Annotated in this window: 62 protein-coding genes (2 of these 62 cut by a window edge); 45 read left to right on the forward strand and 17 right to left on the reverse strand. The window is 38.1% G+C overall.

Features of this window, described 5'->3' with window-relative positions:
* A protein-coding gene (locus tag KO513_RS01480; RefSeq protein ID WP_215911974.1) for a M14 family metallopeptidase crosses the window boundary here: on the forward strand, nt 1-408 show its 3' end. 1,059 nt of this gene lie to the left of the window's left edge; only the last 408 of its 1,467 coding nucleotides appear in the window; the start codon falls outside the window, past its left edge; it ends in the stop codon at nt 406-408.
* Nucleotides 409-426: 18 nt separating this feature from the next.
* On the opposite strand, the gene KO513_RS01485 is transcribed toward KO513_RS01480, so the two are convergent.
* From KO513_RS01485 to KO513_RS01495, 3 genes are all read right to left on the reverse strand, one after another.
* The gene (locus KO513_RS01485) at nt 427-603 is read right to left on the reverse strand and encodes a hypothetical protein (protein WP_215440301.1); all 177 of its coding nucleotides are present in this window, start codon (nt 601-603) and stop codon (nt 427-429) included.
* Between the two features lie 210 nt (nt 604-813).
* Nucleotides 814-1,641, reverse strand: coding sequence for an OmpA/MotB family protein (locus tag KO513_RS01490; RefSeq protein WP_215911975.1), 828 nt, complete (start codon nt 1,639-1,641; stop codon nt 814-816).
* A gap of 217 nt (nt 1,642-1,858) precedes the next feature.
* Entirely contained in the window at nt 1,859-2,944 is a 1,086-nt protein-coding gene (locus KO513_RS01495) for a vWA domain-containing protein (protein WP_215440305.1), read from the reverse strand.
* 407 nt (nt 2,945-3,351) lie between these two features.
* On the opposite strand from KO513_RS01495, the gene KO513_RS01500 reads away from it, so the two are divergent.
* The 8 genes from KO513_RS01500 to KO513_RS01535 all read left to right on the forward strand — a co-directional run bounded on the left by KO513_RS01500 (nt 3,352) and on the right by KO513_RS01535 (nt 10,913).
* On the forward strand, nt 3,352-3,813 hold the full coding sequence (locus KO513_RS01500) for a (2Fe-2S)-binding protein (RefSeq protein ID WP_215911976.1): 462 nt from the start codon (nt 3,352-3,354) through the stop codon (nt 3,811-3,813).
* 56 nt (nt 3,814-3,869) lie between these two features.
* Entirely contained in the window at nt 3,870-6,098 is a 2,229-nt protein-coding gene (locus KO513_RS01505; protein WP_215911977.1) for a xanthine dehydrogenase family protein molybdopterin-binding subunit, read from the forward strand.
* 50 nt (nt 6,099-6,148) lie between these two features.
* Entirely contained in the window at nt 6,149-7,159 is a 1,011-nt protein-coding gene (locus KO513_RS01510) for an XdhC family protein (RefSeq protein ID WP_215911978.1), read from the forward strand.
* Nucleotides 7,159-7,767 (forward strand): nucleotidyltransferase family protein, encoded by a 609-nt coding sequence (locus tag KO513_RS01515; protein ID WP_215911979.1) that lies wholly within the window; start codon nt 7,159-7,161, stop codon nt 7,765-7,767. Before KO513_RS01510 ends, KO513_RS01515 begins: the two co-directional genes overlap by 1 nt.
* Nucleotides 7,751-8,836 (forward strand): amidohydrolase family protein, encoded by a 1,086-nt coding sequence (locus KO513_RS01520; RefSeq protein WP_215911980.1) that lies wholly within the window; start codon nt 7,751-7,753, stop codon nt 8,834-8,836. Before KO513_RS01515 ends, KO513_RS01520 begins: the two co-directional genes overlap by 17 nt.
* Nucleotides 8,837-8,934: 98 nt before the next feature.
* Nucleotides 8,935-9,951 carry a M4 family metallopeptidase gene (locus KO513_RS01525; protein WP_215911981.1) on the forward strand — a complete coding sequence of 339 codons (1,017 nt, stop codon included), beginning with the start codon at nt 8,935-8,937 and terminating at the stop codon, nt 9,949-9,951.
* Complete coding sequence (locus tag KO513_RS01530) at nt 9,951-10,217, forward strand: protealysin inhibitor emfourin (protein WP_215911982.1); 267 nt, start codon at nt 9,951-9,953, stop codon at nt 10,215-10,217. Before KO513_RS01525 ends, KO513_RS01530 begins: the two co-directional genes overlap by 1 nt.
* A gap of 24 nt (nt 10,218-10,241) precedes the next feature.
* Entirely contained in the window at nt 10,242-10,913 is a 672-nt protein-coding gene (locus tag KO513_RS01535; RefSeq protein ID WP_215911983.1) for a haloacid dehalogenase type II, read from the forward strand.
* Here KO513_RS01535 and KO513_RS01540 read toward each other — a convergent pair.
* Nucleotides 10,910-11,053 (reverse strand): hypothetical protein, encoded by a 144-nt coding sequence (locus KO513_RS01540; protein ID WP_215440314.1) that lies wholly within the window; start codon nt 11,051-11,053, stop codon nt 10,910-10,912. The genes KO513_RS01535 and KO513_RS01540 overlap by 4 nt on opposite strands.
* 270 nt (nt 11,054-11,323) lie before the next feature.
* Nucleotides 11,324-11,950, reverse strand: coding sequence for a GntR family transcriptional regulator (locus KO513_RS01545; RefSeq protein WP_246560609.1), 627 nt, complete (start codon nt 11,948-11,950; stop codon nt 11,324-11,326).
* A gap of 174 nt (nt 11,951-12,124) precedes the next feature.
* On the opposite strand from KO513_RS01545, the gene KO513_RS01550 reads away from it, so the two are divergent.
* On the forward strand, nt 12,125-12,919 hold the full coding sequence (locus KO513_RS01550; protein ID WP_215911984.1) for a hypothetical protein: 795 nt from the start codon (nt 12,125-12,127) through the stop codon (nt 12,917-12,919).
* Between the two features lie 76 nt (nt 12,920-12,995).
* Here the strand turns inward: KO513_RS01550 and KO513_RS01555 are convergent, their stop codons facing one another.
* Nucleotides 12,996-14,468, reverse strand: coding sequence for a c-type cytochrome (locus KO513_RS01555; RefSeq protein WP_215911985.1), 1,473 nt, complete (start codon nt 14,466-14,468; stop codon nt 12,996-12,998).
* 411 nt (nt 14,469-14,879) lie between these two features.
* Here KO513_RS01555 and KO513_RS01560 point away from each other — a divergent pair, with 411 nt between their 5' ends.
* Both KO513_RS01560 and KO513_RS01565 read left to right on the forward strand, forming a co-directional pair.
* Nucleotides 14,880-15,335, forward strand: a complete 456-nt coding sequence (locus tag KO513_RS01560; RefSeq protein ID WP_215440318.1) for a cold-shock protein — start codon at nt 14,880-14,882, stop codon at nt 15,333-15,335.
* Between the two features lie 73 nt (nt 15,336-15,408).
* Complete coding sequence (locus KO513_RS01565) at nt 15,409-16,092, forward strand: 3-keto-disaccharide hydrolase (RefSeq protein ID WP_215911986.1); 684 nt, start codon at nt 15,409-15,411, stop codon at nt 16,090-16,092.
* 12 nt (nt 16,093-16,104) lie between these two features.
* Here the strand turns inward: KO513_RS01565 and KO513_RS01570 are convergent, their stop codons facing one another.
* Complete coding sequence (locus tag KO513_RS01570) at nt 16,105-16,680, reverse strand: pseudouridine synthase (RefSeq protein ID WP_371735226.1); 576 nt, start codon at nt 16,678-16,680, stop codon at nt 16,105-16,107.
* 165 nt (nt 16,681-16,845) lie between these two features.
* Between KO513_RS01570 and KO513_RS01575 the strand changes: the two genes are divergently transcribed.
* From KO513_RS01575 to KO513_RS01605, 7 genes are all read left to right on the forward strand, one after another.
* Entirely contained in the window at nt 16,846-17,475 is a 630-nt protein-coding gene (locus tag KO513_RS01575) for an SDR family oxidoreductase (RefSeq protein WP_215911988.1), read from the forward strand.
* A 103-nt stretch (nt 17,476-17,578) separates the two neighbouring features.
* Nucleotides 17,579-18,472 carry a sugar phosphate isomerase/epimerase family protein gene (locus KO513_RS01580; RefSeq protein WP_215911989.1) on the forward strand — a complete coding sequence of 298 codons (894 nt, stop codon included), beginning with the start codon at nt 17,579-17,581 and terminating at the stop codon, nt 18,470-18,472.
* Between the two features lie 18 nt (nt 18,473-18,490).
* Nucleotides 18,491-19,693, forward strand: a complete 1,203-nt coding sequence (locus tag KO513_RS01585; protein WP_215911990.1) for a PQQ-dependent sugar dehydrogenase — start codon at nt 18,491-18,493, stop codon at nt 19,691-19,693.
* 122 nt (nt 19,694-19,815) lie between these two features.
* The gene (locus KO513_RS01590) at nt 19,816-20,844 is read left to right on the forward strand and encodes a TIR domain-containing protein (protein ID WP_215911991.1); all 1,029 of its coding nucleotides are present in this window, start codon (nt 19,816-19,818) and stop codon (nt 20,842-20,844) included.
* 138 nt (nt 20,845-20,982) lie between these two features.
* Nucleotides 20,983-21,783, forward strand: coding sequence for an alpha/beta hydrolase (locus KO513_RS01595; protein WP_215911992.1), 801 nt, complete (start codon nt 20,983-20,985; stop codon nt 21,781-21,783).
* A gap of 167 nt (nt 21,784-21,950) precedes the next feature.
* Nucleotides 21,951-22,676 (forward strand): siderophore-interacting protein, encoded by a 726-nt coding sequence (locus KO513_RS01600; RefSeq protein ID WP_215911993.1) that lies wholly within the window; start codon nt 21,951-21,953, stop codon nt 22,674-22,676.
* Between the two features lie 129 nt (nt 22,677-22,805).
* On the forward strand, nt 22,806-23,561 hold the full coding sequence (locus KO513_RS01605) for a DUF4405 domain-containing protein (protein ID WP_215911994.1): 756 nt from the start codon (nt 22,806-22,808) through the stop codon (nt 23,559-23,561).
* 20 nt (nt 23,562-23,581) lie between these two features.
* Here KO513_RS01605 and KO513_RS01610 read toward each other — a convergent pair whose 3' ends face one another.
* Nucleotides 23,582-23,956, reverse strand: a complete 375-nt coding sequence (locus KO513_RS01610) for a Fur family transcriptional regulator (RefSeq protein ID WP_215911995.1) — start codon at nt 23,954-23,956, stop codon at nt 23,582-23,584.
* A gap of 106 nt (nt 23,957-24,062) precedes the next feature.
* Here KO513_RS01610 and KO513_RS01615 point away from each other — a divergent pair, with 106 nt between their 5' ends.
* Together KO513_RS01615 and KO513_RS01620 are read left to right on the forward strand one after the other, a co-directional pair.
* Entirely contained in the window at nt 24,063-24,971 is a 909-nt protein-coding gene (locus tag KO513_RS01615) for an NAD(P)/FAD-dependent oxidoreductase (RefSeq protein WP_215911996.1), read from the forward strand.
* 20 nt (nt 24,972-24,991) lie between these two features.
* Nucleotides 24,992-25,600: a class I SAM-dependent methyltransferase gene (locus tag KO513_RS01620; RefSeq protein ID WP_215911997.1), complete on the forward strand. Its 609-nt coding sequence runs from the start codon at nt 24,992-24,994 to the stop codon at nt 25,598-25,600.
* A 152-nt stretch (nt 25,601-25,752) separates the two neighbouring features.
* Here the strand turns inward: KO513_RS01620 and KO513_RS01625 are convergent, their stop codons facing one another.
* Nucleotides 25,753-26,355 (reverse strand): NAD(P)H-dependent oxidoreductase, encoded by a 603-nt coding sequence (locus KO513_RS01625; protein ID WP_215911998.1) that lies wholly within the window; start codon nt 26,353-26,355, stop codon nt 25,753-25,755.
* 93 nt (nt 26,356-26,448) lie between these two features.
* On the opposite strand from KO513_RS01625, the gene KO513_RS01630 reads away from it, so the two are divergent.
* Nucleotides 26,449-27,363 (forward strand): LysR family transcriptional regulator, encoded by a 915-nt coding sequence (locus tag KO513_RS01630; RefSeq protein ID WP_215911999.1) that lies wholly within the window; start codon nt 26,449-26,451, stop codon nt 27,361-27,363.
* A 91-nt stretch (nt 27,364-27,454) separates the two neighbouring features.
* On the opposite strand, the gene KO513_RS01635 is transcribed toward KO513_RS01630, so the two are convergent.
* From KO513_RS01635 to KO513_RS01655, 5 genes are read right to left on the reverse strand one after another with little or no spacing between them, the layout of a single operon-like run.
* Nucleotides 27,455-28,132, reverse strand: coding sequence for a type 1 glutamine amidotransferase domain-containing protein (locus KO513_RS01635; protein ID WP_215912000.1), 678 nt, complete (start codon nt 28,130-28,132; stop codon nt 27,455-27,457).
* A gap of 26 nt (nt 28,133-28,158) precedes the next feature.
* Entirely contained in the window at nt 28,159-29,319 is a 1,161-nt protein-coding gene (locus KO513_RS01640; protein WP_215912132.1) for an iron-containing alcohol dehydrogenase, read from the reverse strand.
* A 29-nt stretch (nt 29,320-29,348) separates the two neighbouring features.
* A complete protein-coding gene (locus KO513_RS01645; RefSeq protein ID WP_215912001.1) occupies nt 29,349-30,344 on the reverse strand; it encodes an NADP-dependent oxidoreductase in 996 nt (331 codons plus the stop codon).
* 18 nt (nt 30,345-30,362) lie between these two features.
* Nucleotides 30,363-30,995, reverse strand: coding sequence for a nitroreductase family protein (locus tag KO513_RS01650; RefSeq protein ID WP_215912002.1), 633 nt, complete (start codon nt 30,993-30,995; stop codon nt 30,363-30,365).
* 28 nt (nt 30,996-31,023) lie between these two features.
* Complete coding sequence (locus KO513_RS01655) at nt 31,024-31,602, reverse strand: TetR/AcrR family transcriptional regulator (RefSeq protein WP_215912003.1); 579 nt, start codon at nt 31,600-31,602, stop codon at nt 31,024-31,026.
* A gap of 186 nt (nt 31,603-31,788) precedes the next feature.
* On the opposite strand from KO513_RS01655, the gene KO513_RS01660 reads away from it, so the two are divergent.
* Nucleotides 31,789-32,265 (forward strand): GAF domain-containing protein, encoded by a 477-nt coding sequence (locus KO513_RS01660; RefSeq protein WP_215912004.1) that lies wholly within the window; start codon nt 31,789-31,791, stop codon nt 32,263-32,265.
* Between the two features lie 10 nt (nt 32,266-32,275).
* Here KO513_RS01660 and KO513_RS01665 read toward each other — a convergent pair whose 3' ends face one another.
* A complete protein-coding gene (locus KO513_RS01665) occupies nt 32,276-33,037 on the reverse strand; it encodes a DUF481 domain-containing protein (protein ID WP_215912005.1) in 762 nt (253 codons plus the stop codon).
* Between the two features lie 236 nt (nt 33,038-33,273).
* Between KO513_RS01665 and KO513_RS01670 the strand changes: the two genes are divergently transcribed.
* The gene (locus KO513_RS01670; RefSeq protein ID WP_215912006.1) at nt 33,274-34,488 is read left to right on the forward strand and encodes a sensor histidine kinase; all 1,215 of its coding nucleotides are present in this window, start codon (nt 33,274-33,276) and stop codon (nt 34,486-34,488) included.
* Nucleotides 34,489-34,499: 11 nt separating this feature from the next.
* On the opposite strand, the gene KO513_RS01675 is transcribed toward KO513_RS01670, so the two are convergent.
* Nucleotides 34,500-35,960, reverse strand: a complete 1,461-nt coding sequence (locus KO513_RS01675; protein ID WP_215912007.1) for a pyridoxal phosphate-dependent decarboxylase family protein — start codon at nt 35,958-35,960, stop codon at nt 34,500-34,502.
* Nucleotides 35,961-36,075: 115 nt separating this feature from the next.
* Between KO513_RS01675 and KO513_RS01680 the strand changes: the two genes are divergently transcribed.
* The gene (locus KO513_RS01680) at nt 36,076-36,960 is read left to right on the forward strand and encodes a LysR substrate-binding domain-containing protein (RefSeq protein WP_215912008.1); all 885 of its coding nucleotides are present in this window, start codon (nt 36,076-36,078) and stop codon (nt 36,958-36,960) included.
* Between the two features lie 563 nt (nt 36,961-37,523).
* The gene (locus KO513_RS01685; protein ID WP_215912009.1) at nt 37,524-38,111 is read left to right on the forward strand and encodes a thioredoxin family protein; all 588 of its coding nucleotides are present in this window, start codon (nt 37,524-37,526) and stop codon (nt 38,109-38,111) included.
* Between the two features lie 7 nt (nt 38,112-38,118).
* Here KO513_RS01685 and KO513_RS01690 read toward each other — a convergent pair whose 3' ends face one another.
* The gene (locus tag KO513_RS01690) at nt 38,119-39,015 is read right to left on the reverse strand and encodes an AraC family transcriptional regulator (protein ID WP_215912010.1); all 897 of its coding nucleotides are present in this window, start codon (nt 39,013-39,015) and stop codon (nt 38,119-38,121) included.
* Nucleotides 39,016-39,187: 172 nt separating this feature from the next.
* Between KO513_RS01690 and KO513_RS01695 the strand changes: the two genes are divergently transcribed.
* From KO513_RS01695 to KO513_RS01785, 19 genes are all read left to right on the forward strand, one after another.
* Complete coding sequence (locus KO513_RS01695) at nt 39,188-40,246, forward strand: L-dopachrome tautomerase-related protein (RefSeq protein WP_215912011.1); 1,059 nt, start codon at nt 39,188-39,190, stop codon at nt 40,244-40,246.
* 28 nt (nt 40,247-40,274) lie between these two features.
* Nucleotides 40,275-40,574, forward strand: a complete 300-nt coding sequence (locus tag KO513_RS01700) for a putative quinol monooxygenase (protein ID WP_215912012.1) — start codon at nt 40,275-40,277, stop codon at nt 40,572-40,574.
* Nucleotides 40,575-40,629: 55 nt separating this feature from the next.
* Complete coding sequence (locus KO513_RS01705) at nt 40,630-41,424, forward strand: SDR family NAD(P)-dependent oxidoreductase (RefSeq protein WP_215912013.1); 795 nt, start codon at nt 40,630-40,632, stop codon at nt 41,422-41,424.
* Between the two features lie 8 nt (nt 41,425-41,432).
* Nucleotides 41,433-42,209 (forward strand): glycine betaine ABC transporter substrate-binding protein, encoded by a 777-nt coding sequence (locus KO513_RS01710; RefSeq protein WP_215912014.1) that lies wholly within the window; start codon nt 41,433-41,435, stop codon nt 42,207-42,209.
* A gap of 75 nt (nt 42,210-42,284) precedes the next feature.
* Nucleotides 42,285-42,941 carry an alpha-ketoglutarate-dependent dioxygenase AlkB family protein gene (locus KO513_RS01715; RefSeq protein ID WP_215912015.1) on the forward strand — a complete coding sequence of 219 codons (657 nt, stop codon included), beginning with the start codon at nt 42,285-42,287 and terminating at the stop codon, nt 42,939-42,941.
* Nucleotides 42,942-43,128: 187 nt separating this feature from the next.
* Nucleotides 43,129-43,803, forward strand: coding sequence for an NAD(P)H-dependent oxidoreductase (locus tag KO513_RS01720; RefSeq protein ID WP_215912016.1), 675 nt, complete (start codon nt 43,129-43,131; stop codon nt 43,801-43,803).
* A 27-nt stretch (nt 43,804-43,830) separates the two neighbouring features.
* A complete protein-coding gene (locus tag KO513_RS01725) occupies nt 43,831-44,838 on the forward strand; it encodes a zinc-binding alcohol dehydrogenase family protein (protein WP_215912017.1) in 1,008 nt (335 codons plus the stop codon).
* 30 nt (nt 44,839-44,868) lie between these two features.
* Nucleotides 44,869-45,336 (forward strand): cupin domain-containing protein, encoded by a 468-nt coding sequence (locus KO513_RS01730; protein ID WP_155596475.1) that lies wholly within the window; start codon nt 44,869-44,871, stop codon nt 45,334-45,336.
* Between the two features lies 1 nt (nt 45,337).
* A complete protein-coding gene (locus tag KO513_RS01735) occupies nt 45,338-46,444 on the forward strand; it encodes an L-dopachrome tautomerase-related protein (RefSeq protein ID WP_215912018.1) in 1,107 nt (368 codons plus the stop codon).
* Nucleotides 46,445-46,690: 246 nt separating this feature from the next.
* Nucleotides 46,691-48,244, forward strand: a complete 1,554-nt coding sequence (locus KO513_RS01740; protein ID WP_215912019.1) for a DEAD/DEAH box helicase — start codon at nt 46,691-46,693, stop codon at nt 48,242-48,244.
* Nucleotides 48,245-48,323: 79 nt separating this feature from the next.
* Entirely contained in the window at nt 48,324-48,593 is a 270-nt protein-coding gene (locus tag KO513_RS01745) for a UBP-type zinc finger domain-containing protein (protein WP_215912020.1), read from the forward strand.
* Between the two features lie 12 nt (nt 48,594-48,605).
* On the forward strand, nt 48,606-50,249 hold the full coding sequence (locus tag KO513_RS19750) for an FAD-dependent oxidoreductase (RefSeq protein ID WP_215912021.1): 1,644 nt from the start codon (nt 48,606-48,608) through the stop codon (nt 50,247-50,249).
* 14 nt (nt 50,250-50,263) lie between these two features.
* On the forward strand, nt 50,264-51,130 hold the full coding sequence (locus tag KO513_RS01755) for an AraC family transcriptional regulator (RefSeq protein ID WP_215912022.1): 867 nt from the start codon (nt 50,264-50,266) through the stop codon (nt 51,128-51,130).
* A 122-nt stretch (nt 51,131-51,252) separates the two neighbouring features.
* Nucleotides 51,253-52,098: an enoyl-CoA hydratase/isomerase family protein gene (locus KO513_RS01760; protein ID WP_215912023.1), complete on the forward strand. Its 846-nt coding sequence runs from the start codon at nt 51,253-51,255 to the stop codon at nt 52,096-52,098.
* Between the two features lie 161 nt (nt 52,099-52,259).
* On the forward strand, nt 52,260-53,243 hold the full coding sequence (locus tag KO513_RS01765; protein WP_215912024.1) for a zinc-dependent alcohol dehydrogenase family protein: 984 nt from the start codon (nt 52,260-52,262) through the stop codon (nt 53,241-53,243).
* Nucleotides 53,244-53,450: 207 nt separating this feature from the next.
* Complete coding sequence (locus KO513_RS01770) at nt 53,451-54,413, forward strand: 2OG-Fe(II) oxygenase (protein ID WP_215912025.1); 963 nt, start codon at nt 53,451-53,453, stop codon at nt 54,411-54,413.
* 93 nt (nt 54,414-54,506) lie between these two features.
* A complete protein-coding gene (locus KO513_RS01775; RefSeq protein WP_215912026.1) occupies nt 54,507-55,292 on the forward strand; it encodes an SDR family NAD(P)-dependent oxidoreductase in 786 nt (261 codons plus the stop codon).
* 80 nt (nt 55,293-55,372) lie between these two features.
* On the forward strand, nt 55,373-55,972 hold the full coding sequence (locus tag KO513_RS01780) for an NAD(P)H-dependent oxidoreductase (RefSeq protein ID WP_215440354.1): 600 nt from the start codon (nt 55,373-55,375) through the stop codon (nt 55,970-55,972).
* Nucleotides 55,969-57,072, forward strand: the 5' portion of a protein-coding gene (locus tag KO513_RS01785) for a monovalent cation:proton antiporter-2 (CPA2) family protein (protein ID WP_215912027.1). It continues 789 nt past the right edge of the window; the window shows 1,104 of its 1,893 coding nt (coding positions 1-1,104); it begins with the start codon at nt 55,969-55,971; its stop codon lies off the right edge, out of view. The genes KO513_RS01780 and KO513_RS01785 overlap by 4 nt, the downstream gene beginning before the upstream one ends.

Below are 57,072 nucleotides of genomic sequence, written 5' to 3' on the forward strand. Positions count from 1 at the left end.
GATTTCTGGTACAGCAGTAGGATACTGGACCAAGGAGACCTTTCTACCTATTACGGATATGAAACTTTAGACGCTACAGGGCACACCATAGTTCAAGGTAAAGTATACCCTAAATTATTGAGTTCTATAGAAGCTTTGGGAAGCTTGGATATACGCGCTCTTTTAAAATCCGGTTATGCCTATGTACGGGTCGAAAATATACCTACAACAAAATTGGCATCTCCTTTTCCTATCCATATGATTGGTAAGAGGTATGAGGTGCCTGATTTTTCAATAGAAGTAGGGCTAAACCCAACCTTTCTTCTTAAAAAGGATGGGGTCTTTACGCATGCCGTAATAAATGGTTTTCTTATCGACTTAAATAGCGATAAAAAAACGAATTTTAAAAATGCAATGATTTACCGCTAAGGGTGTTTTGGCTAGCTGTTAATAGCCAAACCGCGTAGCCATTTCGGACATTTCCGAAGCGTGTATAGCAATTCTAAAGTACATTGTAATTGCCATTGTTGCAATTAATGCAAATAACGAAAGGGTCAAGGCCTGGTACCATTTAGGCATTCCGTTTAAAGCGGTGTTTTGAATAATAACTGTTAATACATCCATGTGTTCTAATTTTGCCATTTAGCATAGCACGTGTTCTTAGGATGTAGGTATTCATTTTCGAATATGGGGTACTCGTTGTTCTTTAGACAACGAAGTAGCCAAAAACCCTACTTAATATTATTTTAATTCGTCAAACGGCACAAAAAAAGGGAGAACGGTATGTTCTCCCTTTTTTAACCATCAAGTTTATTAACTTAGGTTTATTTGCTATTAAAGCGATTCTGCATCTAAAAGAGCAAAGAACTTGTTTAAGTTAGGAATGATAACAATTTTAGTACGTCTGTTGATCGCTCTGTTTTCTCTTGTATCATTATCTACTAAAGGCAAGTAGCTACTTCTGCCGGCAGCTATCATTTTAGTTGGATCTACCTTGTATTTGTTCTGAAGGATATCTACAACGCTAGTAGCACGCTTTACACTCAAATCCCAGTTGTTACGGAACATTTCAGTGCTAATGGTTTTAGAATCTGTGTGACCTTCTACCATAACTTCCATGCTTGGCTCAGAGTTGATTACTTGAGCTAATTTTTCAAGAATCTTGTTAGCTTTACTGCTTACACGGTAGCTACCACTGTTAAAAAGAAGTTTGTCAGAAATGTTGATCATAACAACAGTCTTGTCAATATTTACATCCACATCATCATCATCATCAGAGATAGATTTTTTAAGGTTGTAAGATATAGCCAAGTTCATAGAATCTTGTAAAGTTTCCGCTCCTGCCAATTTTGTAGGGTCAACTTTTGCAAGCGTAGCTCTCATCTTCGCTTTGGTGTTGTTGCTCATTACGGCAACATCATCAACAGAAGTCATTTGGCTATCGTTAATTTCCTTTAAGGAATTGATTTTAGAATTATACTCTACAACGCGAGCTTCTATCTTGGCCATTTTACCTTCAAGTTCTTCTTTCTCAACTTGAGTCTTCGTTAATGCGCTCTGCGTTTCCGATAAATTATTCTCAAGAGCTACATATTTCTTCTTAGAAACACAAGATGCCATTAACGTAACGGCAAGCGTACTTAGGATAATCGATTTTTTCATTTTAAATGTTTTGTTATAATATTGATTACTAGTAATACGAAGCAGGGCTATAATTAGATGTTAAAGCCTATTAACATTTTTCGATTATCTGTTCTAGAAACAGGTTGAATAGCAGCGTAATTATTTGATATTGAGATGCCACAGTTTTAATATGGCCCAAAAAAAAAGACACCTAATTTAGGTGTCTTTTTTTTATATTTTGATAAGAACCAAAGTCTTATTCACAGCCTCCAGTAAAGCCGTCAGCATTAAATTTCGTCTGAACGGCGCCTTGTAAGCTTCCTTTTTTAACTTGAATGGCTAAGTTATTGTCACCACCTCTTTTTGGGCTACAGTACTCAAAAAGGTAAAAACTACTTGCTCTTTCGGAAACCAAATCGGATATCTTGTTAAAAGTATCTTCCAGTTCTTCTTTATTTGCAGCGAACTCACTAGAAGTTTTTCCAATAGCGGTCAACGCTTCCGTATCTATTTCAGCCCCTAAACCAATAGTGAAAAAAGAAATATTGGGGTCTGCCGTATCAACTTTTTTCTGAGCGGCTTCTTTAGAGTAGCGTGAAGCTTGGTCTCTACCATCTGTAAATATAACTACGGATGCAGCTCCAATTTTATCGCCTTTTGTACTCTCGCTCAGTAAATCTGAGGCTATATCGGTAGATTTAATAACAGCTCCGTAAAGGTCTGTAGAAACATCACCGCTTATATCTTTATTGAGTCCGGCAATAGCTTCGGTCAATTCAGATTTTTCAGAAGTTAGAGGGTTAAGTTCGTGCAGGACATCTTCACCATCAAACCAATAGATGGCCATTTTGTACGATTCCTGAGTAGTGGCCGGCATTACCGTGTTAACAAAGCTGGTACTAGCACTTTTCAATTCTTCCAAACTACCGCTTAAAACACTATTACTTAAATCTAGTATTAACAAGGTGTTGCTAGAAAATATTTGCTCGTTAGGTGAAATTCTGGCATTGGACTCCGAAGTTGAAATAGTATTAAAACACTCATCATTTCGGCCTTGCTCATAAATGGTAAACTGGTCTGCGGTCAATCCTGATACCGGTGTACCGTCACTATTGGAAACTTTAAAGAAAACAGAAACTTTTCCGGGGTCTTTAGTAAATTGATCTTGTATGGAAAGTATTAAGTCATTTTCCCCAAGGTCAAGACATTTGTCAACTGGCTGTCCTTTTCCGAGTCCATCGCCTGTATTCAAGGCATAATTTACATCATCATCGGCATTTCCACAGGAAACGAACAATACAATTGAGAATAAAAATAAAATACGATTTAAGGAGGAATTCATTTTCAAGGTTTTTACGTTCAACCATCACAACGCAAATTTTCAATTAAAAGTATGATGACGGAAAAAAAAGATGTTAAAGAATGTTAATGACAAGGTTTGGTATGGATTTTCGGAACCGGTCAAAATTATTTTTGGATATCTTTTGTTTAATGGAATAGAAAATGAAATTCTGGCAAGAACATGAAAAATCAACATAAAATTCTCTACATGATAGAGGTGAGATTGGTGATATTTCTATCTTAATTGTGCGAGTGAGAACTTTATACACTGTCAGTAGGAGAATTTTGAAAAATTTGTGTTGAAATAGTGCTAGTTAAAGCTAAAGAAATTGTTAAAATACGATTGAAAGATTAAAATTTTAATACCTTGTAAAGGTTAAAGTCAGAAACTTAATTAAAAGAAAATATATGCCAACCTATCAACTCACGGTAAACGGAAAGTCTCATACGGTAGAAGCAAGTGAAGATACCCCATTATTGTGGGTGTTACGCGACCATTTAAATATGGTAGGCACAAAATTTGGTTGTGGAATTGCTCAATGTGGTGCATGCACGGTTCATGTAGAGGGTAACGCTACTAGAAGCTGTTCTTTACCTGTAGCCTCAGCAGAAGGAATGTCAATCACCACAATAGAAGGTTTGTCCGAAGATGGTTCTCATCCCGTACAACAAGCATGGAAAGAAGTAGACGTGCCACAGTGTGGTTATTGCCAAGCTGGTCAAATGATGACGGCTTCTGCTTTTTTGGCAAAAAATCCAAATCCAACCGAAGAGGAAATAAAAGAAGCAATGAACGGTAACATCTGTAGATGCGCCGCATATAACCGTATCAAGAAAGCGGTTGGTGTTGCTGCCGAAAAAATGGCCTAAAAATTCTATTATGCTTTTGAATTGAACAAAAGCCGCAATTCTATAACAAACTGCTCATGTCACAATCATCCATACAATTTAGTCGAAGAAATTTTTTACGAACGTCGTCGTTGGCGAGTGGTGGCCTTTTAATAGGTTTCAACCTTTTTACAGCCTGTAAGTCAGATGTAAAACCTCCAGTGGATTTGGCGGATTTAAATTACAATGATTTTAACGCCTTTATAAAAATAGCCAAAAACGGTGCGGTAACTATTTTTTCGCCCAACCCGGAAATTGGACAAGGTGTAAAAACTTCAATGCCTATGATCATAGCCGAGGAACTAGATGTTTCTTGGGATAAGGTATATGTGCAACAAGGGGCCTTGGATACAAAGAACTATACAAGACAAATTGCAGGCGGTAGCCAGTCTATTCGTTTTGGATGGGATGCTTTGCGTCAAACAGGGGCTACGGCCAAGCAAATGTTGCTGAATGCCGCTGCGGCACGTTGGAACGTAGATGCATCGGAACTTTCCGTAAGCGAAGGAATAATTACGAATAAAGCAGGCGAGACCTTAAGTTACGGTGATGTTGTAGATGAAGCCGCTGTTTTGGAAGTACCTGAAAACGTTACTCTAAAAGAACCTAAGGATTATAAGATCATAGGTACGGATAGGCGTAATGTAGATATTGATAAAATTGTTACGGGTCAACCATTATTTGGTATTGATTATAAGGAAGAAGGAATGCTTTATGCTTCCGTTCTTAGACCTCCTGCTTTTGGGCAAGAATTAGTCTCTTTTGATGCTACAGAGGCTAAAGCGCTTCCGGGAGTTGTAGATGTTATTCAGATTGGAGACAAAGCAAAAGCTTTATTAGGTGGGGAAAAAGTAAACTGGACTGCCCAACTTAGTGGGTCAGGTAAAGTTGTGGTTTTGGCAAAAACTACCTGGGATGCTTTTAAAGGTAAAAAAGCGATTAAAGCTACTTGGAAAGAGGCTACTCCTTTGGAGAGCAATGAATTTCATGATGAAAAATTAAATGCCCTTTTAGATGGTAAGGAATTTGTTACCATGCGTAAGGATGGAGATGTTCATAAGGCATTTGCACAAGCGGATAAAGTTTTGGAACGCACTTATGAATCGCCTTTCTTGCCTCATAACTGTATGGAGCCCATGAACTTTTTTGCCAACGTAACCGATGAAAAAATTCATTTGGTAGGTCCTGTGCAAACTCCAGAGGACGCGGCCAATACCGTAGCAGAACTTTTAGGACGTGATGTAGAGGACATTCACTTGGAAATGACCCGAATGGGAGGTGGTTTCGGTAGAAGGCTCTATGGCGATTTTGTATATGAAGCTGCAGAAATTAGTAATGCTGTAAGAAAACCAATTAAAATGGTTTCTTCACGAGAAGATGATATGTCTACCGGTGTTTACAGACCGGCCATAAAATATAGGATTAAAGCCGCTATTAAAGATGGACAATTAACCGGTTATCAATTGAAAGAAGCTGCCATTAATGTGAACATGTATGGTCTAATTCCTAATTTCTTTCCAGCAGGTGCCGTAGAAAATTATCAGGTAGATGTAGCCAATTATAAAAGTAATATTACCACTGGGGCATGGCGTGCACCATATACAAACTTCTTAGCATATGCAGAGCAAAGTTTCTTTGATGAACTTGCCGAAGAAATGGAAGTAGATAAAATTAAGATGCGTTTAGACCTTTTGGAAAAGGTAAAAGGTACGGAAGATGAACGAATTCAATATTCGCCGGAGCGCATGCAAAATATTATAAAAATGGCCGTTGATAAATCCGGTTGGGGAAAACAGCCTAAAGGAACTTACCAAGGGTTTGTGGCATACTATTGCCATAATACGCACGTTGCGGAAGTTGCCGATGTTCAGATTGAAAATGGTCTACCAGTAGTTAAAAAAGTAACCTGTGTTGTAGATTGCGGAATTGTAATCAACCCAATGGGCGCGTTAAACCAAATTGAAGGTGGTATTGTTGACGGTATAGGACATAGTATGTACGGCAGTTTTGGATTTGAAAACGGACAGCCTACGGCCAACAACTACGATAAATACCGTTTGGGACGTATGAAAGAAGCCGCTGTGGTAGAAACACATTTGGTGCAAAATGAACTTTCTCCAACAGGGTTGGGAGAGCCAACACTGCCACCAGCAGGTGGGGCCGTGGCCAATGCGCTAAAAGCTGCAACGGGCAAAAGGGTATACAAGCAACCTTTTATCCAAGACGCAGAATTGTGGAAGGTAAAAGAAGAAGAAATATTGGGCTAGAGAATAGACCATGATAAAAAATCATTTTCTTTAATCCGATTACGGTTTATATGACGCATGAACTAAAAAACATAGTTAGGGCTTATAAAGCCGCTAAAAAAAAGAAGCAAAAGACCGTCCTCGCGACGGTCGTTGCTTTAGAGGGCTCCTCGTACCGTAGGCCTGGGGTGCGTATGCTCATTCGAGAAGACGGAAAAAGAATTGGGGCCGTAAGTGGTGGTTGTGTAGAAAAAGAAATTGTTAGGCAGGCAGAAACCGTTTTTAAGGACGATGTGCCAAAAATGATGATTTATGATGGGCGCTATCGCTTGGGTTGCGAAGGTATATTGTATATTTTAATAGAACCGTTTGTTCCAGGGGTTGATTTTCTAAATGCTTTCGATTTCATTTTAAAAAGTAGAAAACAGTTTAAAATAATTTCGTCCTATATAAAGGAAGAAGGAAATTATGCGGACCTGAGTTCGTTTTTGGTGTTTAACGGAGACAAAATTGGATTTAGGGCTACTGCGCTTTTGAACGGTGATAGAATGGTATTTGAACAAGATATGAAGCCTTGTTTCAAATTGGTTATTATTGGTGCCGAACACGATGCGGTTCAACTATGTTCCTATGCTTCGCTAACGGGTTGGGAAGTAACGGTTGTAGCTTCGGCGGCAGAGGAAAAAAGTATAACGGACTTTCCCGGAGCCAACATATTTATTACCGAAGAGCCTGAAACTTTATTTATTCCTGATATAGATAAACAAACGGCAATTGTCTTAATGACACATAGTTACGTTCGTGACTTAAAGTATTTGTTAGCTATTAAAGAATCAGCTCCTGTGTACTTGGGCTTATTGGGCCCCGCAAAGCGAAGGGAGAAGTTATTAAATGAATTCATGGATTATTGCCCTGAAGTTTCGGACACATTTTTTGATATGATCCATGGTCCAGCCGGTTTGGATATTGGAGCGGAAACCGCTCAGGAAATCGCCTTGGCAATTTTATCGGAAATACTTTCGGTTACAAGAAATAAGGAGCCCATTATGCTCAAAAACAAATTGGGAAGTATACATACTTAATGAAGAAGACCCCTGACCACATTGCTATTCTAATTTTGGCCGCAGGAGCTTCTTCGCGAATGGGTAAACCAAAACAATTGTTGCCTTGGGAAAACACGTCGTTATTGGAACACGCGATCCGGACAGCAAAAGCTTCAAACGGCACGGAAGTGATGACGGTTTTAGGAGCCAATGCCCGCATGATACAATCTCATCTAGAAGAAGGGGAGCGTTGTGTAGAAAATCCCTTGTGGCAATCCGGTTTGGGCAATTCCATTGCTTGTGGTGTAAGAGAGTTGCTGCAATCGGGAAACACTATTTCGGGAGTACTCATAATGTTGGCGGATCAACCTTTAATCAATTTTAAGTATTTAAACTTGTTGATTGAGGCATCGTCCGATAACCAAAATAGAATAATTGCTACGGCTTATAAGAATAGGGCGGGAGTACCAGCTCTTTTCCCCAGAAGCTATTTTGACGAGCTTTTAAAGCTGGATAAGGATTTTGGGGCAAAACAGCTGTTGGAGCGGGAGAAAGTTATAACAATTTCCGCAGGTGACTGTGTAGTGGATATTGATACGGCAGAAGATTATGAACAACTAAAACAGAGGAATGAACCTGAAACTTAATATTGCGTTTTTAGTATTGGTCAGTGGTGGCCTAGCGGCTCAAGAAATGAGTTTTGAGGAATACAACCCAAAGTCTACGTTGGTTGTTCCCGGGCATGAGATAAAGCGGGCCAAGTATCCTTTTATTGATATTCATAGTCACCAGAGAAATATGAGTGCGCAAAGTCTTAAAAACTTGGTTGCCGATATGGATGCCCTAAACGAAGGAGTCATGGTGAACCTAAGTGGCGGTTCCGGTAATGAACTTGCAAAAAGTGTAGACAATATTGCGGAGAATTACCCCAATAGGTTTGTTGTTTTTGCCAATGTAGATTTTGATGGCGCCGGAAAACCTGGTTGGACAGAAAGAACGGTGGCACAATTGGAAGCTGATATTAAAAAAGGTGCCAGAGGTTTAAAAGTTTTTAAAAGTTTGGGCCTGCGGAATCTAGATAGTGATGGAAAACGCCTAGCCGTAGACGATGCCCGTTTAGACCCTATTTGGGCAAAATGTGGGAAACTAGGTGTGCCGGTGTTGATTCATTCCGCAGATCCAAAATCATTTTGGGATGATATGAATTCTGATAATGAACGTTGGTTGGAGCTGAAAACACACTCACGCCGTAAGCGTTCCGATACAGACCCAGCGCCGTGGCAACAGATAATTGATGAACAGCACCGTATGTTCAAAAAACATCCCAAAACAAAATTTATAAACGCCCATATGGGTTGGTATGCCAACGATTTACAGCAATTAGGAAAGTTTTTAGACGAAATTCCCAATATGTACGTAGGTATAGCGGCCGTCATTGCAGAGTTAGGGCGTCAGCCGCAAAATGCGCGAGCGTTTTTCATCAAGTATCAAGACCGCATTTTATTCGGAAAGGATAGCTGGAAACCAGAAGAATTTCCAACCTATTTTAGGGTCTTGGAAACAAATGATGAATACTTTCCTTATTACAAAAAGTATCATGCGTTTTGGGCAATGTACGGTTTAAACTTACCGGATGAAGTTCTTAAGAAAGTCTATTATAAGAATGCGCTTAGTTTGGTCCCTGGATTAGATAAAAGCTTGTTTCCGGTTGACTAATCGGCTTTACAATATCCGTAGAAAATCTTAACGCTTATTTTTTGCGAATACATTAAAATCGAACGAAATTAAAACCCTAAACCCTAAACCCTAAACCCATGTGCTCAAAGACCCACTGCTTTATAATTCCGCCTTATTTACTTGAAAAATTGGCAAAACACGGTAATACCAGTTGTAAAAGAGCTTTAAATGATTCGGCTAGAATTGTTGACCGCAGACGAAGCAGTCTAAACAATCTTTTGTTACGGAACGAAGCAGAAGGTAATGGAGAGCGTTTTATCTATGATTCTAAAAATCAGTTCGAGCAAAGGTTGGAGTTGGTGCGAAAAGAGGGGCAAGATGATGTAGAGGATGAAAGTGTAAATAAGGCTTATGAGACCTCGGGTTTTGTACGTGATTATTTTAGAGAGACTTTTGGTCTTAATTCCATTGATGGAAACGGTTTGGATATTATTTCTAATGTGCATTATGGCGAAGCATATAATAACGCCTACTGGGATGGCGATGAAATGACGTATGGTGACGGTGACGGTAAAGAATTCACTGATTTTGCCAGTGCCATAGATGTTGTAGCCCATGAGTTGGTACATGGCGTAACCCAGTTTTTCGCCAACTTGGAATATCAAAGTCAACCTGGGGCGCTCAACGAACATTTTTCGGATGTTTTTGGTACGGTCATCAAGCAAAAGTATCTAAAACAGGATATTTCCGAAGCGGATTGGCTTATTGGAGATAGTGTAGTAACGGAGGCATTTCCCGGAGTGGCCATTCGTTCTATGAAAGCTCCCGGTACGGCCAATGATTTTGATACACAGCCAGACCACATGGATAATTATTACAACGGAGCAGGGGATAACCAAGGGGTGCACATCAATTCAGGTATACCCAATAAAGCTTTTTATCTCTGTTGTTTGGAAATTGGTATTGATGATTGTGCACTAATCTGGTTCGAAACGCTAAAATCACTCTGGCGTACGGCAGATTTTAATGATATGGTAGAAACATTGGTAAGTACCGCACAGCAGCTGGTATCGGAAAATAGAGTTGCTGAAGCCGCTGTTGAGGCGGTAAGTACAAGTTTTTCGCAAGTAGGTCTAACCCCAATTGTTGTCTAATGAAATATCATATAAACATAGAAGGCGGATTTACGGGAATTTCCAGACAGTTTGAAGGTGAAATAGACTTGGATAAAGCCAAGGAAGAAGAAATGCTGAATGCCCTTGCGGAAAAGCAGGAAATAAATAGTCAAATACGGGACGGTTTTACGTATACCGTAAAGCTTATGGATAATAACGGAGTGTATGAATCTCAGTTTAATGAGTCCAATCTTCCGAGTTCCCTCCGCACTTTTATTACGGATATTCAAAAAGGAAACAACTGAACTGCAAGTTCATTAAAATATAAAATGACGAAACCTAAACTGCTTATTTTTGACATAAACGAGACACTTTTAAACATGAAGCCCTTGGAGGAAGCTATAAACACGGCTTTGGCTTCTCAGCATGCTTTTTCATTATGGTTTAGGACCTTGTTGCATTATTCCTTGGTGGAGACCCTAACTGGCAATTATGAAGATTTTAGTGCTGTTGGAAAAGCAACGTTACAAATGACTATGAAAAAGTTTGGTAAAAACCTTTCAGATGCTCAAGTAGATAGCATTTTAGGGAATATAAAAAAATTACCGGCGCATGATGATGTAAAAGAAGGGCTAAAACTCTTAAAGGAAGCAAATATAAAGTTGGTAGCGCTTTCTAATGGAAATGAAAAGGTTTTGAACGAGCAATTGGAGTTTGCTGGTTTGTCATCTTATTTTGATGCTATTATGTCCGTAGATGTCGTGGCGCGTTATAAACCTGAAAGCTCATCATATAATGCAGTTCTGGCAAAGATGAGTGAATCGGCAGAAAATACTATGATGGTGGCAGCCCACGGATGGGATATTTTGGGCGCTAAACGGGCCGGTTTACGAACAGCCTTTGTTGCACGCGAAAATCACGCCATTTATCCGTTAAAGGGGATGCCTGAGATGGAGGGCAAAACTATTCTAGAGATTGCCCGTGTAATTACAGAAAATTAAAGCTTTGCTAGACTTTCTTTTTCGTCTAGATTGCCATAATCTTGAAAAATACCACAAGAATATTCCTTCTTGATCAAAGATTTTTCTTCTTGTTTTTTCTTTCTGGCCAAAACTTCTATTTGAGGAGATAAGTAACCCATGTTTTCTATTTTTTAAGGTATCGTTAAAACGTCTTCAGTTTAAAATTGTTGTCTTTCTTTTCGATTTTTAGTCGAATTACAAGTCAAATGTAAATCGGTATTTTAAAAGGGGATATCATTTTACAAAAACTTTGTGATTTGATAATTGAACCCTTGAAAATGAACAGTATAAAGGTATGCAACGATTTGTGTGATATCGCATAGAATACTGATTCAAAAGCACAAGAATGGCTTAAAAAAAGAAGTGATTTAAGAATATTGTTGAAGAATCTATAAAACTACAAGTTGCTTTTCTATGTAACTTTTAACGAGCATTAAATTCATTTTTAAAACCAATGCTGCCGAAGGGATATTGTCATCTTCAATGGCGGAGATTATGGCATCATGTTGATCGTTGGAGTTGTAATGAAAAGAATCATTGGACATAAAAGCTCGCTCATAGAAAAACACACGGGTTTTGAGGTCTTTTAGAATCTGTTGAAAAACGGGATTTTTGTAATTGGAAGTTAGTAACCGGTGAAACTCCATATACGCATTAACACGTTCCAGTGCATCTACTGCATTGGCAATGGCGTCTCTTTGTTTTTTGAGCTTGTTAATGGCACTTTCGTTAAACGTAGATTCTTCCAGGGCAAGAACTTCTAAATGGGCTACAAGCTCATATAGGTTTTTGGCCTCTTCCGGATTTACGGCGGCAATTACAAAACCACGGTTGGGAATGGCCCGCACAATATGAGACTGCTGTAACTGAGTTAGTGCTTCACGAATAGGGGTGACGCTCACGTTTAATTTACGGGATAAGGCGGCAAGGTTAATACCTTGTCCGGGTTGTAAATCTCCCTTTTGCATTTGTCGTAAAAGGTGTTCCCGTACTTTATCGCGTAATATGATGCTCATTCCCATATCGTAAATATAGTTATCGTATACGATTTTACAATGTTTTTTTAAGTGAACTGATTTCAGGTTTGTTGTTCATTGAACTTGGAATAGTGTATTTGGTCTTAAAATGCCCCTGAACTATAATAAAATACAGGAATACCCGTTCTGAGAGCAAAACCTATAAATTTGATTATGAGCTATTTGTTTAAAAATGTTAGACCTTATGCACTAGTGGTAGCCACTAGTCTTTTGGCGTTCAGCTGTAGTGATGATGCCAACGAAATTCTAGATAACGAGCAAGATCAAAAAATTGATCAGACCGAAATTAAGACCGTTCTTGAAACGGATGAAATGTCCAGCTCGGCTGATATGATCGTTCAGGACTTATTTAATAATAGAGAGTCCGGTAAATCTGCCAAGGATGCTTCATGCTATGTTGCGGAATATTCCGATACAGGTTTTACGGTAAGTTTTGACAATTGTTCCGTAGAGGGCAATGACGAAGTCTTAAACGGTTCTTTAAGTGTGGTATATGGTTCGGATAACGATTCATACGCCTATTCCGTAACGTATAATGATTTGATGGTGGGCGGAATTGGTTTAGATGGAACTAGGGCCTTTGCCATAAGCCAAGGAGAAGATGATTCTCTTGTTTTTGATGTAACTGTTGATATGACGTTAACCCTTGAGGACGATAAAAAGATTTACGAAAAAGGAACCAAATCGTTTGCTTTTGTTTTTGGTGAAGAAAAGAACATGCTTACTATTGATGGGGATTGGATTCTAAAATCAGACAATGATACCTATACTATTGGTATTACCTCAGATTTAGAAGCTGAATTTACGTGCGATTATATAGGAAAGGGTACTATGGATTTAGATAAAAATGGTTTAGCTGTTTCTGTTGATTTTGGAGATGGCACTTGTGATGATACCGCTACACTTATATACCCAGATAGTACAGTTGAAACTATTTCTTTAAAATAGGATTAACACCAACAATGAAACAAAAAGCCCTTATCCAAACGGATAAGGGCTTTTTTGATTTTTAATCGCTAAGTACCTATAGGGTTTTTAAATACTCAATTAAAGCGGTGCGCTGTGTATCGCTAAGGTCATCTCCAAAAGTATGCCCACCATTACCGTAACCTTTTATGGTGGTATCATAGGTTTCTTTGTCCACTTTAGAAGTTTCTTCTGTGTAGTTCCATCCTAGGTTCTCTTTGTCATAATCGGTACTGCTGTAGCTTCGGCTCCAATATTTAGGACGTTTAGAGCTGTTCAAAACTTCGGCAATAGTTGCTACGGAACCGTTGTGGAGGTAAGGGGCGGTTGCCCAAACGCCATCTAAGGGAGGGGCTATATATCCGCCTTCAGCGTTAAATTCCAATCCATTGGCGCCTGTGCCGAACCATCCGGTATTGAACCAATCCAGGAAATAATCATTTAGTTTCGATGGTTCCGTGTAAAGTTTTGATAATTCAGGGTCGGTTCCTATTGTAGAAAGGGCAACCAAAAGGTTGGGATACGTTTCGTTATCGCCATAAGAACCATGGCATTTTACACAATTTTCTTCAAAAACCGGTTTCCCTTCTGCGGCTAGGTTAGCATCAATTTCAAAAGGATAGTCGGGAGCTTCAATGCTATAAATGTAAGCTAGAACATCAGACATTTTTGGGTCTAGTTCCTCCGCTTTGGCTTTGTCGTCCAACGTAAGCAAGCTAGAACCAATAAATGATTTACAAAAATCTTTACGTCCTATTGCGTGGTAGAACATAGCATTTTTCTTTTTCAACAACCACCAAGCAGGAACATCTGTAGGAATGACCTCGTCCGGCACACCAACATTGGGTTCGTCTGTCCACTCTAAAGTATTTTTATCTCTGTACGCTGCTAAAACACGGGTAATCTTATCGGCGGGATTGGCTCCTCTGGTTTCGGTGAGTGTCTTTGGACCAATAGCTTCTATACTTTTTCTGAATTGATCAAAAGCCTCCCATTCATCACTATTTTTCCCACCGTACAAAAATGAAATACCTGTACTTACTAAATCCATATTCACGGCCCTGTTGATAGTAAAATCCGCCGCATGGCTACCTAATCCTAGCACAAATTCATCGTTTATAAAGCCGGCATGGCAAGACATACAATTGGGAGATACTATCCTAACGCCGTTGGCCGCATCTACGGCCGTGTATTCATAGCCAATATTGGCGTTATCTCCACTACGGTTCAAAACATTGCTATTGTCAGCTCCAAAACCCTGTAAAAAAGCTTCGTAAGGTACGCCGGAGCTCATGTAGTTTCCAGAAATTAGAAACTCATAACCAATTGTGGCATCACCGGTTCGCTGTGCAGATGCAGGAATAGCATCAACTTCTATTATGGGTTCGGGCTGTGGTTCTGGGTTTGGATCAGGAGTTGGATTAGGGTTTTCTTGATCGGGTACGGGTTCATATTCATTGCTGTCACTAGAACAGGCATACCCAGTTATCAATAGAACCATTAGGACAAGGATGTTGATAGGTCTTTTCAAAATATAAAGTTTTATTCGCTTGAAACAGAAGGATATAATGTAGTTGAAAGATACTAATATATGCCGTTAATGTATGTTTTAACTCGTGAAGGACAAAAATAATAGATAAACCGAAAACTAGGAGGCGTGGAACCGAGCTAGGTAATAATTTGCAATTTATTTTTCGGAATTCCCTCTTGCTATCGCTCCAAAGCCATGATTTGTTATTGGGTAAACGAAAAGAAATGCAAAAGGAGACTTTTTTCTTGTGTAAAAATTACATACAAGTATTTGTTAATGAATTGATTAAATCCACTTCTTTGAAGTAATTCGGACGGTTTGTTTCCTTTAATTTCTTAACATGAGAATCGGAATAAAATAAAAATAAATCCGTACCTTATCAACCTAATTTTAAAACAAGAAAAATACCGAATGGCTAAATCGCAGCAAACTTACAACAAGACTGAAAAAGAGAAAAAACGTCTAAAGAGACGAGAGGAAAAACAGAAGAAAAAAGACGCACGTAAAGCTGCTGCAAAAGAAGGTGGAGAAGGAATCCCTTTCGCCTATGTTGACCATAACGGTAACCTTGTAGATACCCCGCCAGATCCATCCCAGAAAGTTCAGGTAGATGCCGAAGACATTGTTTTGGGTATTCCTAAAAAAGAAGAAGGAGATGAAGAAGAGTTTGACCCTGTACGTAACGGTAAGGTGTCGTATTTTGACTTCTCAAAAGGATTCGGTTTTATTATTGATTCCGAAAATCAAGAAAAGTATTTTGTTCACGTAAGTGGTCTTATTGATGAAATTAATGAGAACGATAAAGTATCTTATGAACTTGAAAAAGGGATGAAAGGTATGAACGCGGTACGAGTAAAGAAAATATAACTTTTTTCTCCTTCCTAGTTGTCGTAACGTATCCTAATTAAGCAAAACCCTCAGGGGTTTGTTTTCTGTAACTATGAAAAAGTTCCTAACTCTTTTTTTAGTAGTACTTACTACCTTTTGGTCATGCGCCCCTACGGCAAAAAGCCTGTTTAATGGTAAGGACTTGAACGGTTGGCATATAGATGTGCCTGCAATGGACAGTACGGATGCAAGAAACCCTTTTATTGTAAGAGATGGCATGTTGGTAAGCTTAGGCACGCCGGCAGGCCATATCATTACGGACAAAACTTACGAAGATTTTAGATTGGATGTTGAATACCGTTTTGCCGGTGAACCCGGTAATTGTGGTGTTCTTGTGTTTGCCTCTACGCCACGCTCACTCTACAAAATGTTTCCTAAATCTATAGAGGTGCAGATGATGCATGAAAATGCAGGTGATTTTTGGTGTATTGTTGAAGATATTACGGTAGACGATATGTTGGAACGCCGTGGGCCCAAAGCGGAATGGGGCATTACAGAAGGCAAAAAACGTAGAATCCTTAACCTTACCGATGGTTCTGAAAAACCGGTAGGTGAGTGGAACCGTATGACCATAGAGTGCCTGAAAAATGAAATTAAAGTTTGGGTGAACGGAGATTTGGTCAACTATGGTTACAACGCTACGGCCCAAACAGGACAGATTGCATTGCAGGCCGAGGGTTCCGAAGTAGAATTCCGTAAAGTAGAACTACTACCTATTTCTCAATTAACAGAGTAAAGTTTAGGTTACTCAATCTTCCAAATTCAATACAACGGGCAAATCGGGAAAGTCCACCACATCAGAAGGATTCATTCCTTTAAGTGTGACGGCTCCTATACGCACCCGAACCAAGCGCAAGGTAGGAAACCCCACTAGGGCCGTCATTTTGCGTACTTGTCTAAACTTACCTTCCGTTAAGGTTACGGAAAGCCATGAATTAGGTCTATGGGTACCCACGCGGAGCAAATGGTGCGGTTCCGGAAAATCCGGTTCTTCGGTAATTAGTTTAGCTTGGCAGGGTTTGGTCAAATACTTTTTGCCTTCAACACCTATTTCTACCCCTTTTTGTAATTTCTCAATGGCTTCGGGGGTAATGAGGCCATCCAATTGGGCGTAATATTCCTTTTCTATTCCGGAGCGGTTAACTGTATCGCTTAGTTTTCCATCGGTAGTCATTAGAAGGAGTCCCTCGGATTTTAGATCCAATCGGCCTATGGCCATAACCGCATCTTCAAAAGGGTATAGTTCGCTTATAAAACGTTTAGATCGTTTTTCCTTTTTATTGTTGGAATCCATTTGGCTGATATAACCAAAGGGCTTGTACATTTTAAAATGTTGGTGGGCCATTCAAAAAAAATTATGGCGTAAAGGTAATGAAGACTTAGGGTTAAAACCTAGGCCGGTTGTGCTTCTGGGTTAAAAATGAATTATTCTGCATCAAGCTGCAGAACCCTTGCTACTTACCTTTGTAATAACTAAAAAAATGATGAAATGGAAAATGTATTAGTAGCGGGTGCCAATGGTACCACAGGAAAAAAAATAGTAACACTTTTAAACCAATCCCAATATTTCACTCCAATTGCCATGGTTCGTAAAGAATCCCAAAAAGAGCAATTTGAGAAAGAGAACATTACTACGGTTATGGGCGATTTGGAAGAAGATATATCACATACGGTAAAGAATATAGACAAGGTAATCTTTGCGGCCGGTTCTGGCGGAAAGAAGGTCAAAGAGGTAGATCAAGAAGGTGCCAAGAAAATGGTAGACGCTGCAAAATCCGGTAATCTAAAGAAGTTTGTCATGCTAAGCTCTATGGGCGCGGACAATCCGGAACAGGCAAGTGACCTTCAGGAATATTTAAAAGCAAAACACAATGCAGATGTCTATTTAAAGGACAGTAATCTTACGTACGCCATTGTGCGCCCCGGTTCATTAACGAACGATAAGGGCACGGGAAAGATAAAAGCGGCCTCTAGTTTGGAGAAATCAGGTTCTATAAGTAGGGCCGATGTTGCGCAGACCTTGGTTCGCGCATTGCATGATGATGCCGTTAAAAATACCACTTTTGAGATTTTAGAAGGAGATACTTTAATAGGTGAGGCCATAGATTCGGTTTCATAAATTATAGATATTTTCGTTCGTACCAAAAGATTGTAATATCTTAGGGTTTGCTTTTAGGCAGACCCTTTTTTTTTGTCCAATTTAGAAATTACAGTAAGGAAGTATGCGCAGAAGAGATTTTATAAAACAGAGTAGTATGGCTTCGGCTGCAACCTTACTTCCGGTTACCGGTATTTCTTTAGGAAATCCATCAAAATATAAAATGGGATTGCAGTTGTTCACTATTCGCGATGCCATGAAAGCGGACCCACTGGGCAGTCTTAAAAAGGCCCGGGCCATGGGCTATGAAGATTTGGAAATCTATGGGTTTGATTCCGAGACCATTGGTTATTATGGCTATGAGGCAAAGGAATTCAAACTTATTTTAGACGATTTAAACCTTACCACCACCAGTGGGCATTATGATTTTTCGTCCTATTTCAATAAGCCAAAAGATGAACTTAGGCGCTATTTGGATGCCTGTATCCAAGGGGCGCATATCTTGAACAAGCCCTATATTACGTGGCCTTGGCTGGCACCTGAATTTAGAACCATTGAAAATTTTAAGGTACTGAGCGAAAAACTAAATTGGATGGCCGAACAGGTAAATTCTGCGGGACTCGGCTTTGCCTATCACAACCATGATTTTGAATTTACGGACCACAATGGGCAAACCGGTTATGATATCATCTTAAAAGAAACCAATCCGCAATTGGTAAAACTGCAGATGGATATGTATTGGGTAATGCATTCCTCTAAAAAGACCCCTCAAGAATGGATTGCAGAGCAGCCCGGACGTTACGTAATGTGGCATATAAAAGATATGGACAAACTCACTAGAGATTATACGGAGCTGGGCAATGGCTCTATAGATTATGTGGCCATGCTTTCTAAAATAGATACGGATGCCCTAGAATATTACTATATAGAACAAGGAAGTAATTTTGCAAAAGACTCCATGACCAGTATAGCGGACAGTGCAAAATTCTTCAAGAAAAACTTAAAACAATACCTCTAATAACACAAAAACAAACACATGAAAAACTATTCCCTTAAAGCTGTTTTGCTTGCCGCTGCGCTTGTAGGTTTTACGGCCTGTAACGAGAAAAAACAAAAGGCCCAAGAAAAAGAGCCCATGGTAACTTATGATGAACCGGAATCCAAACTGCCCATAGATCGTCTGAAACTGCCGGACGGGTTTAAGATTGAGGTGTATGCAGATAGTGTTGATGGCGCGCGTTCCATGGCTATGGGAGATGACGGTACTTTGTTCGTAGGTACCAGGAACGAGAAGAAAGTATATGCCATTCAGGACCGTGATAGGGATTTTAGAGCAGATAAGGTAATTGAGTTGGACACCACTTTGGAATCTCCTAACGGAATTGCCTATAGAAACGGATCGCTTTATGTGGCAGATGTAAGTACTTTGTACCGTTACGATAATATTGAAGCTAATCTGGACAGTGTTCCCGAGCGAAAGGTTATTTATGATGATTATCCGGAAGCTTTTCACCATGGTTGGAAATACATTGCTTTTGGTCCGGACGATAAATTGTATGTACCAGTAGGAGCACCTTGTAATATTTGTGATTCTACCGTAGTGGACAAACGTTTTGCCTCCATTACCCGTATGGATCCTGACGGAAGCAACCGTGAGATCTATGCGCATGGTGTACGGAATACAGTTGGTTTTACCTGGCACCCGGAAACCAAGGAAATGTACTTTACGGATAACGGTAGGGATATGATGGGCGATGATATTCCCCCATGTGAGTTGAACCGTGTTACGGAAGCCGGCCAGCATTTTGGATATCCGTTTTGTCATGGCGGAACCATTAAAGATCCTGAATTTGGGGACCAACGCCCTTGCTCGGATTTTGTGGCGCCCGTACAGAATTTAGGTGCCCATGTGGCTCCGTTGGGGGTAAAGTTTTATACCGGAGATATGTTTCCTGAGAAGTACAAGCAGTACGCTTTTATAGCGGAACACGGCTCTTGGAACCGTTCCAAAAAATCCGGGTACCGTATTTCTTTGGTAAAGTTTGAAAACAATGAGGCGGTAGCTTATGAAACCTTTTTAGAAGGTTGGCTAGATGAAGAAAGCCAAGAAGCATTTGGTAGACCGGTAGATGTGCTGTTCCTAAAAGATGGGTCTTTATTAATTTCCGATGATTTTGGTGATGCGATCTACCGAGTAAGTTATGATGATGGAAGTAGCCAAGTGGCGAGTGTAGAGTAGGAAATATTACAAGTATTTCTGTTTATAACTGAATTACTCAAAAATATTTAAAATACAGTCAGATTTGTTGTAGATAACCTAATAAGAGTTATTTGTATGAACCTATTATAGATATATTGAAAATGACAAAAAAACATTTTACGATATTTTATTCTTGGCAATCTGACACTGATAAGAAGGAAAATAATTATCTAATAAAAAAATCAATTGAAAAATCTATAAAGGTTTTAAAAAGTGATATTGATTTAGAGTTATCATTGGATAAGGATACACAAAAACTATCAGGAAGTCCCAACATTGTTGATTCAATTTTTAAGAAGATTGAAAACTCTGATATATTTATATGTGATGTTACGTTAGTAAACGAGAATTTCTTTTCTAGAATAATTAGGCAGAAAAAGACACCAAATCCTAATGTGCTTGTTGAATTAGGTTATGCAATTCACTGTTTGGGTTGGGAAAGAATTATTTGTGTTATAAATAATTCTATTTGCAAAATAGAAGACCTACCCTTTGATATTAAACAAAATAGAATATCTCAATATTCACCAAAAAGTAGGAAAGGCTTAGAAGATTTACTCAAGAATTCGATAAAACGAATAATTGAGGATTATGATGATATTGTGCATAGAGCTAGTTCAAATGATAAAAATAGTATTGATGAAGAAAACTTTAGGCAATTTAAAAGTGTCATTAGTGGTGATGTTTTGATGAGCAGTTTGAATTTTACAAGTTCAAATTTGCGAACCACCGGATTTTATTATGACATTTGGGATGAAACTATCAAGTATTTGGACAAACCAGAAAATTGTTTTCTCAATGATTCAATTCGAAAGAAGGGCTTGGTTTTTAGGGATGCTTTAAATGAATTTTCTGGATTATGTGGATTATATTTTGTTCCAGAGAATCATATTAGTGAAGATAATATTAGTAACTACGAAGCTGCAGGAATAGAAATAACAAAAGACGTAATTGATAAAGTAAGGAGAAGTCAAAGGTACTTCTTCCCTAAAAAGCCTAGCAATGATAATTGGGACGAATATCACTTAAATCATAGGAAGGTTCAATCAGAGCTTAATAAATCTAATGGTTTAGTAGAAAAAGCTTACAACGAATTTATACTAGAGGTTAAGAAAGAATTGCTGATATAATGAAGAGAAATAAAACTGATTTTTGATATTTATCCCCTATTGTCACAAGCATCTAACTCATATCAAAAACAATCAAAATCATCATCTCCACTTTTAAATACAAACCCATTTTTCAACCCATATTAACTCAACCAAAAAATGAAACAAAACACCACCCATATTCTTGTTCTGATTACGCTTTTTGTTTCGCTAACGGCCTTTGCAAAAGATTCGGTTTTTTCGGAATATGAGGTAAAAGAGTTTGTGTTTCAGGGGCGTGATGCCAAGGTGGTATTTCCCAAGAAAGCAAATGCTAATGGCTACTGGATTTGGCGTGCCCGTTTTTGGGGTGCTGAACCACAGGTAGATAAAGCCCTTCTGGAAAAAGGGTTTCATGTGGTTTACGTAGATGTGGCGCATTTATTCGGGAATGAACAGGCCGTACAGCTCTGGAACGATTTTTATGCCTATTGCATTTCAGAATATAAATTGAACAAAAAGGTGGTGCTGGAAGGCTTGAGCCGTGGCGGACTGATCATATACAATTGGGCGGCACAAAACACGGACAAGGTTTTTACCATCTATGCCGATGCCCCGGTGTGTGATATTAAAAGTTGGCCGGGAGGTCTGTACAGCGGAGAAGGAAGTCCCAAAGATTGGGAACGTTGCTTAGTGGCCCATGGGCTGGACTCGGTTTCCGTAAAAAGTTTTAAAGGTATTCCAATCCATACAGCTGTAAAGGTGGCAGAAGCCGGTATTCCTGTTCTACACGTGTACGGAGTTGTAGATATGGTGGTTCCTTTTGAGGAAAACACGGCATTGCTCAAAGAAAAATTTGAAGCTGCTGGGGGCACCATGAAGCTTATCCGAAAAGAGGGGGTAGGTCATCATCCGCACAGCTTGAAAGATCCCGCGCCTATAGTAGATTTCATACTTGATAGTGTAGATTATAAGGAATAGTTAAAACACAAATTTCCATTAAACCATTACGTACGTCATTAGTCCAATTGGAATCAATCCGTTGATTCCAGCATAGGAGCATCATTTGGATTTTTCATTAGGTTGTGATATACAAAAGTCATGGCCGTTTATTAAAAAATAATTATAATTCGCATAAAATATACCCCATGGGAATAGTTGAGACTCTCATAAAAAAAGTACTGGAAAAAGGAACGATTACCTATAAAGAGCAATTATCGGAATCCGTTTATAAAGTTAGGATTAAAGGTGCCCATATTAGGAATGTAGATTTTAAACCAGGCTATTTTGTTCGTTTGGGGGTTGGTATAGGGCAAGAAGATTTGTCCATAAAGGACAAAGTAAGGAGCTATAGCGTTTGGGATATAAATCGCGAAAATGAGACCATAGACCTAGCCATCGCTACCCATAGTGGTGGAATAGGGGCGAATTGGGTCAAAAACTGCCAAACGGATACCACGGTACATTTTAAATGGAAAAAAGGGAATTTTCTGTTGGATGACCAAGCGGATAGTTATCTCATGATCGGAGACTTATCGGCCTTGTCGCACCTTTATATGATCAAACGCAATTTACCCGCAGAGAAACAGATAGAAAGCATTATTTACAGTCAAGATATGACCGAACTCTTTGCGGACGTAGACGGAAAAACACCTTTTAATTTCTACGAAATGGAGCAAAACCCATTTGAAGAAATACAACTAAAGCTGGAAGAATTACTGGCTAAGTTAAAAGGTACAAAGATGGTCTATATTGCTGGGGATAGTAGACTTTGTTTAGCCCTGAACCAGTATTTTAGAAAGCAACTCAATTGGAGCACCAAACAAATTAAGACCAAACCTTTTTGGAACCCGGAAAAAAAAGGGCTGGAATAGACTTCTTTTGATGCATAGAAGACAGAGCCATCTTGCTTTGGGTATCACATTTACCACCCATTACCTTCTTTTACCTTTATTCGGGCAAGTGTAAATTACATCTTTGCTTGTCAAAAACAGCATATCCAGATGAGTGAAATTCCACGGAAAAAGAAAACTTCAAAAATTAGAATCTACGTAGATCTGTTCTTTTTAGCGCTAATGATTTTGGTACTCGTACCGCAGACCACGGGAATTCCAATTCACGAATGGGGTAGCTTTGTAATTATTTTACCGTTTTTTTTGCACCTTATCATCAATTGGAACTGGATAACAACAAACTCAAAAAAGTTTTTTAAGAAAGCGCCTAATAAGACTCGTTTTGACTATGTTCTAAATTGGACGTTGTACCTGTTTATGATTGTGCTAACGGTTTCGGGAATCGCCATATCGGAGTCGGTTTTACCCCTTTTTGGAATGCATCCTCAACCAGATAATTTTTGGACTAAAATCCATGACGTGAGTGCTGCGCTCTTCATGCTTATTTTTGGAATTCACATTGCCCTGCATTGGCGCTGGATAGTAGGGGCCTTTGGTAAACTCAAGTTTAAGGCAGATGTACATCACCTGACCTACGTGGGCACTATCCTTTCCAATAGGTCCCGCCAGCTGATGTTTCTATTGGGTTTAAGTATTATACTATCTTTCTTGATTTATTTTGTAGAATATAGTTCTTGGGCCGAAGGTTTTAGGGAAGGTGTGCAAATCTCTACAGGCGAAGAACCCAAGAACCTAGGGAAAAGTTGGATGCGATATGTCTTGCCTTTTGTTAAGGTAGCTGTTCTTACTGCAGTCCCGGCTCTGATTACTGGAGGTATTGTCCGGCTTAAAAAGAAACTAAAGTAAAACTAGGGAGAGTAGTGGCATTAACTACAGTCGTTACAAACCCCGGTAAGCACACAATTTACACTTTGTACATCATAGCCATGGTCCAGTGAAAAGTTTACGGGAACGGGCAAACATTCTATAGTCTCGCATTGGGTGCACCTAAAATGAAAGTGGTGTAATGGTTTCTCCTTTTCATCGCACTTTATACAAAGGGCAAAATACTGCTTGCCATCATCTGCTACCACCTTATGCAGAACTCCATCATCACAAAAGCGGTTCAATACCCGGTAAATAGTAGCCCGGTCAATGTCCATGTCTATTTTTTGCTCAATGGCATTTTGGCTCATGGCTTTGGTGGTAGAGCTTAAAACAGAAAGTACCGCTTCCTTGGTTGGCGTATTTCGTCTTTTCATAATAAAAGCATTTTAAAATTAAATGCTACTGTGTTGCAATAATACGAAAATCCACTATATTTGCAAAGTGTACTAATGCGACAAATTCGCATTAAAAAATAATGTTATGACTACAGATACAAATTTTGATGTAATAATAGTAGGTGGAAGTTACGCAGGACTCTCGGCGGCAATGGCTTTGGGGCGCTCCTTACGAAACGTACTTATTATAGATGGCGGTAAGCCCTGTAACAGGCAAACGCCACATTCCCATAATTTTATAACCCTTGATGGGGAAAAACCAAGTGCTATAACTGAAAAGGCCAAGTCTCAGGTGTTAGCCTATGAGACGGTTACTTTTGTTAATGATATTGCCGTAACGGGAAATACATTGGGTGAAAATTTTCAGATTATAACGCAATCAGAAAAAATATATACAGGAAAGAAAGTGATTTTTGCTACTGGAATTCATGATGTAATGCCCAATATAAAAGGCTTTTCTAGCTGTTGGGGAATCTCGGTTGTTCATTGTCCGTATTGCCACGGATATGAAATAAGAAATAAAAAAACAGGTTTGATGGCCAATGGAGATAGGGCAATGCACTTGGCGTCCTTGGTTCATAATCTTACGAATGACCTCACGGTTTTAACCAATGGACCAGCCGATTTTAATGAGGAACAGCTGTTGAAGCTCCAAAAGAATAACATACGCATTATTGAAAAAGAGATATCCGAGATCGAACATGAAAATGGGTATATTAGAAATGTGATTTTTAAGGATGGAAGTAAAGAAGCTTTTGATGCTACTTATGCGAGTCTACCCTTTACACAACATTCGGATATACCGGCTCATTTAGGATGTGAGTTGAACGAACAAGGTTATATAGAGGTGGATGCCATGCAAAAAACCACAGTTCCCGGATTGTTTGCGTGTGGGGACAATACTACTCGCTTACGGTCTGTAGCATCGGCCGTTGCAGAAGGTAATAAGGCCGGTGCAATAGTGAATATGGAGCTGGCCCATGAGGAATTTTAAGACAAATACAACCCGTTAAAATGGCTGAATTTTGGGAAGATAATTTTGTTAACAAACAAGAAATGTGGGGCTTAAAGCCTGCAAAATCCGCTTTGTTGGCCAGAGACCTTTTTGTTGGGCAATCCGCCAAAAATATCCTTGTTCCAGGTGTTGGTTATGGTCGAAATGCACAACTTTTTGTAGAGGAAGGTATGCAGGTTACCGGCATTGAAATATCCAAAACCGCTATAGAACTAGCCAAAAAACATTACGGCAATACTATGAGTTTTCATTGCGGTTCAGTAGGAGATATGCCATTTGACGATGTTAAGTACGACGGAATTTTTTGTTACGCCCTCATCCATTTATTGGATGTTAAGGAACGCGCCAAGCTTATTCAGGATTGTTATAATCAATTGACGGAAAATGGGACTATGGTGTTTACGGCCATAACAAAAAACGCCCCTAATTTTGGAAAGGGAAAATTAATTGGTCAGGACCGATACGAATTTCACCAAGGCGTACAATTATTTTATTATGATAAGGCATCCGTACAAACGGAGTTTGAAAAGTATGGACTCTTTAAAATTACAGAGGTAGAGGAGAGCCAACCTATGTATTTCGTAGAATGCAAAAAAACGGCTGTTTAGTCCAACTTTATAAGTAAACTTTAAGAGCTTACCGGTTTTTCCGGTAAGCTCTTTTGTTAGATTGGAATATATATGCCTACGGGGCTTCAAAACTTAACTGCTGCGTAATAAATTACAATTAGTAGCCTGAGATTTATGAGATATTCAACAGTTTATACCCCTTGAAGTTGCGTGATTTCATTTAAAAAAGTGTTGTATTTCTCCAGTTCTAAGGGTACGTTGGCATTTTTCTCCATATCGTGAAAGTGATGCGTAGCTAAGCGTTCTAAACCCGTAAAAGCATTCATTTTATGAAAACCGAACATAACCCCATCGTCAACACTTTTTTGCTCAAAGAACTCATTTTCTAAAGTAAAGGCAGCTTTAGGGGCATTCCAACTTGTGGTTAAAATGTATTTTTTTCCCTGCATTAAACCTCCGGTTCCGTAATTGATATCCGGATTTTTACTGCTTCGGCCATCACTGGTATAGATACCGTTTTGATGTCCTTCCGTAAATACCACATCAATATATTGCTTAAAACCAAATGGCAATTGAAACCACCAAATAGGCGTGTGGTAAATAATCAAATCTGCCCATTTAAACTTTTCAACTTCTTCCAATGGGTCATAGGAATCACCCACTTGTGTAGTCTGTACGGCGGTATCATCTAACGCCTTAAAATAGGCAACCGTAGTTTCAAACAGGGACTCGTTGAACTTTCCTCCGGAATGCGCAAAAGGATGGCTTCCATTTATAATAAAAATATTTTTCATCTGTCTTTTTTTAAATTCAAGACAAAATTAAAGTCATAACATCTATTGTAAAAATAATACAAATCATACCTTTGTATCAATAAATTTATAGATATGGTGAATTTGGAATGGTACCGGACGTTTAAAGAGATATATGAAAACGGAACTTTAACTAAAGCTTCCGTAGCGTTATATGCCTCGCAGCCTGGGGTAAGCGTCCACCTAAACGCCTTAGAGGCCTATGTGGGTAAAAAGCTATTTGAACGCACCTCAAGAAAAATGATTCCAACGGAAGAGGGAAAATTTTTGTACGAATACATCATAGAATCTATTAACAAGCTAGAGATAGCGGAACAACATTTTAAAAAAACTACCCAAGAAAAAAATCCATCGTTACATGTGGGGATGTGTTCCGAAATGTTCCAACACAGTATTGAGCACGAAATTCCCAAATTAGAGTTTGATTTGGTTGCCAAGTTTGGAGCACATACGGATTTGATAAAGGACTTAAACAATGGATTATTGGATTTAGTAATTACACCAAGAAAACAAAGTGATAAAAAATCTCTAGTAGAATACACGGCTTTTTCAAAAGAGCGGATTATTTTAATTGCTGGAATCAAGACAGATACCTCTGCGGTAGAAGCCCATATAAAGTCCCACAATTATGAGGAACTGGAAGAAGAACTTCAGCGGAATACATGGTATAGTGCGTCTAATGAAATGGAGCACTTTAGACGTTTCTGGTATGAAAACTTTAAAAAGCGCCCTAGTTTTAAACCCAATTATATTCTGCCCAATATTGGCTCTATTATAAGGTGTTTGAGTAATGAAAATGGATTGGCCCTAGTTCCTGATTTTTTATGCCATGAGGCAATTTCCAATAATGAAATCAAGCGTATTTGGGACGGAAGAGTAAAAACGGAAAACACCTTGTATTTTGCATCCCGAACCGATTTAAAGTACAAGAAAGAGTTGAAAGTGCTCCAAGGTATATTCAGAACAAAAATGAAAACTGAGGTAGACTAAGGGTGTAATCCAGAGCCGTTTAATTTTTAGAATTAAAAAAAGCTTACCGGCAAGACCGGTAAGCTTTTTTGGAAAATCGGGGGAACTACAATTAGTTTAAACTAGCCAAAAGTTTTTCGGCTACAAGTTCAGATGAAGCAGGATTTTGACCTGTAATCAGGTTGCCGTCTTGCAATGCGTAAGCTGCCCAATCTTCACCTTTAGAGTAGATACCTCCATTTTCTTTCAATGCATTCTCAACCAAGAACGGAACAACATCCGTAAGCTGAACAGCATCTTCTTCGGTATTTGTGAATCCGGTAACTTTTTTACCTTTTACCAAGAATTCACCGTCATTTCCTTTTACACTTTTTAGAGCGGCGGGAGCGTGACATACAAAAGCGATAGGTTTTTTCTGCTCATTGAATTTTTCGATCAAAGCAATTGAATTGGCGTCATTTGCCAAATCCCATAACGGACCATGGCCACCGGGATAGAAAACCGCATCAAAATCATCCGCATTCATATCTGCCAATACTTTTGTGTTCTTGATTTTTTCCTGTGCTACGGGGTCTTTCTCAAAACGCTCCGTATCTGCAGTACTTGCGTCTGGAGTGTTACTGCTTGGGTCAATGGGAGCAGCGCCACCTTTTGGTGTTGCCAAGGTAATATCTGCACCTTTGTCCAATAATGTATAGTATGGATTTGCGAATTCTTCTACCCAAAATCCAGTTTTTTTACCTGTATCTCCCAATTTATCGTGAGAGGTTAAAACGAATAGTATTTTCATCTTTTAAGTTTTTAAAGTTTTATTTATTAATATGCCATTTTTACGATTTTCTCGGCATCCTGTGGGGTTAACGCCTGGCGCTCGCCAAGACCTTTCCAGCCACGATCGGTAAAGCGTTGCGCAATTTTTTCACCTGTACCCTCATACTCGGAAGTATAATCGGATAGTTTGGTGTCAATGCCCAACTCCTTAAAGAAGGCTTCCGTTTTTTCAATAGCGGCATACGCTTTGTCATCTATACTACCTTCGGTAATATTCCAGACACGTTCGCCATATTGAGCCAATTTCTCCTTTTTAGATTCAAAATTGTATTTATAATGACTTGGCGCAACTACCGCCAAAGTTCTGGCATGATCAATTCCGTACATTGCGGTAAGCTCGTGGCCCATCATGTGCACGGCCCAGTCACCCGGAACACCTTGTTGGATAAGTCCGTTTAGTGCCATGGTACAGCTCCACATAAAGTTGGACGCCGCCTCATAATCACTAGGGTCTTTAATTACTCTAGGAGCAATCTCAATAAGAGTCTGTAAAATACTTTCTGCAAAACGGTCTTGTAAAAGTCCGCCCGCCGGATACGTCATATATTGCTCAAGAACATGAGTAAAGGCATCAGTGATACCGTTTACCAACTGTCTTTCTGGAATAGAAGTAATTACCTGGGGATCCAATACCGAAAACTGTGGGAATAGGGCAGGACCTCCAAAAGCTAATTTTTCCTGGGTTTCTTTTCTGGAAATTACCGTTCCCGAATTCATCTCTGAACCAGTAGCTGGCAACGTCAAGACCGTTCCAAAAGGCATTCCTTTTTTAATAGGCTCTCTTTTCTTTACAAAGTCCCATGGCTCATCACCTTCATAAACCGCAGCGGCCGATAAAAACTTGGTTCCGTCAATAACCGAACCACCACCAACAGCTAGCAAATAGGTAATGTTCTCTTCTTTGATCAACTTTAGAGCATCCATTAGAACTGCATATTCCGGGTTGGCAGGTATACCACCAAATTCAACCAAATCAGCATTGGATAATGCTTTTTTAACTTGGTCATAAATTCCGTTCTTTTTGATGCTTCCACCACCGTAAAGCAATAATACTTTGGCATCAGAAGGAATTTCTTCTGTTATTTTCTTAATCGTATCTTTTCCAAAAATAATTTTGGTAGGATTCTTAAATTCAAAATTTGTCATAGTTTCTTTTCTTTTTTTTACTTCGGTCATTATATTTTAACGACCATTTTTCCCTTGTTTTTTCCATCGAATAAATCGATAAAGGCTTGAGGGATATTTTCAAAACCTTCTACTATAGTTTCGCTATAGGTCAATTTACCTTCGGCCAACCAAGTTGATAGTTGTTGAAGCGCCTCAGGGTATTTTTCCTGATAATTGAAAACAATAAACCCTTGCATAAGTGCACTGTTCTTCACTAAAAAGGGTTGAACGCTTACACTCTTAGGTAGTTCTGTATTGTTGTAAACCGATATAGCACCACAAATAACCATCCTTGCAAAATGATTGATATTGAATAACACCGCATCCGAAATAGGACCGCCCACGTTATCAAAATAAACATCCACTCCGTTTGGTGCCGCTTTGGCAATGGCCGCAGTCATATCTTCAGTAGTATTGTAATTGATGCCCTCATCAAAACCGAATTTAGATTTTAGCATCTCTACTTTCTCATTACTACCTGCAATACCAACAACATGAAGCCCCAGTATTTTACCAATTTGGCCTACCACACTACCTACGGCACCGGCCGCACCGGAAACCACTAAGGTTTCCCCTTTTTTAGGTTTCCCAATTTCGTTGAGCCCTAGATAGGCCGTTAAACCGGTCATTCCCAGAATACCCAAATAGGCACTCAACGGCGCTTTGTCCGCATCAACTTTAGTAAGGCCTTCTCCATTGGAAACCTGTTCGGTTTTCCAATCCAGGGTGCCCGCAAGGTAATCTCCCTTCTTAAACTCGTTGTGCTTAGATGCTATAACTTTTGCTACAATACCTGAATGCACGGGTTTATTCAATTCAAAAGGAGCCACGTAAGATTTGGCATCGTTCATTCTTCCCCTTAAATAGGGGTCTACTGAAACGTATGCTGTTTCCAAAAGCAACTCTCCGTCTTTGATTTCCAAAGAAGAATTATCCTCTATAAATTCAAAATCTGAAACCGAAGGTTTCCCTTTAGGTCTATTTTTTAATAAGATAGTTTTCATAGTATTCTCTTTTTGTAATTAGTCCATTACGGTAACTAAGTCCTCTGTACTCTTTCTTACCTTGACCAAGTTGGCCAACCAATCTTCCTCCGTTTTTCTATAACCGATCGGCAGTAAAACACAACTACGCAATCCTTTTGCCCTAAGACCAAGAATTTCATCTACGGCATCTGGGTCAAAACCTTCCATAGGCGTGGAGTCTACTCCTTCAAAAGCGGCAGCGGTAAGGGCTTCGGCAAATGCTATGTAGGCTTGTCTAGCGGCATGCTGGAAGTTTACTTCCGGGTCACGTTGTGGGTACATACCCAATAGTTGTTGTCTGTAATTTTCCCAACCTTCGTTTTTAAAACCACGAATTTCATTGGTAAGGTCAAACATCTTATTGATGCGTTCCTCGGTATAATTATCCCATGCGGCAAATACCAATAAGTGAGATGAATCTGTAATCACGGATTGGTTCCAAGCCACTGGCTTTATTTTTTCTTTTAACTCTTGATTGGTCACCACTATAATTTCAAAAGGCTGCAATCCACTAGAAGTAGGGGCAAGGCGGGCCGCTTCTATAATACGGTCCACTTTTTCCTGTGGTACGGTTTCGCCGTTCATTGCTTTTGTAGCGTATCTCCAATTTAATTTATCAAGTAATTCCATTTGTATGTTATGTTTAAAAAGATTGTGTTTATATTTTTATACTGTTCCATGCAGATTGATAGGCCTCTTCCAAGTGGTCTTCGTTCAGTTGAAAACGTCCTCTTTTTTGGGTAATCATCAAGAAGGATAAAGGATTGATGGAGTAGGCATACAAGATGTAATCCGATAACGGCTTAATCTTGCCTTCCTTCTTACCGCGCTCCCACAAATCCAACAGGGGTTGTAAGTGCCTAATCCCTTCTTCTCGACTTTGCTCGTCTATCATAGGCGTATTGTCGCACTGTGCCAAGAACATTGCTTCTTCGCATTCCTTCAGTTTAAAATCGGCAATACGTTTCCATATAACCTCAAAGCCTTCCTCAACTTCCATGTTGGGGTCATAGGTAGCAAACGCGTAATCTGTAAAAGCTGCTTTTACCTCTATGTACACCTTGTTTACCAAATCCTGTTTGTTCTCAAAGTAGAGGTATATTGTAGCAGGCGATACATTGGCCATTTTAGCTATTTTGGACATTGGTGCAGCGTGAAAACCACTGTTGTTCACCAATTCAATTGTAGCTTTGACCAGTGCGTTTCTCTTAATTTGACTCTTTGTTAATTCTGTCATTGTTTCTAATTCTAGTACAAAGATAAGAATAAAAATGAACGTTCATTCTTTTTTAACAAAGGTTTAGTTTTTCAATGTCAATAGGGTGGGACTATCTAGGGATTACTTTAGTAGATTTGTAGGCAGGCCGGTCTGGCTGAAGAAACTTTAAGGAGACAAACCATCTATTTAGTAAACATCAAGAATATGAGTGATAAGCAAGAATTGACCGTAGACCGTATTTTAACCGACCTAAGGCTGTCTACCATAGATTGGCAACAAGTATTGGAAAATGTAATTAGCGTTTTTGACTGTAGCACGGGAACCCTTCATTTCTTAGATCAAAAAACAGAACTATTACAATTGCAAGCTCAGAAAGGGATTCCTCCATTTCTAATACCTAAACTAACTACAATCCCCGTAGGCAAAGGAATGGCAGGTATTGCGGCAGAGCGTAAAGAGGCCGTAGAAATGTGTAATTTACAGACAGATGATTCCGGTGTTGCCCGTCCTGCTGCCAAAGAAACCAAAGTAGAGGGTTCCATTGCCGCACCAATGTTACTTAACGGAAAATTATACGGTACCTTGGGCATAGCCAAACCGGTGCCCTATGATTTTACGGAAGACGAGCGCAATAGTTTGCTTAAAATTGGAGAAGCTATGAGCAAGGCCTTGGTAGGTTAGGTTTGTTCTTTTAGAGGGAAAATGTCAATCCCAACTTTAAGTTAGATGAACGGTCACTTTCGGTAGAGGTCGAAAAGCTGCTATACGAATAATTATATAAGGCAGAAATGCTTAAGTGTCCCGATAAGGGCATTTCTGCTTTAAGCTGACTTAATACGCGATGGTTGGCTATATAACGATATAAGGGCTGAAAGTACAAGGTTCCCGTAAAGTCAAGTCCCGTTTTGGGAAAGGCGTAAGTGGCGGAAAGGTAACTACTGTTCCGGTGATTGTTGAATTGTACCTCGGTATCTTTTTCAATTTCAATTTCATACATGTAGGCATTACCAAAATAGACTTTGGCATTATCTTCCGAAACTAATTTTAAGCGTACACCAGCGCCCACCAAGCTCCTGTTGCGTATGGTGAGCAAAGTATTGTTCTGGTTTTGAATAAAAGCTTCCAACCTAAATAGGTCCGTTATTTTTTGATTGTACCTAACATGAAAAAAGTAAGAGTTTTGAAAATCTTCGTCCTTACTTCTAATAAGGTTATAGTTGCCTATGAAAAAGAAAATTTTCTTAAGGTCTTTGGATTTTACCTGTGTGGTTAGATTGGAACCTACCTGAAGAATGTAAGCCCCATTATTGTCCGTATAGTTAAAAAGCAAATCGCTCTTTAATGCAAAACGAACGGAATCTTTCTGCATTCGTTTAGATTCAATATTTACCAATTGGGCACTAGAGCTATAAAAGAAAAGAAGGGCTATGCTTATGGGTAAAAGTTGTTTCATGCGGCAAGTGATTTTTTTCAGCTGCAAAACTATCTAATTTCTATGTGATATAGGGAATTTAGGTGCTTTACAGATTAATTTCAAAGAAAAAAAATGGGTTTCCGGAGAAAAAAATTAAAGTAAAATCGTATTATTGGTATAAATCGGTTTGGAATTCCTTGTTTCTACGCTTGTCGTAATCCTTTGTGAAACCCAAGTTAGAGAAGCATAATGTTAAGTTTTGACTAGAGATACGTATGGAAATAGTAGGTGCATTACAGAAAGATATTGAAGATATCCAATCCATTAGCATAGTGCCCACTATTTTAGATGTGGTTTGCAGGGCTACAGGTATGGGCTTTGCGGCCATTGCCAGAGTAACCGATGAAACATGGGTAACTTGTGGGGTTTTAGATGCTATACCCTTTGGGCTTTCCGTAGGTGATGAACTTGAAATAGAAACTACTTTTTGTAAGCAGGTGCGTGAGAGCGATAAACTGGTAGTTATAGACCACGTGGAAAAAGATAAAGTATATCATAACCATCCTATACCTGCGCAGTATGGTTTTCAAAGCTATATTTCCGTACCTATTGTTAGAAAGAACGGCGAGTTTTTTGGGACACTTTGTGCACTGGACCTTAAACCGAACAAGGTGAACAACCCGGAAATTATAGCTATGTTCTCTATGTTTACGGAATTAATCGCTTTTCATCTAGATGCCCTAGAGACCATGCGTAGGCAAGATACCGCAATAAAGAAAAAGGATGTTGAACTTGCAACCTATGATTTTATTTCCAGTCACGATTTGCAAGAGCCGTTACGTAAAATCCAGATTTTAACGAGTACGTTAGAAAAGAAAGAAGAAAAGAATCTTTCGGAGAAAGGGAAAAAATATTTTAAGTCGATTAAAAAGGCGGCCACAAGAATGCGCAACATTCTTAATGACCTTTTAACGTATTCCGAGACGGAGTTTAAACCTAAAAGTTTTAAGGAACTAGATTTAAATGTTCTTGTAAATCGGGCAAAAACCAGATTAAGTACACAGTTGGAAGAATCCAACGCTATTATTAATACCAATGATTTGTGCACGTTAAATATTGTTCCCATTCAAATGGAGCAACTCTTTTATAATCTCTTTGCCAACAGTTTGAGCTTTAAAAGTGATAAAAGACCGCTGCTGATCGAGGTGGGTAGTAAGCAAGGTTTAGGCCAGTCTTTTGGTGTTCAGGGACTAGAGGAAGCTAAAATGTATTGCGAAATCACAGTTAAGGATAATGGTATAGGTTTTGAACAGCAATTCAGTGAGAAAATATTCGACATATTTCAACGTCTAAAAAGCAAGGAGAACGATAAATCTACAGGAATAGGACTCTCTATTGTAAGGCGTATTGTAGAAAACCACAACGGAAAAATTATAGCGATAGGCAAACCGGACCATTTTGCCATTTTTAAGATATACCTACCACTATAATTAATTGTTCGCTAAGCCATAGCGGGAATGGCTACAGGTATTGAAAAAGCTAATTTTTCAATTTCATCCAACAATTCAATAAAATCTCTTTTAGAAGTTAACGGGTTCATAACGGAACATCGCAAAGTGCGTTCGCCATTAATTGTAGTCTGTACAATATAGAATTTTCCCGAAGCGATCAATTGCTTCCGTATTTCACCATTTAACCCGTTCAGTTCCGTGTTGTTTAATTTGTTACTTGGAATGTACCTGAAATTTACAATATTGGATTCCGGTTCGTGTACCAGTTCAAAATTGGGTTTTGCCTTAATAAGTTCCGATAAAACCTGTGCCGAATCATAGAGCTGATCTACATTTTTTTCAAAGATATCATTACCGTACGTTTTCAGGAGTATATATACTTTTGCCGAAAGAAAAGGTTTGCTGCACTCAAAAGTACGTTTAGCGGAATTATACCATTCTTCGGTTTCGGGAGAATCCCATAAGTATTGTGCTCTTTGGGCAAAAGTCCTGTAAATTTTGTTTCCTTGTCTGAACAATAGGGCGGTGCTCAGAACCGGTGTCATCAACATTTTGTGAAAATCAATGACAACGGAATCCGCTTTTTCTATTCCCTTGGTCAGTCCCTTATATTTTTCAGAAAACACGACCGCTCCACCGTGGGCGCCATCTACGTGTAACCAGATATTATTAGCTTTACTGAAAGTGGCCAGAGCTTCTAAATCGTCATAGGACCCGGTTGCCGTAGATCCGGCGCATCCTATTATACAGAAAACATGAAGTCCTTTTTCCTTTGCTTCTTTCAAGTATTGAGGGAGAAGGTCTGTCCGAATTTTAAAGTTCTCATCTACAGGAACTTTTATGATTCCGCTATCGCCCAAACCCAGAATTCGTGCCGATCGATCAATACAATAATGCGCTTCTTCGGAAACCATTACCGCCAATTTTTCATTATGACCTTCTTCCCAAACGTTCTGTGGTGCTTTATCTTTTCTAGCAGCTAGTAAGGCGGTAAGGTTTCCCAAACTTCCCCCGGAAGTCATAAGGCCCGAAGCTAAATCTCCATAACCTATTTTCTTGGCCGTAAAATCTGTTACTACCCGTTCCATAGCATTTGAAACTGGTCCCATTTCATACACTCCCGTACTATTATTGATTAAATCCGTTACCAGTCCTGTTAAAGCGGTTATAGGTGCAGGTAAAGCGGTCTGGTGCCCCATGTATTTAGGGTGCTGTGTTTGTTGAGACCTTTGGAGCAATGTGGTTAAAGTGGTTATGGGGTCGGAAGGTTGTTGAAGATCGTTCTCCCAAAACTGTAGCTCGTCTTCCGGAGCATTATTTGGATAGACCGTTTTGGTTTCCTGGCTTTGCAGATTTCCCAAGTGGTTGGCAAGGACATCGATCAGTTCTTTTCCTACCGCTCTAAATTTCTCCGCGTCATAAACATTTGTAAGACTTTGATCATTGGTCATTATGAATAGCTTTAAGGTTCAACATCATCCTTTATTCCACACAAAGCTAGATATCTTTACTTATAAATATAAATACTTAATTTTGATGAATTAATAACAAATATGTATTACTGAAATGGATTTACAACACATACGTAGCGCCGTACTGCTCTCCAAGAAGTTAAACTTTACTAAGACGGCAGAAGCGTTACATATTGTTCAGCCCGCCTTGAGCCGGAAAATAAAACAACTGGAAGAGGCTATTCAGGCGCCGTTGTTCAAACGAAACAAACGGAACGTAGAGTTGACGAATGCGGGAAACTATTTTATTCCTGAAATGGAGAAGCTATTACTTCAGTATGAATTCATTTTAAAACGAACCCATCAAATTCACAATGGAGAGGTGGGAGAACTAAAGATAGGTTTTACCCATTCCGTAATGCAGTCCATTCTACCGGAAATTCTCATTAGCATTCGGGAAAATCTACCGGGCATGAAGACTATATTAAAAGAGCTTAACAACCGTGACCAATATATACGTTTGCAATCCGGTGAATTGGATATTGGTTTTGCCACCAACCCTCTTGTCCCAACAGGTTTAAAGAGTAAAGTTCTGCATATAGATAATTATGCGGTATTGGTGCCCAAAGGTTTTGATATAGACCGGTTACAAAAGAAAGGGTTCTCTATGTTTGCCAAAGAACCTTTTATATTTCCTTCAAAAACAGATGGACCTAACTATGTAAACATTATTGAATCTATCTGCACCAATGCCGGCTTTATACCTAACGTGGTACATGAAACAGATTCTGTGAGTACTAGCATACGATTGATCGAGGCTGGTATGGGAGTTTCGTTGGAGCCAATTTCCTCGCTTCGCGGATTAAACTTGCCTATAGATTTTTATGAATTGGATGATACACCTCAGAAAGCGCAATTAACTATGATTTGGAATCCGAAACTTGAAGTAGAACATCCAAAACTATTCACACTTTTACATGATACCCCTAAAACTTCTTGAAAATTGTGGCGTTAAAAATCGCCCTTTACGGTGCATTTTCCTTGCATTGCTAGTATATTTTTTAGAAAAACACTTCTCTATGCTACCGTTCATTCGCCTGATATTAGAATCGTTATTGTTAAAATATTGACAAATTGTAATTTTTATAACAATTATTTGAATTTAAACTGCGGGATTAGGAATTAAAACTTTTTGTTGCATTGATATCTTATCAATTTTATTATGTTTTTGTATAAAAAAAGGAAAATGGACCTAGTTTAATTATGAAATAGGCGTTTTTTGCGCAAATACCTCTCATTTTCATAGGTAACATAGCATAGCATACCGAAAAATATTGCATAAAACCTTTAAAAGTACAATTTATCCTCGTAAAAATTTCTACCTTAATAGTGTGGAACGAGGGGTGTAGTTTAGTGTCCTCTCGGCTCGTGAAAAATTCGTTTAAAGTTCTTTATCGAAATTGAGGTTGCATATAGTATTTAAACCGACCCGATTAGAACTGTAATTCAGAATTTATTAGTGAGTAAAATTAATGGATATTAACCCCGCTAAAAAATGAAGCCATGGCATTTGTACTTTCAAGCATGATGGAATTGGGGAAAAGAGCCCCGGACTTTAAGTTGCGCGATACCGTATCAGGTAAGGTGTTAACTTTGGACAAGCTAAAATCTGATGTAGCTACAGTTATTTTTTTTATCTGTAACCACTGCAGCTATGTACACCATATTAACCCAAAACTTGTTGAAATTGCTAATAAATATCAAGCCCAAGGGGTACAGTTTATTGCTATAAGCAGTAATGATATTAAGCAATTCCCCCAAGATGCCCCTGTGTTTATGACGCAAATGGCCAACTATCATAAATACCCGTTTCCTTACCTCTATGACGAATACCAAGATGCAGCAATAAGTTATGGAGCGGAATGCAATCTTGATTTATTTGTTTTTGATAGTGATTTGCGCTGTGTTTATACCGGCCGTTTTGATATGACCCGACCTAGTATTCAACCGGCTACAGGAACCGACCTCTCTGCTGCTTTAGATTCTATATTGGCAGGAGAGAATGTTGATTCAAACCAATACCCCAGTATGGGTTCTAGTATAGCATGGAAACGTGGTGTGCCTAGAAAGAACATTGAAATGTATTATTGATTGCAGCTTAGGCTTCAGCTGTAGTAGTACAAGCACTACGTTTTAATAACATGTATTCTCCATTATTTTTAAACTGGCGTAAAGAAATGCCCGAGTAACGTTTAAAGGTTTTGGATAAATGACTTACATCTGTAAAACCCAAGTCGTCTGCTATTTGAGTCAATGTGAAATCTGAATTTAACAGACGTATTTCTACTAATTTCAGTTTGGCTTTAATTATATACTCCCTCAAAGACATACTTACTTGTTTTTTGAAAAACTCACTTACATAGGTAGGAGACATCATAAACACCTCTGCTAAATTCTCTACTTTTAATTGCTCTGGCTTATCAATATTTTCATTAATAAATGTCAGCATTTTGGTAATACGATCATCTGTATTGTTCTTTGGTATTTCGTAAAAGCTTCCTTTTTTTATATTTCTAATTAGGATTTCCATGACAGAAACCATTAGGCTTTTGATTAAAGCTATAGATTCGTTTCCAAAACTTCTAGATTCCTGCAATATCATGGAAATCAGATTTTTTAGATATTGTCTATCAGTGTCAGTCTTAATAATATCTCCTGGTAATTGATTATAATTGGATAGGATATATGAAGCTTCATTAAACCATTCATTTTTTTCCATTATAGAACGGTGTTCATTTTTAAAAAATGAATCAGTAAATTTTAAGAACACAAATTTCGTAGGTTTTTCTATGGTAAAAGAATGACACTTTAAAGGTGGAAGTAAAAACATGTTTCCTTTACTGTAATTGTGGTCATTGTAATTTATGCATTGGGTGCCTTGACCATCCTTTATTAATACTAGCTCAAAAAAATTATTCTTAACAGGGCGTTGCTTCCAGTCTGTCATTTCAACTTCTTGTACTTCAAAAGGTTTGTGGGCTTCTAGTATCTGCATGATTTACTATTTGGGTTGCTAAAATACAATTTTGCACGTACAAAGCCTCTTTTTGTATTCATTTTAACCTTTAAAAATACATGATTATCCTTTTTATGTACTTAAAAGAGAAGGTGAACACAAATATCTTTGCCCTGTATTTAAAAACAAGCAAATTTTAAACTTTCATAAAATGAAAAAAGTAGTATTAGTATCCGCTTTAGTATCAGTATTAGTGATGTGTAAATCAGCAAACGAAAAACAAAACAGTTCAAAAGAAGAAACAGTAACACCTACAGAAATGGTTTCAAAAGAAATTAAAACAGTAGAAACTGTATTTTCAAGCCAAGATATAAGACCTGGTAATTTGGCGCTTACAAGCAATGGAAGATTATTTGTTAGTATGAACCCTTTAGTATCACCAACAACTAAAGTTTTTGAATTAAATAAAGATGGTAAAAATGTAGCCTACCCAAATGCTAAATATGCAACGGGTGAAAGTTCAATTTTCAAAGCTGTCATAGGTATTAGAGCAGACAGTAAAGACAATCTTTGGTTGTTAGATATGGGAACCAAGCAATTTGTGATTTGGGATACTAAAAATGAAAAATTAGTAAAAACCATAGCTATTCCTGATGCGGTTGTAAAACCAGCTAGTTTTTTACAAGATTTTGTAATTGACGAAAAACACAATCGCGTCATTATTGCAGATATGACCCAAGGCGATTTAAAAAGCGCTCCAGAGCCTGCTTTTATAGTTATTAATACCGAAAACGGAGAAGCAAAAAGAATGGCACAAAGTCACGTATCAATGATGCCGGAAATGGAAGGCGGATTTGCATTAAACCCAATAGCAATTGACCCACAGAATGACTGGGTTTATTACGGAGCATTACATAGTAAAACAATGTACAGAGTGCCTGCAAGTAGCTTTGAATCGGATGAAAAGTTATTTAATACTATTGAGAAATTCGGGGTAAAATCATTTTCTGATGGTATGGAAGTAGACGTAAACGGAAATATATATGTTACTAATGTTGTGGATGGCGAAATAGGATTATCTACAAAAAATGAATACAAAACATTGGCTAAAATCCCTGAAGGACAAACTTGGCCTGATGGTTTGTATGTTGCTAACGACGGATTCCTTTACGGAACAGTGGACCAGTTAAATAAAACTGCTGCACTTAACAATGGTAAAGAAGAAAGCGTTGGACCTTATTTGGTAATTAAGACTGAATTGGTAAAGTAAATTAAGAGAATAAATAACACATAGTATTATGAAAAAATCATATTTAACAATAGTAGCAAGAATTTTAGTTAAGGAAGAACACAGAGAATTTGTCAAAGCCGAATTATTAAGTTTGTTAGATGTTACTAGAGCTGAAGAAGGTAATATTAGTTACGATCTTCAACAAGATAATGAAAACCCTAATTTCTTTATCTTTTTTGAAAAATGGGTAAACCGCGAACTATGGCAAAAACATATGGCTAACGAACATTTAGCGCATTATTTAAAAGTAACCGATGGTATGGTTGATGAGTTTATTTTAAATGAAATGACTGAAACAGTAAATTAATAATAGAAACGCACTTAATTATAAGGTGCGTTTTTGTTTTAAAATTAATTAGAAAATGGATTTAAAAATTAAAGATAAAATCGCTTTTATAAGCGGTTCTACAGCAGGTATCGGTTATGCTACAGCAGAGCGATTCTTAAATGAAGGAGCGACAGTAATCATTAACGGAAGAAAACAAGAAACCGTAGATGCTGCAGTAGAAAAACTAAAAGCAAGTACCAACAATACCAATGTTTCTGGTGTTGCTGCAGATTTTTCTAAAGTTGAAGATATCGAGAAACTATTAAAAGAAGTTCCAGAGGTAGATATTTTGGTAAACAACACCGGTATTTTTGAACCTAAAGCTTTTGCTGATATTCCGGATGAGGATTGGTTTCGCTTTTTTGAAGTCAATGTCATGAGCGGAATTCGTTTGGCGCGACATTATTTTCCTAAAATGTTGAAGAAAAATTGGGGAAGAATCATTTTTATATCTAGTGAATCTGCAGTTTTTATTCCAGATGAAATGATTCATTACGGCATGACAAAAACAGCGCAATTGGCAGTTAGTAGAGGATTGGCAGAATTAACTAAAGGCACTAATGTCACTGTAAATTCTATACTACCAGGACCAACAAAGTCTAAAGGCGTAAGTGGTTTTATTCAAGATTTGGCTAAAGCCGATAATGTTTCTGAGGAAGTAGTGGAAGAGAATTTCTTTAAAAACATGCGACCAACATCTTTAATCGAACGTTTTGCTTCGGTTGATGAAGTGGCGAATACCATAGTATACTATTCTAGTGAATTGGCATCGGCTACAAACGGAGCGGCTATTAGAGTAGATGGCGGATTAATTCGTTCAATATTATAAAAATTAAGATGAAAAAAATAATAAAAATAGGGGTTACCAATTTATCATTTCATCGTATTGCAGCTTCTTTGGTTGCTAATACGTTATTAGAAATGGGTTTTAATGTGGAACGCGAATATGCACCACATCAAGAGAATTTTGAGCGTTTAAAATCCGGACAAGTGGATATGCTAGCTTCGGCTTGGTTGCCATCTAGTCACGGAATTTACAAAAATGATGTCGAGAAAGAAGTCCCTTTGCTAGAGCTTGGACTGCACTATAAACCGTATGCGCTTTGGGGAGTTCCAGACTATGTTTCTGAAGAAGTTACTGAGGTTTCAGATTTACTAAAACCAGAGGTGCTTTCTAAAATAAAAAAGGATATTCAAGGTATAAACTCTGGAGCAGGAATAACCCGTTTTTCTATTGAAATGATGGAAGCCTATGGATTAAGTGCTGCGGGTTATAAATTTCACACAGGTACAGAAGACGATTGTTTCAGCGCTTTTGAAAATGCAGTTGCAGAAAAACAATGGATGGTAGTACCACTTTGGAAACCACAATTTCTACATTACAAATACAACATTAGAGAATTAAAAGAACCTAAAGGCCTGTTAGGTATTCTAGACAAAGCGGTTTTATTACTTCGTGAAGATAAAAAGGATGTGTTTGTCCAAGCACAATTAAATAAATTGGATAGTCTTCGTTTTACAAATGATATCATTGCAGAGCTAGATTATAAGGTTTCTCGTGAAGGAAAAGATATTGACAAAGTGACCAAAAATTGGTTACAAAATCAGTCATAATTAGCATTCGTTTTTAGGTAAGTTTAGGGCTGAATTTCCGACAAATTATAACACATTTAAAAGGAGGATTAACAAATGGATTTATTTAATCAGGCGGACTTATTTTCAACAAACGAAGTCCGTAAAATAGAATTTGATTTACCAGGAGCTGATGTTACTTTATTCGAAAATTTCTTCAGTTTAGAAGAAAGCAATAGGTTATATAATAGCTTAATTAAAAATACGCCTTGGCAGCAAGAGCAAATTACCATTCACGGTAAAGATGTAGACTACCCTAGATTGACAGCTTGGTTTGGAGATGTTACCAAGGATATTAAATACACGAATACAAAAAGTAAAATGCATTTATGGAATGCAGATTTACTTTTTATTAAAGAGCGAATTGAGCAGGAGGTCAATATAAAATTTACACGCTGCTTGCTTAATTATTATAGGGACGGAAAAGACAGTGTTGATTGGCATCAAGACTACAAAGGTGACCAACGAAAAAATACTGTTATTGCTTCGGTAACTTTTGGAGAGACCAGGCCTTTTCAATTAAAACATACTACCCGGAAAGATTTAAAACGTGTAGATATTCCCTTAGCTCACGGAAGCCTACTTCTAATGAAAGGCGCTACCCAAGATAACTGGAAACATAAAATACCAAAAACGGCAAAGGAAATTCAACCTAGAATCAACTTGACTTTTAGATGGGTCGGAGAAATTTATATTGGTAACATTAAAGGATAAATCAATTACTATGGGCTTAATATCCGTTTAAAATTCGGGTACAAACCTATTTTTAGTCCTATTTCTATAAGATTCCTCTTAAAAACCTCTATTTGTACATGTATCTCCTTTTTTTATACTATAAAAAAGGTATGTACTGGTTTTACATTTGTATCAAATTAATAAAACAACATTTCAAAATATAATAATGAGTACACCAAACATCGCAAAAGAAGAGATTATCAACGCTTTTAACTTTAGACATGCTACAAAGGAATTTGATGCTACTAAAACTATCTCTGATGATGACATGAAATTCATCTTAGAAGCAGCACATTTATCACCTAGTTCATTTGGTTTTGAACCATGGCATTTTATAGTAGTTCAGGATAAAGAATTACGGGAGTTATTAAAACCTGTAGCTTGGGGAGCACCGTTAAAATTAGATACTGCTAGCCATTTTGTATTAGGTTTAAGTATGAAAGCGCCAATGGTAAAACATGATTCGGAATATATCATGCATATGATGAAAGACGTAAAGCAACTACCTGCTGAAGTAATTGAAATGTATTCTAAGTTTTATAGAGAATTTCAAGAGCGTGATTTTGACTTGGATACGGACAAAAAATTATTTGACTGGTCATCAAAGCAAACGTACATCGCTTTAGGAAATATGATGACAGCTGCCGCTTTAACAGGAATTGATTCTTGTCCTATTGAAGGTTTTCATCAAGAAAACGCAGAAGCTTTATTGAAGGAGAAATTTGGTGTAGATACAGATAAATATGGTTTATCGTTTATGACTGCTTTCGGTTACAGAAAAGCAGATCCAGAATTTGGTAAATCTAGAAGAAACTTTGATGATATCGTTACTTGGAAGTAATCATATCATTCTAAAAAACAACATAAAATGAAAGCAATAGGATACAAAAAGAATCTTCCAATAGAGGATGTAAAATCTCTACAAGACGTAGAATTAGGAATGCCAGAAGCAATTGGCAAGGACATTTTAGTTGAGATAAAAGCAATTTCTGTAAACCCAGCAGATTATAAAGTAAGAGCAGGTATGCCTGTTGAAGGCGATGATTGGAAAATTATTGGTTGGGATGCTACCGGGATTGTAAAAGAAGTTGGAGAAGATGTTACGTTATTTAAGGTTGGGGACGAAGTTTGGTATGCGGGTGATTTCACAAGACAAGGAAGCTATGCGCAGTATCAAGTGGTAGATGAGCGTATTGTGGGCAAGAAACCATCTAGCTTATCTTATGCAGAAGCAGCCGCATTACCGTTAACTTCTCTTACGGCTTGGGAAATGTTGTTTGATAGATTAGAGGTTGCAACCGATGATGCCAGTAAGTCAATTCTAGTAATTGGTGCTGCAGGTGGTGTTGGTTCTATTTTGGTACAATTAGCCAAGAAGCTTACAAAACTGAATATTATAGGAACGGCTTCCCGTGAAGAAACTACAGATTGGTTAAAAGAATTGGGTGCAGACTCGGTTATTAACCACAGAAATAAATTGAGTGAGGAATTTGAGAAATATAAGCTGCCTGCTCCTGATTATATCGTGAGTTTAAATGCTACCGAGCAACATGCGGATGAGATTGTAAAGGTGATAAAGCCACAAGGTAAATTCGGTTTCATTGATGACCCAAAATCATTTAATGTCATGCCATTTAAAGGTAAAGCTGTGTCTACTCATATTGAGTTGATGTTCACTCGTTCTATGTTCCAAACGGAAGATATGATTGAACAGCACAACATATTAAACGAGGTTTCTAAGTTGATAGACAACGGAACAATTAAAACCACTTTAGGGGAAAATTTCGGAACTATTAACGCAGCAAATATGCGTAAAGCCCATGCTTTCTTAGAGACAGGAAAAGCAAAAGGTAAAATTGTTTTAGAAGGATTTTAGACCCAATGAGTCAAATAATTAAAATAGAAAATGAAAACTACACTTAAAATATTTCTTACAGCAGCAATTTTTGCTGGTACTACCGCAAATGCACAGGTAAATACTATTGATTCCGTGGCGACCTCAAAAGTGCAGCATTTCAATTTTGATGAAATGGAATCGGAAACTATTGGCGAAGGTATTCAGCGTAAATGGTTTCATGGAGAAAAAGGTCAAATGACCATTTTCAATTTGGAGAAAGGTGCACATATTCCATGGCACCAACATCCTAATGAGCAGATTACCTATATCATGTCCGGTAAGGTTAAAATCAAGACTATTATAGACGGTAAAGAGGAGTTTGTTATTGTTTCTGGTGGAGAGGTAATTGTATTCCCAGAGAACATACCTCATGAGTTTTGGGCTTTAGAAAAAACGGTGGATTTAGATGTTCACGTTCCGGTTCGTCAAGATTGGTTGTCGAAAGAGTTGCCTGATTATTTAAAGAAGAGCGAATAACATGAAAAAACAACTAATTACACTAAGTATACTACTCTCTGTTATGACTGCAAATGCTCAGAAAACGTTAGCTAAAGCAGAAATTTTTGCCACTGTAGAACAAGCTGTTGGGAATATTGCTTTCACCAATGACGGCGATTTGGTATACAGCCATCATCCATTTTTTGGTCCAGAAATTAGAGTGGTCAAGTTTGATAAAAAAACAAATACCACCACACCTTTTCCAAATTTGGAATGGAATACCCCAAGAGCTACAGATGATAATTATTTGAGCAATGTTCTAGGTATTCGTAATGATGAAAACGGCATTATCTGGATGCTAGACATGGCACAACGTGATAACGTAACACCAAAAATGGTGGGTTGGAACACTCATACTAATTCATTAGAACGTATTTATTACTTACCAAAATCAGTAGTGCCAGCAATCTCACAACCTAATGATATGGTGGTAGATACAAAAAACGGTTATTTTATTATAGCGGATGAAGGTATTGGTAATGGAGGTGATGGTAGTAAAGCGGCTTTTATTATTGTTGATATGAAAACTGGTAAAACACGTCGTGTTTTAGAAGGTACAAGATCTACATTACCGGAAAACACACCAACAATAATTGACGGAAAGCATTTAGCCGTAAACGGTAAAGATTTATTGATTGGTAATGACGGAATTACTGCCGATGCTAATTTTGAATATATTTATTACGGTCCTTTAAACGGCACCAAAATCTACAGAGTTAAAACATTAGACCTTGTAAACGAGACTTTGACCGAGGCAGCTTTGGATAGCAAAATTGAAACCTATTCAGAAAAACCGAATAATGGCGGAATGTCTATTGATAAAGAGGGCAATATATATTTAACAGCTTTAGAAACGAAGAGTGTAGCTGTAGTTCTAGCAAAAGACAGAAGTGTTCACACCATGATAAAAGATGATAATTTAGTTTGGCCAGATGGTGTTAGTTACAACCATGCAGATGGGTATATGTATGTATCCGCTGCTCAGGTGAACAGAGGTGCCGCTTTTAATAATGGTAAAAGCATTGCGACTAAACCTTTTTATATCTTCAGATTTAAACCTATAATAGAAGGTGTTTCTTTTAGATAAGGCTTAGTTAAATTCTTGATGACATTCTAAAAGCCACTTTTTTAAGTGGCTAAATCATCCATTACAATTGACCAACTTTAGGATAAAAAACATTTTTTTGGAGTAACTTATTAATATCTCTGTGAGGAATATCTGGCAAAGGATATCGTTTATGAAAATAGAAGGGAATTGTTTCGGAAAGCCTTTCTATACATTAGTAATAAATTATTGAAGGTATTACCTTTGCAAACTCCAGAAAAAGATATCATGCAAGAGCCCCTATTTGAAATACAGGAAAAGAAAACGGATAAAGAACTATATAGTTACCAGCAAGGTGCCATTAGTCGAATATTCGAAAAATTCGATAATGAAAGAGATGATTACCACTTATTGTATCAATTACCTACTGGAGGCGGAAAGACCGTTATTTTCTCGGAAATAGTCCGTCAATACCTTAAAAATCACTCAAAAAAGGTCTTGGTGATGACCCACCGTGTAGAACTTTGTAATCAGACCTCTAAAATGCTTACTAGTTTTGGGGTGATAAATAAAGTAGTCAACAGTAAGGCCAATCTAGACGACCAAGAACGTTATAATTGTTATGTGGCCATGGTGGAAACCTTAAATAACAGGCTTAATGACGGTATATTGGATATCTCGGATGTTGGTTTGGTCATTGTAGATGAGGCCCATTATAATTCCTTTACAAAACTGTTCAAGTTTTTTGAAAATTCTTTTGTTCTTGGGGTAACTGCAACACCTTTGAGTTCCAATAAGGACTTACCCATGAATAGCAATTACGATGAGTTAATTCCTGGGGAATCCATAGAAAACTTAATTGAAAACGACTTTTTGGCCAGGGCGGAAACTTTTCAGTATGATATGGGATTGACTTCTTTGGAGGTAGGTTCCAACGGGGATTACACGGTTAAATCTTCTGCAGACCTGTATACAAGTCCATCTATGTTGAATAAATTGCTGGAAGCTTATACCAAGCATTCCAAAGGTAAAAAGACGTTGATATTCAACAATGGTATTGAAACCTCAATCCAAGTATATCATACTTTTAGAAATGCGGAATTGCCCATTATGCATTTGGACAATACTGCCACAAAAAAACAACGGAAACAAATTTTAAAATGGTTTCATGAAACTCCGGATGCCATATTAACATCCGTAAGTATTCTAACCACTGGTTTTGATGAACCCACTATAGATACCATTATCCTCAACAGAGCCACAAAGTCTTTAACATTGTACTACCAAATGATTGGTAGAGGTTCGCGGGTATTGAACAACAAATCCAAATTTACCGTAATTGACTTAGGTAATAACATCTATCGTTTTGGCCCATGGGGTGCGGACTTAGATTGGGAGGCTATTTTTAAATCGCCTAACTTCTATATAGACCGTATTAAGGATGATGAGGAAATTGAAGGTAGCTTTAAACATGAGTTGGCAGATGACATTAAATCTGAATTTGCAAAATCCAAAGACACTTATTTAGATATTAAGGCTTTATATAAGGATGCCACCTTTTCGGGGCAATCTTCTAAAGTGGTACTGGAAAAATCCATTGAGCAACATGCTTACATCTGCATAGAAAACAGTGAGGATTTATACGACGCTCTTGCCTTGGCAAAATTACTTAAAGGAGACATTGATAATAGGATACAGGTATATAGCAAATGTATAAGTAAAAGCACCTATAATTTTATTAGTTGGCTAAAACTGGATTATCAGAAAAAGCTGAACGCTTATCTTCGGGAAAACTTTGATTCCGTTTTTGAGCAAATTCATGGTCATCCGCCAGAAGATTAATCTAGTTTAAGATGAAATGCAAGTGGTAAGTATCAAGTTCTTTCGCTAAATTTATAGAACTCCATAAAAAGAAGTTAGTATGCGACAAAAATCTTGCGACCACATAAAAGCCATTTCCAATATCAAAACTGCTACTGAGCGTGTTTGTGAGGAATGTATTAAACTTGGTGATGGCTGGGTGCATTTGCGCACATGTCAAGAATGTGGTGTAACACTTTGTTGTGACGATTCTAAAAACAAACATGCTACGGCTCATTTTCATGCAACCAAGCATCCGGTTATAAATTCGGCAGAACCTAATGAAAAATGGTTTTGGTGTTATATGGACAATGCTTTTGTAACCTATTAAACCAAACCAATTATGATCGATCCAAAATTTCCTGAATTAACTAATGTTCAGGTAGAAAAACTTAAGAAGTACGGAGAAATAGAGTTCTATAAGGAGCCAACGATCGTTTTGGATTTTGGAGACCGGCATTATGATTTTTTTGTGGTGCTTACTGGCGGAATCAGAATTATAGACCCTGATAAAAAAGATGAAAATATTGCCATTCATACCAGGCATCAATTCTCAGGTTCAAGTAGTATTCTTTCGCACAGAGCCGTTGGGGTTTGCGGTGAAACCTTGGCAAATACACAGCTCATAAGAATTAGTCCTGAAAATCTAAAAAGTGCCATTGCCAAATTCAGTGATATTAGCGATGTACTTCTGAATGCATTTTTATTGCGTGAAGATGCGCTGAAAAACAACGTTCAGGGTATTAAGCTAATTGGTTCTGAACACTCCAATGAAACTTACGCTATCCGTGATTTCATGGATAAGAATGATATTTGGTACAATTTTATTGATTCGGATAAGGAAGACGGATTGGTGCAGCTATTGGAAACTTTCAATTTAAAAGAATCTGACCTACCTGTTTTGATTAATAGTCAGAATGAGATTTCTGTTCGCCCATCCATAGATGAAATTGGTACGTGTACCGGTGTTAGATTACAATTGGATGATGATATTTATGATGTTTTGGTGGTAGGTGCTGGTCCCGCTGGCTTGGCTGCTAGTGTTTATGCCGCTTCAGAGGGCTTAAAAGTATTGACCATAGACAGTAATTCCCCTGGCGGACAAGCCGGTAAAAGTTCCAAAATCGAGAATTATCTTGGGTTTCCTACCGGAATTTCAGGACGTGACCTTGCCAATAATGGCTACATACAGGCACAAAAGTTTGGTTGTACCATATCCGTGCCGCATAGGGTAGAGGGCATAGTGCGCAAAGAAGGTTATTACGAAGTTAATTCCAACAACACATCTATATTAAAGGCAAAAACCGTAATTGCCGCTACAGGTGCGGCGTATAGAAGACTGCCTTTGGAAGGTATTGAAAAATTTGAAGGTTCCGGAGTGTACTACAGCGCCACTTCAATGCATGCCAATATGTGTAAAAACAGCGAAATAGGTATAGTGGGCGGTGGCAACTCCGCAGGTCAAGCGGCATTGTTTTTAGCAAGCCATGCGCATAAAGTATATGTAATCATCAGAAACGAGGATATTGGCGCAAAAATGAGCGACTATCTAGTGCAGCGAATTTTCGCATGTGATAATATTGAAGTTTTAACGGGTAGTAATGTCGTTAAGGTTGAAGGCGATACATATTTGGAAAAGGTAGAAATCAAGCAAAACGAAACTTTAGTAGAAAACAACATTAATTACCTGTTTACATTCGTTGGAGCAAAACCGTGTACGGAGTGGTTAGACAATATTATAGATACGGATGCTAAAGGCTTTGTACACACAGGGCTCACTATTTGCGACAATGCTTTGAATGGCGAATCGGTATTCAAACATAGAAAGCCTTACACTTTTGAAACCAGTTTACCCGGACTTTTTGCTGTTGGCGATGTACGTTCCGGGTCGGTTAAACGTGTAGCTTCGGCAGTAGGTGAAGGGTCTATTGTAGTTAGTGACATCCACAAATTTTTAGCGCTTGAAACCGAAGCAAAAACTATATAGTACTTTTAAGCCCTATGCCACGTACCATAATCGAAAATATTGTAATTCAAGAGTACAAAGACCAAACCTTTTTTGAGTTTTGTAAGTATACTACCATCAGGTTTTTTGAAATTGTGTATTTTGAAAAGGGTAACGGCACCATAAAGATTAATGGGAAAACGGTAAACTATTCGGCTAACAGCATTTTTGTTTTTGTACCAGATGATATTTATATCGTAAATCCGGAATCGGCAACTACTACCATTGCCATTAAATTCTTGAAAACCTTTTTCAAGGGAGATGCACCACAAAATGCAAATCTTCCGGTGAACGATTGGTTTCGTAAAATTGAAGGGATTTTAAACAGTGAAAGTCATCAATTGCGTGAAATGCGTTTTGAAACTGAATCGGACAAAATACATTTACTTTCATTGATAAAAATGGTGGCTGCGGAAAACGATAAAAAGAAATCATACGATCTGTTTATCATTCAAAATTCACTTTCTGTAATTCTTCACCTTATTGCCCGTAACATTCAGTTTCTAAATGCTGATATGAGTACCAAAATTGTGGAGTCCTCCAAAATTCAGCAAATCATCAACTTTATTCACACCAATATTTACAATCCGGAATTGCTGACCACCAAAAACTTGGCAGAGGAGTTTCATATGGCGGACAATTACATCAGTGAATATTTTAAAAAACATACTGATGTGTCGCTAAAAAAGTACATTCTTAACTACAAATTAAAACTGGTAGAAACCCGATTAAAATATACGGATCTGCAGTTCTCAGAGATTGCAATGGAATTAGGCTTTACAGATTCTAGTCACCTTAACAAGACTTTCCAAAGTTATAAGGGGATGACTATTGGTGCTTATAAGACAAGTATTTCCCAATAAATTACCATTTACCTCTTTTTTTACTAAAAGCCCTTTGTTTTTTACTTATCCAAAGCTTGAGTGCCTAGGTAACTTTGTACTGTAATACTAACAGAACAATAATTAACCAAAAACTCAATACTATGGAATACAAGAATTTTCAAACATTTACGGCAGAACAAAAAGGAGGAATTTTAACAGTGACTATCAACTTTGGTCCTGTAAACGTACAAGGGCAAGAAATGCTTGCAGATTTAAGTAGTCTTTGTTTACGATTAGAGCGCGATAGAAGTGTAAAAGTAGTTGTTTTTGAATCTTCAAATCCAGATTATTGGGTATGTCATTATGATACCAACCTGCTTAGGGATATGTCTATGGAAGCGGTACCAAGAAACGAAGTACAGTTATTGGACTTACAAGCTGTTTTAGAACGCCTAAGCAAAGTACCACAAGCAACTATTGCTAAAATTGAAGGTTTTGCACGTGGTGGCGGACACGAAATGGCGTTGGCACTGGATATGCGTTTTGCAGCAAGAGGTAAAGCCAAATTTATGCAAATGGAAGTAGGTATGGGCATTTTACCTTGTGGTGGCGGAGCTTCACGTATGGCAAGACAAACAGGACTTGGAAAAGCACTTGAAATTATTTTGGGTGCAAAAGATTGGGATGCAGACGAAGCTGAAAAGTTCGGAACTATTAACAAGGCGTTAGATGCAGACGAAATAGGACCTTATGTAGATGCTTTGGCAGAGCGGATTTCTAAATTTCCGGCAGATTCTATAGCAGCTAGCAAACGCGCGGTATATGCGTCTATAGACTTACCAATAAAGGAAGCTTTAAAAGAAGAAGCTTACCAGTTATTTCAGGCTACGAGCAGAACACCAGCCATAAAAAGATTCACCTACGCAGATGAAAATGGCGCTCAGTTTGACCATAACAACCAAAAGAATTGGGAACAAATGGTAATGGATATTCAAGAAGTAAATTAAGGTGCCGAGCGCCTTGCGCTACACGCTTTACGCCAATCGCATATCGCAGTTTGCTTAGAGCGTGTTGCGCACAGCGAATAGCGAATAAAATAAAGTCTCTGTCTAAGGCTAGAGATATTTTCACAGATAAACAGATTAAAACAATAAAAAGAAGAAAGATTATGAAAGCAATGCTTATAAACAACTACGGAGAAAACGGAAATTTTGAAGTATCAGAAATTGAAAAACCAGCAGTAAAGGCAAATCACGTATTGGTAAAAATAGCGGCATCTAGTGTAAATACAATTGACACTATGATCAAAAATATGGGAACCGATTTACCATTATCTCCAGCTACACCAGCCTTATTAGGTATGGATTTCTCTGGAACAGTAGAAGCTGTTGGAGAAGGAGTAGAGGGATATAAAGTTGGAGATGAAGTATACGGTTGTGCTGGCGGATTAGCCGATTTACCAGGAACCTTAACTGAATATATTGTAGCGGATAGCAACCTTGTAGCGCACAAACCAAAAGGCTTAACAATGCGCGAAACTGCAGCTTTACCATTAGTAGCTATTACAGCTTACGAAGGTTTAACAAGAGCAGGCGTAAAAGCAGGTCAGAAAGTATTGGTACACGGTGGTTCCGGTGGTGTTGGTCATTTAGCGGTGCAATTGGCAAAGTATTTTGGAGCAGAAGTTTTTTCTACAGGTACTGGTGATAATCAAAAAGCTATTGTTGAAAAATTTGGTGCAACCTTCATCGATTTTAAAACTGAAAAAGTAGCAGATTACACAGCAAAATATACCGATGGTGGTTTTGATGTGGTTTTTGATACCGTTGGTGGTGCAAACCTTACCAATTCTATTGAAGCGGTTGCCTTAAACGGACATATTTCCACTACGGTGTCGTTATGTGAGTTAGACTTAACTCCGTTGCATTTTAAAGGAGCATCATTACACGTAGTATTTATGTTAATACCAATGTTGCACAATTTTAAAAGAGATGCACACGGTACTATTTTAAAGCGATTAGCTGAAATTTCTAATAAAGGACATTTAACGCCAATAGTAGATGAAAACAAGTTTTCGTTGGAACAAGTTGGTGATGCTTATGCACATTTACAAAGCGGAAAAGTTATTGGTAAAATAGTAGTTGAGAACTAAAAACAATAAGGATTTGCAATGTATCCTTATGGTTGATTAATAGAGTTAAATGCCTCTTTTTAGAGGCATTTTTCATTTATAAAATAGCAAAACCTTGTTTTTTACTAAAACCACCATTTTTACTACCAAAGCAGAACAGCCGGTTGTGCGTAATTTTGTTATAGATAAAAAATACAATAGCAGTAGCTATACTTAAAACATATAATTATGAAAACAATAGAACATACCAATGCACTTGCGGAGGCTCGTGCTTTAGAAGTACCATCAAGAGAATTATCATTAAGACGCGATCCATCTGTTTCTCAATTTTGGAATGAAAACCGTAAATTGTTAGAAGCTGCTTGGGCAGAGTGGGAACTAGAAAACAAGGACGATTTACTAGTTCCTGACGAAACTTTGCTTGACCCACGTTTACGTAAAGCTATTAAGGACGCTTGGGAAAATCCTGAAAAAGAATCTGCTGTTGCCGATTTATGGGAAGAAGTTATACCTGGTGTTTATGTAGCGCAGTTTTTTGATGTAGATCGCTTAGCGGATTTCCGCAACTACTTAGAAGCTGTTGCAAACTCAAGAGTGCCAAAACGAGCACCTTACGGTATACAGTTAAACCGATATGGAATGATGCTAGACCCTCGTTCTGAAGGGCATTTGGCAGCACCTAATTTTCAGGCATTTTATAATGATATGATGGACCGTTTTATGCGTCCGATAGCACGTTTATTATTGGGAACCTATGGTTATGACAATCAGACTTTTGGATTTTCAATCCAGTACAACCCAGATAAGGACAAAGATTTGCACGCACATACCGATGCTTCTGCGGCTACCTTGAATATCAACATTAACTTACCGGATGAAAAGTTTACAGGATCTGAAGTCGATTTTTATGATAAAGCTTCAGGAAAAACGGTACAAGCTATTTTTGAGCCAGGAAAAGCCATCATCCATAGAGGTAATGTGCCACACGCAACACACCCAATTACAAGCGGACAACGTAGTAATTTAGTTGTGTGGCTATATGGAGACCGTATGCAAATACCACGTGGTAGTACTAGTAGTTATGGGAATAGTAACAGTGACACCATTAAAGATGTTGCCTTGGAAAGCGTTACCGCTCGCCAACGTTGGAGTTTACCTGATGGTCCTAAAGATACCGTTGCACCATTCTAATTACAGGAAGCGTAGTTTATTATATTAGATTAAAATGAAATTATAAAACTGGCAATAGTTGTATTGCCAGTTTTCATCAACATAAAAAATACAATGAAACATATTTTAATAACAGGAAGTACAGACGGCATAGGAAAATTACTAGCCTTGCGTTTGGCTAAAGAAGGGCACTTTGTTGCCATTCACGGTAGGAGTGATGCTAAATTAAGCGCTACTTTAAAAGAAATTAAACAGCAATCTAATAATGAAAATGTAATAGGCTTTTTAGCGGATTTTTCAGACTTAAATGCGGTTAAAAAAATGGCTGAAGAGGTTGCTGAAAAAATGCCGGTAATTGATGTTTTGATCAATAATGCAGGTGTTTTAATCACAAACGGTAGTAGTGGTACTACAGATATTCGGTTTGTGGTAAATTACTTTGCACCTTATGCATTTACTAATGGCATAGTAGCAAATTTAAAAGCATCAGACGCACCAAGAATTGTGAATTTAAGTTCTGCCGCGCAATCCACTATAAATGTACAAGCTTTAGAAGGCAAAACAGGTTTGGGTGCCAACGAAGCTTACGCACAAAGCAAACTGGCATTAACAATGTGGAGTTTTTATTTAGCGGAACAAGAACCATCAATTACGGTAGTGGCAGTAAATCCGGGTTCCTTATTAAACACCAAAATGGCTAAAGAAGCTTACGGACAGCATTGGTCACCTGCAGAAAAAGGAGTTGACATTCTGTACAATTTAAGTATGACGGATTTAGCAAAAACAGGTGAGTATTTTGATAATGACCGTGGTGGATATAACAAAGCTCATGCGGATGCTTATAACAACGCGAAAATTGAAGAGTTGATTAAATTTACAGATGCTATAGTTATGCATTAGAGTAGATTAAGCAGGGGTTATTTCTTTTAAAAAGAAAAATGGATGGATTGTTACATGTCATTTTCACCTAAATTCGCAAAATGAAAAAGATTTTGGTTTTGTTTTCGCATCCTAAGTTTGAAAAGTCTAGGGCAAACTCCATTTTGGTAGATAAGATTAAATACAAAGAAGGTGTAACATTTCATGACCTATACGAGAAATACCCTGATTTTAACGTAAATGTAGAGGCCGAAAAAGAGCTCATAAGTGAACATGATATTTTAATTTGGCACCATCCCTTTTATTGGTACAGTTGCCCTCCCTTAATGAAACAATGGATAGATATGGTGCTGGAATTTGGTTGGGCTTATGGGCCTAGCGGTAAGGCGCTGTACTCAAAAAAATGTTTAAACGTAATTACCACGGGAGGCTCCAGGGCATTGTACTGCGAACAAGGAACCAATAGTTTTTCGGTAAAAGAGTTTTTAAGACCTTTTGAACAGACAGCAAATTTATGCGGCATGCAATACTTTCCCCCTTTTGCCGTAATGGGCACCCATAGAATTGAGGATAAGGAATTATATGATTATGCCCATAAGTATGATAAATTGATTGATTTGCTGCAAAGTGATATGTCCCTATCAGACGTAGGCAACTTTTCGTTTATCAATGATATTCCACAATTAAATCCGCAGATATGACAGGTAGTATACTTTTTGAAGCTATTGTATTCCTATTGGGAGCCATTATTTGCGTGTCTATTGCCAAACGTCTTGGACTAAGTTCAGTATTGGGGTATTTAATGGCAGGCGTATTAATAGGTCCCTACGTCTTAGGTTTTATAGGAAATGAAGGAGAAGACATTCTTCATTTTGCCGAGTTTGGTGTAGTTATGATGTTGTTTTTGATTGGTCTAGAAATAGAGCCTAAAAACTTCTGGAAAATGCGAAAGACCATTGTAGGCATGGGAAGTTTACAGGTTATGGGGACTATTATACTTTCTTATGCACTATTTATAGTATTGGGCTTTGATTGGAAAGTCGCCTTAACTTTTTCCATGGCGGTGGCCTTGTCATCTACCGCAATTGCATTACAGACCATTAAAGAAAAAGGCCTGTTGAACACCACTTTTGGACAGTCTTCATTTTCCATTTTATTGTTTCAGGATATCATTGTCATTTTTATGTTGGGTGCTTTGCCCTTATTGGCAAATACGGAAAAAGCTCCTGTAGAGAATGGTGATGCTCACGCTAATTTACTTCAAAATTTACCATTGGGATTGCAGACCTTGTCCATTTTGGTCTCGGTTTTCGTTATAGTTGTAGCAGGAAAATATTTAATAGTGCCTATGCTCCGCAAAGTGGCCAAAACCGGTGTTAGGGAATTATTGATTGCTGCAGCACTTCTCATTGTTTTCGGAATTTCTTTTTTGATGGAGCTCGTTGGGTTAAGCCCTGCTCTTGGGGCTTTTTTAGGTGGCGTAGTCTTGTCCAATAGTGAATTTAAGCATGAACTGGAAAGTACTTTAGAGCCTTTTAAAAATTTACTTTTGGGTCTGTTCTTTATGGCCGTGGGAGCTTCAATAAATTTTATCGTAATAGCAAAGAGTCCGCTTACTATTGGTGGCATTTTACTGTCCGTAATCGTTATAAAAGCTTTGATTTTGTTTATCACCGGGGCGGCCTTTAAGTTGAAACTAAATCAGAAATTGCTATTGACGTTTAGTTTGGCACAAATAGGGGAGTTTGCTTTTGTACTGTTGTCTTTTGCATTTCAGTTAAATATTCTGGAACAAAACCAA

Origin of the sequence: Zobellia sp. B3R18 (assembly GCF_018860715.1) — a bacterium.
Taxonomy (GTDB): Bacteria; Bacteroidota; Bacteroidia; order Flavobacteriales; family Flavobacteriaceae; genus Zobellia; species Zobellia russellii.

Excerpts from the sequence above, each read along its gene's own strand:
- KO513_RS01485 (WP_215440301.1), bottom strand. The coding sequence starts at position 603 with ATGGATGTATTAACAGTTATTATTCAAAACACCGCTTTAAACGGAATG.
- KO513_RS01490 (WP_215911975.1), bottom strand. The coding sequence starts at position 1,641 with ATGAAAAAATCGATTATCCTAAGTACGCTTGCCGTTACGTTAATGGCA.
- KO513_RS01495 (WP_215440305.1), bottom strand. The coding sequence starts at position 2,944 with ATGAATTCCTCCTTAAATCGTATTTTATTTTTATTCTCAATTGTATTG.
- KO513_RS01500 (WP_215911976.1), top strand. The coding sequence starts at position 3,352 with ATGCCAACCTATCAACTCACGGTAAACGGAAAGTCTCATACGGTAGAA.
- KO513_RS01505 (WP_215911977.1), top strand. The coding sequence starts at position 3,870 with ATGTCACAATCATCCATACAATTTAGTCGAAGAAATTTTTTACGAACG.
- KO513_RS01510 (WP_215911978.1), top strand. The coding sequence starts at position 6,149 with ATGACGCATGAACTAAAAAACATAGTTAGGGCTTATAAAGCCGCTAAA.
- KO513_RS01515 (WP_215911979.1), top strand. The coding sequence starts at position 7,159 with ATGAAGAAGACCCCTGACCACATTGCTATTCTAATTTTGGCCGCAGGA.
- KO513_RS01520 (WP_215911980.1), top strand. The coding sequence starts at position 7,751 with ATGAACCTGAAACTTAATATTGCGTTTTTAGTATTGGTCAGTGGTGGC.
- KO513_RS01525 (WP_215911981.1), top strand. The coding sequence starts at position 8,935 with ATGTGCTCAAAGACCCACTGCTTTATAATTCCGCCTTATTTACTTGAA.
- KO513_RS01530 (WP_215911982.1), top strand. The coding sequence starts at position 9,951 with ATGAAATATCATATAAACATAGAAGGCGGATTTACGGGAATTTCCAGA.
- KO513_RS01535 (WP_215911983.1), top strand. The coding sequence starts at position 10,242 with ATGACGAAACCTAAACTGCTTATTTTTGACATAAACGAGACACTTTTA.
- KO513_RS01540 (WP_215440314.1), bottom strand. The coding sequence starts at position 11,053 with ATGGGTTACTTATCTCCTCAAATAGAAGTTTTGGCCAGAAAGAAAAAA.
- KO513_RS01545 (WP_246560609.1), bottom strand. The coding sequence starts at position 11,950 with ATGAGCATCATATTACGCGATAAAGTACGGGAACACCTTTTACGACAA.
- KO513_RS01550 (WP_215911984.1), top strand. The coding sequence starts at position 12,125 with ATGAGCTATTTGTTTAAAAATGTTAGACCTTATGCACTAGTGGTAGCC.
- KO513_RS01560 (WP_215440318.1), top strand. The coding sequence starts at position 14,880 with ATGGCTAAATCGCAGCAAACTTACAACAAGACTGAAAAAGAGAAAAAA.
- KO513_RS01565 (WP_215911986.1), top strand. The coding sequence starts at position 15,409 with ATGAAAAAGTTCCTAACTCTTTTTTTAGTAGTACTTACTACCTTTTGG.
- KO513_RS01570 (WP_371735226.1), bottom strand. The coding sequence starts at position 16,680 with ATGTACAAGCCCTTTGGTTATATCAGCCAAATGGATTCCAACAATAAA.
- KO513_RS01575 (WP_215911988.1), top strand. The coding sequence starts at position 16,846 with ATGGAAAATGTATTAGTAGCGGGTGCCAATGGTACCACAGGAAAAAAA.
- KO513_RS01580 (WP_215911989.1), top strand. The coding sequence starts at position 17,579 with ATGCGCAGAAGAGATTTTATAAAACAGAGTAGTATGGCTTCGGCTGCA.
- KO513_RS01585 (WP_215911990.1), top strand. The coding sequence starts at position 18,491 with ATGAAAAACTATTCCCTTAAAGCTGTTTTGCTTGCCGCTGCGCTTGTA.
- KO513_RS01590 (WP_215911991.1), top strand. The coding sequence starts at position 19,816 with ATGACAAAAAAACATTTTACGATATTTTATTCTTGGCAATCTGACACT.
- KO513_RS01595 (WP_215911992.1), top strand. The coding sequence starts at position 20,983 with ATGAAACAAAACACCACCCATATTCTTGTTCTGATTACGCTTTTTGTT.
- KO513_RS01600 (WP_215911993.1), top strand. The coding sequence starts at position 21,951 with ATGGGAATAGTTGAGACTCTCATAAAAAAAGTACTGGAAAAAGGAACG.
- KO513_RS01605 (WP_215911994.1), top strand. The coding sequence starts at position 22,806 with ATGAGTGAAATTCCACGGAAAAAGAAAACTTCAAAAATTAGAATCTAC.
- KO513_RS01610 (WP_215911995.1), bottom strand. The coding sequence starts at position 23,956 with ATGAAAAGACGAAATACGCCAACCAAGGAAGCGGTACTTTCTGTTTTA.
- KO513_RS01615 (WP_215911996.1), top strand. The coding sequence starts at position 24,063 with ATGACTACAGATACAAATTTTGATGTAATAATAGTAGGTGGAAGTTAC.
- KO513_RS01620 (WP_215911997.1), top strand. The coding sequence starts at position 24,992 with ATGGCTGAATTTTGGGAAGATAATTTTGTTAACAAACAAGAAATGTGG.
- KO513_RS01625 (WP_215911998.1), bottom strand. The coding sequence starts at position 26,355 with ATGAAAAATATTTTTATTATAAATGGAAGCCATCCTTTTGCGCATTCC.
- KO513_RS01630 (WP_215911999.1), top strand. The coding sequence starts at position 26,449 with ATGGTGAATTTGGAATGGTACCGGACGTTTAAAGAGATATATGAAAAC.
- KO513_RS01635 (WP_215912000.1), bottom strand. The coding sequence starts at position 28,132 with ATGAAAATACTATTCGTTTTAACCTCTCACGATAAATTGGGAGATACA.
- KO513_RS01640 (WP_215912132.1), bottom strand. The coding sequence starts at position 29,319 with ATGACAAATTTTGAATTTAAGAATCCTACCAAAATTATTTTTGGAAAA.
- KO513_RS01645 (WP_215912001.1), bottom strand. The coding sequence starts at position 30,344 with ATGAAAACTATCTTATTAAAAAATAGACCTAAAGGGAAACCTTCGGTT.
- KO513_RS01650 (WP_215912002.1), bottom strand. The coding sequence starts at position 30,995 with ATGGAATTACTTGATAAATTAAATTGGAGATACGCTACAAAAGCAATG.
- KO513_RS01655 (WP_215912003.1), bottom strand. The coding sequence starts at position 31,602 with ATGACAGAATTAACAAAGAGTCAAATTAAGAGAAACGCACTGGTCAAA.
- KO513_RS01660 (WP_215912004.1), top strand. The coding sequence starts at position 31,789 with ATGAGTGATAAGCAAGAATTGACCGTAGACCGTATTTTAACCGACCTA.
- KO513_RS01665 (WP_215912005.1), bottom strand. The coding sequence starts at position 33,037 with ATGAAACAACTTTTACCCATAAGCATAGCCCTTCTTTTCTTTTATAGC.
- KO513_RS01670 (WP_215912006.1), top strand. The coding sequence starts at position 33,274 with ATGGAAATAGTAGGTGCATTACAGAAAGATATTGAAGATATCCAATCC.
- KO513_RS01675 (WP_215912007.1), bottom strand. The coding sequence starts at position 35,960 with ATGACCAATGATCAAAGTCTTACAAATGTTTATGACGCGGAGAAATTT.
- KO513_RS01680 (WP_215912008.1), top strand. The coding sequence starts at position 36,076 with ATGGATTTACAACACATACGTAGCGCCGTACTGCTCTCCAAGAAGTTA.
- KO513_RS01685 (WP_215912009.1), top strand. The coding sequence starts at position 37,524 with ATGGCATTTGTACTTTCAAGCATGATGGAATTGGGGAAAAGAGCCCCG.
- KO513_RS01690 (WP_215912010.1), bottom strand. The coding sequence starts at position 39,015 with ATGCAGATACTAGAAGCCCACAAACCTTTTGAAGTACAAGAAGTTGAA.
- KO513_RS01695 (WP_215912011.1), top strand. The coding sequence starts at position 39,188 with ATGAAAAAAGTAGTATTAGTATCCGCTTTAGTATCAGTATTAGTGATG.
- KO513_RS01700 (WP_215912012.1), top strand. The coding sequence starts at position 40,275 with ATGAAAAAATCATATTTAACAATAGTAGCAAGAATTTTAGTTAAGGAA.
- KO513_RS01705 (WP_215912013.1), top strand. The coding sequence starts at position 40,630 with ATGGATTTAAAAATTAAAGATAAAATCGCTTTTATAAGCGGTTCTACA.
- KO513_RS01710 (WP_215912014.1), top strand. The coding sequence starts at position 41,433 with ATGAAAAAAATAATAAAAATAGGGGTTACCAATTTATCATTTCATCGT.
- KO513_RS01715 (WP_215912015.1), top strand. The coding sequence starts at position 42,285 with ATGGATTTATTTAATCAGGCGGACTTATTTTCAACAAACGAAGTCCGT.
- KO513_RS01720 (WP_215912016.1), top strand. The coding sequence starts at position 43,129 with ATGAGTACACCAAACATCGCAAAAGAAGAGATTATCAACGCTTTTAAC.
- KO513_RS01725 (WP_215912017.1), top strand. The coding sequence starts at position 43,831 with ATGAAAGCAATAGGATACAAAAAGAATCTTCCAATAGAGGATGTAAAA.
- KO513_RS01730 (WP_155596475.1), top strand. The coding sequence starts at position 44,869 with ATGAAAACTACACTTAAAATATTTCTTACAGCAGCAATTTTTGCTGGT.
- KO513_RS01735 (WP_215912018.1), top strand. The coding sequence starts at position 45,338 with ATGAAAAAACAACTAATTACACTAAGTATACTACTCTCTGTTATGACT.
- KO513_RS01740 (WP_215912019.1), top strand. The coding sequence starts at position 46,691 with ATGCAAGAGCCCCTATTTGAAATACAGGAAAAGAAAACGGATAAAGAA.
- KO513_RS01745 (WP_215912020.1), top strand. The coding sequence starts at position 48,324 with ATGCGACAAAAATCTTGCGACCACATAAAAGCCATTTCCAATATCAAA.
- KO513_RS19750 (WP_215912021.1), top strand. The coding sequence starts at position 48,606 with ATGATCGATCCAAAATTTCCTGAATTAACTAATGTTCAGGTAGAAAAA.
- KO513_RS01755 (WP_215912022.1), top strand. The coding sequence starts at position 50,264 with ATGCCACGTACCATAATCGAAAATATTGTAATTCAAGAGTACAAAGAC.
- KO513_RS01760 (WP_215912023.1), top strand. The coding sequence starts at position 51,253 with ATGGAATACAAGAATTTTCAAACATTTACGGCAGAACAAAAAGGAGGA.
- KO513_RS01765 (WP_215912024.1), top strand. The coding sequence starts at position 52,260 with ATGAAAGCAATGCTTATAAACAACTACGGAGAAAACGGAAATTTTGAA.
- KO513_RS01770 (WP_215912025.1), top strand. The coding sequence starts at position 53,451 with ATGAAAACAATAGAACATACCAATGCACTTGCGGAGGCTCGTGCTTTA.
- KO513_RS01775 (WP_215912026.1), top strand. The coding sequence starts at position 54,507 with ATGAAACATATTTTAATAACAGGAAGTACAGACGGCATAGGAAAATTA.
- KO513_RS01780 (WP_215440354.1), top strand. The coding sequence starts at position 55,373 with ATGAAAAAGATTTTGGTTTTGTTTTCGCATCCTAAGTTTGAAAAGTCT.